The organism is Streptococcus infantis (assembly GCF_047460405.1).
In the GTDB taxonomy this organism is placed as follows: domain Bacteria; phylum Bacillota; class Bacilli; order Lactobacillales; family Streptococcaceae; genus Streptococcus; species Streptococcus infantis_Q.
In genome coordinates this window covers 56,597-98,084 of record NZ_JASHGH010000007.1, presented here as the reverse complement: position 1 = coordinate 98,084, position 41,488 = coordinate 56,597, and the positions used below count along the sequence as shown (strand labels likewise).

Here is a 41,488-nt window from a genome sequence, read left to right as displayed (position 1 = left end):
TCAACCAGTGCGAGCCAATCAGCAAGCACGTCGGCAAGCCAAAGTGCTTCAACAAGCGCAAGTCAATCAGCAAGCACGTCAGCTAGCCAGTCAGCTTCAACAAGCGCAAGTCAATCAGCCAGCACAAGTGCATCTGAATCAGCGTCAACCAGTGCGAGCCAATCAGCCAGCACGTCTGCAAGCCAAAGTGCTTCAACAAGCGCAAGTCAATCAGCAAGTACCTCAGCTAGCCAGTCAGCTTCAACAAGCGCAAGTCAATCAGCAAGCACATCGGCCTCTGAATCAGCATCAACCAGTGCGAGCCAATCAGCAAGCACGTCGGCAAGCCAAAGTGCTTCAACAAGCGCAAGTCAATCAGCAAGCACCTCAGCCTCTGAATCGGCGTCAACCAGTGCGAGCCAATCAGCAAGCACATCGGCCTCTGAATCAGCGTCAACAAGTGCGAGCCAATCAGCAAGCACATCAGCTAGCCAGTCAGCGTCAACAAGCGCAAGTCAATCAGCCAGCACATCAGCTAGTCAGTCAGCATCAACAAGTGCATCGACATCAGCATCTGAATCAGCAAGCACAAGCGCGTCAACATCAGCATCTGAGTCAGCATCAACAAGTGCATCGACCTCAGCGTCTGAATCAGCATCAACAAGTGCATCGACCTCAGCATCTGAATCAGCAAGCACAAGCGCGTCAACATCAGCATCTGAGTCAGCGTCAACAAGTGCATCGACCTCAGCGTCTGAATCAGCATCAACAAGTGCATCGACATCAGCATCTGAATCAGCAAGCACAAGCGCGTCAACATCAGCATCTGAGTCAGCGTCAACAAGTGCATCGACATCAGCATCTGAATCAGCATCAACAAGTGCATCGACATCAGCATCTGAATCAGCAAGCACAAGCGCGTCGACATCAGCATCTGAATCAGCAAGCACAAGCGCATCAACATCAGCATCTGAGTCAGCATCAACAAGTGCATCGACATCAGCATCTGAATCAGCAAGCACAAGCGCGTCAACATCAGCATCTGAGTCAGCATCAACAAGTGCATCGACATCAGCATCTGAGTCAGCATCAACAAGTGCAAGCACATCAGCATCTGAGTCAGCATCAACAAGTGCATCGACCTCAGCATCTGAATCAGCGTCAACAAGTGCAAGCACATCAGCATCTGAGTCAGCATCAACAAGTGCATCGACATCAGCAAGCACAAGCGCATCAACAAGTGCATCGACATCAGCATCTGAATCAGCATCAACAAGTGCATCGACATCAGCATCTGAGTCAGCGTCAACAAGTGCATCGACATCAGCATCTGAGTCAGCAAGCACAAGCGCATCAACCTCAGCATCTGAATCAGCATCAACAAGTGCATCGACATCAGCATCTGAATCAGCAAGCACAAGCGCATCAACATCAGCGTCTGAATCAGCGTCAACAAGTGCAAGCTCATCAGCATCTGAGTCAGCGTCAACAAGCGCGTCAACATCAGCATCTGAGTCAGCATCAACAAGTGCGTCTACCTCAGCATCTGAATCAGCAAGCACAAGCGCATCAACATCAGCGTCTGAATCAGCGTCAACAAGTGCAAGCTCATCAGCATCTGAGTCAGCGTCAACAAGCGCGTCAACATCAGCATCTGAATCAGCATCAACAAGTGCGTCTACCTCAGCATCTGAATCAGCAAGCACAAGCGCGTCTACATCAGCATCTGAATCAGCATCAACAAGTGCAAGCACATCAGCATCTGAATCAGCAAGCACAAGCGCATCAACATCAGCGTCTGAATCAGCAAGCACAAGCGCATCAACATCAGCGTCTGAATCAGCGTCAACAAGTGCAAGCACATCAGCATCTGAATCAGCGTCAACAAGTGCAAGCACATCAGCCTCTGAGTCAGCATCAACAAGTGCATCGACCTCAGCGTCTGAATCAGCAAGCACAAGCGCGTCGACATCAGCATCTGAATCAGCAAGCACAAGCGCATCAACATCAGCGTCTGAATCAGCGTCAACAAGTGCAAGCTCATCAGCATCTGAGTCAGCGTCAACAAGCGCATCAACATCAGCGTCTGAATCAGCGTCAACAAGTGCAAGCTCATCAGCATCTGAGTCAGCGTCAACAAGCGCGTCAACATCAGCATCTGAGTCAGCATCAACAAGTGCGTCTACCTCAGCATCTGAATCAGCAAGCACAAGCGCGTCTACATCAGCATCTGAGTCAGCGTCAACAAGTGCATCGACATCAGCATCTGAGTCAGCATCAACAAGTGCAAGTACTTCAGCATCTGAATCAGCGTCAACAAGTGCATCGACCTCAGCGTCTGAATCAGCGTCAACAAGTGCATCGACATCAGCATCTGAATCAGCAAGCACAAGTGCAAGCACATCAGCATCTGAATCAGCATCAACAAGTGCATCGACATCAGCATCTGAGTCAGCGTCAACAAGTGCATCGGCATCAGCGTCTGAATCAGCAAGCACAAGCGCGTCAACAAGTGCATCGACATCAGCATCTGAATCAGCGTCAACCAGTGCATCGACATCAGCATCTGAATCAGCAAGCACAAGTGCAAGCACATCAGCATCTGAATCAGCATCAACATCAGCATCTGAGTCAGCATCAACAAGTGCATCGACATCAGCATCTGAATCAGCATCAACAAGTGCATCGACATCAGCGTCTGAATCAGCGTCAACAAGTGCATCGACATCAGCATCTGAATCAGCAAGCACAAGTGCGTCAACATCAGCGTCTGAATCAGCGTCAACAAGTGCATCGACATCAGCATCTGAGTCAGCAAGCACAAGTGCATCGACCTCAGCATCAACAAGTGCATCGACTTCAGCGTCAGAGTCAGCATCAACAAGTGCATCGACCTCAGCGTCAGAGTCAGCGTCAACAAGTGCAAGCACATCAGCATCTGAATCAGCAAGCACAAGTGCATCGACCTCAGCATCTGAGTCAGCGTCAACAAGTGCATCGGCATCAGCGTCTGAATCAGCAAGCACAAGCGCGTCAACAAGTGCATCGACCTCAGCATCTGAATCAGCGTCAACCAGTGCATCGACATCAGCATCTGAATCAGCAAGCACAAGTGCAAGCACATCAGCATCTGAATCAGCATCTGAGTCAGCGTCAACAAGTGCGTCGACCTCAGCATCTGAGTCAGCGTCAACAAGTGCATCGACCTCAGCATCTGAGTCAGCATCAACAAGTGCATCGACCTCAGCATCTGAATCAGCAAGCACAAGTGCATCGACATCAGCGTCTGAATCAGCAAGCACAAGCGCGTCAACATCAGCATCTGAATCAGCGTCAACAAGTGCATCGACATCAGCGTCTGAATCAGCGTCAACAAGTGCATCGACATCAGCATCTGAATCAGCATCAACAAGTGCAAGCACATCAGCATCTGAATCAGCGTCAACAAGTGCATCGACATCAGCGTCTGAGTCAGCATCAACAAGTGCATCGACATCAGCGTCTGAGTCAGCGTCAACAAGTGCATCGACATCAGCGTCAACAAGTGCATCGACATCAGCGTCTGAATCAGCGTCAACAAGTGCATCGACCTCAGCATCTGAATCAGCAAGCACAAGTGCAAGCACATCAGCATCTGAGTCAGCATCAACAAGTGCATCGACATCAGCATCTGAATCAGCATCAACAAGTGCATCGACATCAGCGTCTGAATCAGCGTCAACAAGTGCATCGACATCAGCATCTGAATCAGCAAGCACAAGTGCGTCAACATCAGCGTCTGAATCAGCGTCAACAAGTGCATCGACATCAGCGTCTGAATCAGCATCAACAAGTGCATCGACATCAGCGTCTGAATCGGCATCAACAAGTGCATCGACATCAGCGTCTGAATCAGCATCAACAAGTGCATCGACATCAGCATCTGAATCAGCGTCAACAAGTGCATCGACATCAGCATCTGAGTCAGCGTCAACAAGTGCAAGCACATCAGCATCTGAGTCAGCGTCAACAAGCGCGTCAACATCAGCGTCTGAGTCAGCAAGCACAAGCGCGTCAACATCAGCATCTGAATCATCGTCAACAAGTGCATTGACCTCAGCATCTGAGTCAGCAAGCACAAGCGCGTCAACCTCAGCATCTGAATCAGCATCAACAAGTGCAAGCACATCAGCCTCTGAATCAGCGTCAACAAGTGCAAGCACATCAGCATCTGAATCAGCGTCAACAAGTGCATCGACCTCAGCGTCAGAGTCAGCATCAACAAGTGCATCGACCTCAGCGTCTGAATCAGCGTCAACAAGCGCGTCAACATCAGCATCTGAGTCAGCAAGCACAAGCGCATCAACATCAGCATCTGAGTCAGCATCAACAAGTGCGTCAACATCAGCATCTGAGTCAGCGTCAACAAGTGCATCGACCTCAGCGTCAGAGTCAGCGTCAACAAGTGCAAGCACATCAGCATCTGAATCAGCAAGCACAAGTGCGTCAACATCAGCGTCTGAATCAGCGTCAACAAGTGCATCGACATCAGCGTCAGAGTCAGCAAGCACAAGCGCATCAACATCAGCATCTGAGTCAGCATCAACAAGTGCATCGACCTCAGCATCTGAGTCAGCAAGCACAAGTGCATCAACATCAGCATCTGAGTCAGCAAGCACAAGCGCGTCAACATCAGCATCTGAGTCAGCAAGCACAAGTGCATCGACCTCAGCGTCAGAGTCAGCAAGCACAAGCGCATCGACCTCAGCATCTGAATCAGCAAGCACAAGCGCATCAACATCAGCATCTGAATCAGCATCAACAAGTGCATCGACCTCAGCATCTGAATCAGCGTCAACAAGTGCATCGACCTCAGCATCTGAGTCAGCAAGCACAAGCGCGTCAACATCAGCGTCTGAATCAGCGTCAACAAGTGCATCGACATCAGCATCTGAATCAGCAAGCACAAGCGCGTCAACATCAGCATCTGAGTCAGCAAGCACAAGCGCGTCCATGATTCATTCGACTTCAACTAGTCAATCTGCTCAAACTAATACAACTAAGACTCGTAAGCAACTTCCAAATACTGGAACAACGGCTTCAGCTACAAATGCTCTCCTTGGAGTTGTAGCAGGTCTAACAGGATTAGGTTTAGTAGCTAAACGTCGTAAACGTGATGATGAAGAATAAATCTTCTAACGATTCTATTAGTTGATTAATTCGATCAAAAAACCTGAAAGATATAACTTTCAGGTTTTTTAGTTTTAAAATAGGCTCTTGCCAGTTTGTCAAGCGACGTCTAGCGCCCAAGAGCCCTACGACTTTACAAGACACCTCTACTTTAACATAAAGAAAAAGTAGTGAGTACTCTCTCCCGTCGGAGATTTTCTCACTACTAATCTTAGTATGTTTGTTAACTGTAGTGGGTTGAATAAAAAGCTAACATCTGGAGAGGACAATCGTTGTCCTCTCCATTTTTATATTCAGAGCGATGAAAATTCGTTTCTTAAAGTTGTCAAAGTTTCTAAAACCAAAGGCATTTCGTTTGATAAGTTTGATGAGATTATTGGTCGCTTCCAATTTTGCGTTGGAATAGGGTAATTGAAGGGCGTTGACTATTTTCTCTTTGTCCTTGAGAAATGTCTTAAAGACAGTCTGAAAGACAGTCTGAAAAATAGGATGATCCTGCTTTAGATTGTCCTCAATAAGTCCGAAAAAATTGTCTGGTTCCTTATTCTGAAAGTGAAAAAGTAAGAGCTGATAGACATTGTAGTGGTGTTTCAAGTCTTCTGAATAGCTCAAAAGCTTGTCTAGAATCTTGATGTTTGGGTCTTTAATATCAAGGAGTTTTGTGATAAAATGTAATTGTTCCATATGGATCTTTCTAATGAGTTGTTTTGTTGCTTTTCATTATAGATCTTATGGGACTTTTTTTCTACACAAAAATAGGCTCCATAAGATCCATAGGGGATTTACCCACTACAGAAATTATAGAGCCACTAATTGAACTTTTGTCTATTCGTAAAGCAATTGAAATTCAATATTCTTTGCCAGAGTTAGAAAAAATAAGGTTCTTAGGGTTATCTCACTTTATGAAAGTGCATAAAAATGGTATAATATATAGTAGAGTTTTTCATTTTAAAATCTTTGTATTGTTTAGAACATTTATTGCTTTTTATGATATAAGAAAAATCTCAGGAGAATTAGATTATTAAATATTAGTTGAAATAAAACCATAGAAATAATGATTTTGGTTTAAAGATGATATAAAGTGATAATCGAGATATAAAGGATTTATGATAGAAATCTGTTTCAATTACTTAGAGATTATCGTCATAAGGAAGTTCTATAACTACTTCTTTAAGTTGATATGTGTTGTTTCCACGATATGAAAAACGATGGCAGTTAGTTTCAGTTTATATTGCGGTTGAAAATTAAATGTATGTAATAACTATCTATGTATAAAGTAACTTCTATAATATCCAATATAAATTGGGTGGCAGAAGTTGTCTTTTTCATTGTCTTTATCATAAAAAAAGTATGAGAGATATGAAAAAAAAATTAGGAGTGGGCTGGCATGGAGAAGGAATTAATTAGTGTCATTATTCCAGTTTATAATGCTGAAAAATACTTACAGAAATGTTTAGATAGTATTTTGGAACAAACATATCAAAATTTGGAAATTATCATTATAAATGATGGTTCTACAGACAACTCGGGACAAATCTGTCAGGAATATGAAAAACAGGATGATCGTATCATCTATATAGAAAAAGAAAACAGTGGTGTATCTGATACGCGAAATGCTGGTCTGGATCGAATGACAGGAACGTATGTTACCTTTGTTGATTCCGATGATTGGGTAGAACCAAACTATATTAAGTTTTTATATGAGAAAGTGATAGAATATCAAGCAGATATTGTAGTTGGAAATTATACTAGTTTTAATGAGTCTAATTCAGTTTTTTATTTCCACATCTCTACTGACTATTATGAAAAAGTATATGATAATAAGTCTATAATACCTTGTTTATACGACTCTAAAGAATTGTTAAAGTCTGCTTTGATTGTACCCTGGGGGAAAATTTATAAAAAAGAAATAATAGCGAATTTGCGTTTTCCAATTAATAGAATTGGAGAAGATGCATTATTTAATTTGAAGGCCTTATTAGATTCTGAAAAAGTTGTTTATGTTAATAAATCAGCCTATATATATAGAGTGCGTGAGGGAAGTTTGTCTAATACTTGGACAGATGAACGGATTAGAGATGCCATTTATATAATTGAAGAGAGATTATCTTTATTGGCAACGTTAGGATATCCACTTTCTGAGCATAGGCGAGCATACAAAATGAGTTTGGATTATATCAGTTCTGAAGCTTACAATAGAGGTTTAGCTAATTCTCACGAATTAAACTACATAAAAGAGAAAAAGATGTTATTGGATAGACTTCTTCCTCAGAGTAAAGAAGACAAAAAAGCCGTCGTACTGGCAGCTGATTTTTCGAATCTCGATCAGGTTGTGACAACCATAAAATCTATTTGCTACCATAATCGTTCAGTTCGTTTTTATATTATCAATAGGGATTTTCCAAAAGAGTGGTTTATACAATTGAATGGTAGATTAAGGGACTTTGATTCGGAAATTATCAATTGTCGAGTAACATCTGATCAAATATCACGTTTTAAAACAGATATTAGTTATGTAGCCTCTCTGTGTTATTTTGTAGCTGACTTTGTAAAAGAAGATAAGGCACTTTATTTGGACTGTGACTTGGTTGTTACGAAAAATCTAGATGATTTATTTGCGACTGACTTACAAGGTTATCCATTAGCTGCGATTCGTGATTATGTCGGAAAAGTGTACCATGATCAAGAAATGTTTAATACAGGTGTATTGCTAATCAACAATCGTGTTTGGAAGCAAGAAAGTATGACCCAACGATTAATTGATTTAACTGATAAACTGCATGACAAGGTGGACATGGTTGACCAACATATTTTGAATAAGCTCTTTGAAAATAAGTGGCTAGAGTTGGATCTTGATAATCATTATATTGTGAGTCATAAGCAGTTTACAGATTATAAACTACCAAAATCTCAAGACTATCCTGGAATTATTCATTATCCTTCGAATAGAAAACCGTGGGATAATTTGGGTATTCAAGCTTATCGCAATGTTTGGTGGTATTATCATAATCTTGAATGGACAGAATTAGGCCAAAACTACCATTTACATACGCTTAAAAAGACTCATATCTATCCTCAAAAACTACCTGTTACTTGTTTAATTTATACTTTTTCGGATCGTATTGAGCAATTAGAGTCTCTAGTTCAAGCTTTACCGGAAATTCAATTTATAATTGTTGCTAGAGTCAAAGTTAGTGATCAATTGACAAAAAGGATTGTCAATCCCAATGTGACTATTTTGTCTGAATTTAATGATTTATCAGAGCTTGAGCAAGAATTGATTGAGATAAGTCAAGTTCTTTTAGATATTAATCATGGTGAAAAAAATGAAGAAATAATGGAGCAGTTTGCAAAATTAGGGAAGCCTATTCTTGCCTTTGAAAATACAAAATATTCTGAAGTTGGACAGATAATCTATAAAGTAGAACAAGTTCAAGAAATGATTAATAAAATAAGAGAAGTGGAAGATAAACATGGATTTTAAAGATTCTGTAAAGTTATTAGGAGATTTTCATCATATAGAGATTTCTCCTACTAGTAGCATTGAACTAGGAACAGATGTTACATTTCGCTCATTTGTAAGTCTAGAAGTGTCTAATAATGCTAAGCTGACACTAGGAAATAGAGTTTTCTTTAACGATCATTGTACGATTCGTTGTGGCAAAGAGATTGAAATTGGTAAGGATACTATGTTTGGTGATGGTGTGAGAATTTTTGACCACAACCATAAATACTCTAATTACCATATTGAAAAAATTCAGTTTAAAGCTGATAAGATAACTATAGGGAAAAATTGTTGGATTGGAACTAACGTTGTTATTTTAAAAGGTGTTACCATTGGAGATAATGTTATCATTGGGGCAAATGCTTTAATTTATAAAGATATCCCAGCTAATTCTGTTGTCACTGCTCAAGAGGATTTAAAAATCACTCCTAGACAACAGCATCAGTTTCACGCATTTACTTTAACAGCATCAGATACTTTAGAACATTTAGACTATCTTGTACAAGAACTTCCTGAAGTTGCATTTCATATAGCTGCTAAAACAAATGTCTCAGACTATCTAGAAAGCTTTAATCATTACGAGAACGTGAATATTTATACTAATGTGCATCATGATGATATTCTCGAAGATTTATTAAATAGAGCAGATATTTACTTAGATATCAATCATTGGGGAGAGGTTGATAATATTGTAGGTCGTGCTTTAGAGATAGGAAAACCGGTATTTTCTTTTGAAACAGTTGTCCATAGAAGAGATAAAAACGTCCGAGTTTTTAGTTTAGAGGATAAAGAGAGTATGATTAATAGCATTCGTCATCAACTAGCGAATGATGAAAATGGAGATTAGATAATGGGGTTTGATATTTTGGAAGAAAGAAGGGCAGTTGTTCTTGCGGGAGATAAGAATTACCTTATCCCGATACTTACAACAATAAAATCTATTCTATATTACAATCAAAATGTTAAGATTTACATTCTACATCAGAATATCCCTAGCGATTGGTTCCATGAAGTCAAGATTCAAGTGGAAAGGTTAGGCAGTCTTGTAGAGGATATTTTTATCGGTGATGTGATTGATCCAGAGTGGAAAACCCAAGGGCACATCTCCCCCATAGCTTATGCTCGATACTTAATTCCACGACTGATTACAGAAGATAGAGTAGTCTATTTAGATAGTGATATTATTGTGCATGGAGATTTGAGTCCACTCTTTGACTTGGATTTGGGTGACTACTCTTTAGCGGCAGTAAGGGATGTTGATGGCAATGGATTTAATTCAGGGATGCTAGTAATTGATTGTCAAAAGTGGAGAGAAAAAGATATTACTTCCTTGTTGTTTGATAAGACAGTGGAGTATATGTCCTACCTTGAGCAGACGACTACAGAAGGTTTCAATGGGGATCAAACCATTTTCAATTTAGTCTTCCAGAATCATTGGCTAGAGTTGGATAAGCATTTTAATCTTCAAGTTGGTCATGATGTCGTCGCATTCTATAGCCATTGGGATTCACATTTTGAATTGGATAAAGAACCCTTGATCATCCATTATACGACCTATCGGAAACCATGGTCCACTCTGATGGGCTATCGTTATCGAGACTTATGGTGGGCATTTCGGGATGTTAGTTATGAACAGATTGCTGACCATTATGCAGGTTGTTTTACCATTAAGAGAGTTTATGACCTTCATAATGTCAATCTATTTACATTCACAGATTCGCAGGATTTTATTTATATTGATGAATTAGCCCAAGCTCTACCTGATGTTGGATTCCATATTGGAGCTTATACAGATATGGGGCCAATTCTGATGGCTTTGGATAAATATCCTAACGTTTACCTGTATCCAAGCATGGTTGGGGCAGTGATTGATGAAATGATCGAGAAGTCAGACGCCTATCTGGATATCCATAAAGGTAGTCCGATGGACTTTATCGTTAATCGCTATACCAGTGCAGATAGGCCAGTATTGACATTTGATGCAACCAATAAAAATCAATTGGAGAAGACAGTGGTTTCTTCCCAATCTCCACAGTCAATGATAGAAGCAATTAAAGAATTAAAGAAAGAAAAAATGGATATGAAAGCAATTGTACTAGGAGCCAACTACCAATATGCAGATAAGGTTCTAACTACAATCAAATCAATCTGCTGTCATAATCGCGGACTTCGTTTTTATCTGATTAACAGCGATTTTCCGACAGAATGGTTTTATAATCTCAATCGTAAGTTGAAGAAGCTAGACTGTGAAATCATCAATGCCCGTGTCAATAGTTCTCATATTAGCCAATATAAGACCAATATTCACTATGCAGTATTTTTACGTTACTTTATTTCGGATTTTGTTGAGGAAGATAAGGTCTTATATCTGGACTGTGATTTGGTTGTCACAAGAGACTTAAGTCCCCTATTTGATGTCGAATTAGGAGACTATCCCTTAGCGGCAGTTAAAGATTTGGGTGGACAAATTTATTTTGGTGAACATATTTTTAATTCAGGTGTGATGCTCATCAATAATCGCCTTTGGAAGCAAGAAGAAGTTCGCAAACAACTGATTGAAATGACTAATGAGTTGCATGATAAGGTTGCTCAAGATGATCAAAGTATTTTGAATCTCTTATTTAAAGACCGTTGGTTGGCTTTGGACTTTAAATATAACTGCATTACCTTGCACACACATTTCTCAGATTATCGACCAGAACCTGGGACTTATCCACCGATTATTCATTATTTGACAGAGAGAAAACCATGGGGATTGTATGAACGCTCCATCTATCGAGATGTTTGGTGGTATTATAACGCTCAAGAGTGGTCAGACATGAGTCAGATGACGCCTTGTCTGACAAAAGATCAGGTGAGTCAATACACAGGGGTTCAACATTCAGCCCTAGTCTATACCTTCTCAAGTGACTTGAGAAATATGGGTTACTTGATTGAAAATTTACCAGATGTCAAGTTTTATGTAGCAGCTCCCGTTATGGTGGCGGATAGTATTACAGCTTTACTGGCCCACCCAAATGTCTCTGTCTTATCAGATATTGCAGGACAACCACCTTTGATTGATAGCTTGGTTGAAGGCTGTGACTTCTTACTGGATATCAATGCTGAATCCGAAGTTGATGGGATCATTGGCCGTTTCCGACAAGCAGGAAAACCAGTATTTGCATTTGAAAGTGTAGCCCATGGAGAACAAGGTCAGTTTCTTTATGACCAAGCACATCCTGAGGAGATGGTTCGAGCTATTGAAGCCTACTGTCAAAATGGAGAGTTGCCTGTAAAAAAGCTGCAATCCTACCCAAAGGTACTGGATATCCAGCAGAGTCTTGATTATATACTGGAGCACCATTCTTCTGTCATTCGTTATGGAGATGGGGAAATGGATATTATGATGGGACATGGGATTCCTTATCAAGACTATGATGAGACATTGGCAGAACAGCTTAGAAGTATGATCCAACTGGAAAGCTCTCCAGAATTGCTTGTTTGTCTTTCAGATGTTTTTGAAGGATTGGAACGCTACAATCCCGAAGCTGTCAACTTTTGGCAAAAGCATTTAGAGCATTATAAAGAAGCCTATCATAGATTTTGTACAGCAAGTTTCTATGGTTCTACTTTTATATCTCGCCCTTATATGGACCTCAAAGATAAGTCAGCTTCAGTAGCTCACTTTGAAAAATTAAAGAAACTTTGGGATAAACGAAACATCTTGATCGTCGAAGGTGAAAACTCACGTTCAGGAGTTGGTAATGACCTTTTTGACAATGCTCAGTCTGTTGAGCGTATCATCTGCCCTTCTAGAAATGCCTACAGTAAGGTTAAGGATATTCAAGAAGTGATTGAAAATCACGCAGATGGTAAACTAGTATTCTTGATGCTTGGACCTACAGCAAAGGTTTTAGCGTATCACTTAAGCAAAAAAGGCATACAAGCGATTGATTTAGGTCATATTGATTCCGAATATGAGTGGTTTAAGATGGGAGCAACTTCAAAAGTGAAATTCTCACACAAGCATACCGCAGAGCATAATTTTGATCAAGAAATTCAGCTAGTTGCCGATGCGGCTTATGATGCATCTATCATCGTGAAGCTATAGTCAAGGAGTAGTGAATGAATAAAAAAGTATTTGTGTTAGCAGGAGATTACGGTTATATTCGTCAAATCGAAACTACCTTAAAATCTATTTGCTATCACAATAGTGATGTCAAGATTTATATTTTTAATCAGGATATTCCCCAAGAGTGGTTTGTCTCCGTCAGGGAAAAAATGGCATACCGAAATAGTGAGATAGTTGATATCAAGCTGTTTGGAGGTAATATGCGAAATTGGAGTCTACCACCTGTTGGACAGCACATAAACTTTATGACCTTTGCTCGTTATTTTATACCGAGTTTTGTGTCAGAAGATATTGTTTTATATTTAGATTGTGACTTAGTAGTTACACGTGATTTGACAGATCTATTTTCTATTGATTTAACCAATAAACCTCTAGCTGCTGCAAAAATCATATATGGTTTAGAAGACAGATTTAATGCAGGAGTGTTACTGATCAATAATGCGTATTGGAAGGATAAGGGAATCCAGCAGGAACTCATTAACATTACTGAAAGAGAACATGAACACTTACTTGAAGCTGATCAAACAGTTCTCAATCTAGTGATGGGAGAAAATTATGTATTATTAGATGATACCTATAATTTTCAGATTGGATATGATCAGTTGGCTGATAGTCGGGGGCAATATTTTATTTTTGAATTGCCTTTGACTCCATTACCAGCGATTGTTCATTATTTGTCTGCCGATAAACCTTGGAATACTTATTCGGTAGGTCGCCTACGTGAAGTTTGGTGGAAATATAATCAACTAGAGTGGTCTCAAATAAATAGTCAAGAAGAACTTGTCGTGAAAAAAGCTAAATATCAAGCATTGATCATTACAGGCAGTCAGCAATTAGAACAAATTGATTATCTGATTAAACATTTACCTGAGTATGATATTCATATTTTAACTTTTACGGATATGGGAGAAATTCTCAGAAGTCTAGCCAGTTATGAGAATATTAAGTTGCATCCAACTGTTATGAGGTGGATGTGCAGGAAAATGATTGAAGAATGTGATGTTTATCTGGATATCAATCATGAGTTTAAATTTCCTGATGTTTTAGAATGGGTGCAAGAAGCTAAGAAAACAATTTTAGCGTTTGATAATGTGGCCAATCCTTATCATGTAGATCAAGTATTTCCTCATGATAATCCTCAGGCTATGGTCGATTTTTTGAAGGAACTTTAAGTCTGTGAGTGGTTTGTTTTAAAAAATACTAAATTAGAGATTCAAAATGAAAATTAATATTACAAATATTTACGGTATGTCTGGTCAGAGTACAGCCTTGATCGCCCAGAATGAAACCGTTAAAATTGCAAAAAAGTTAGACTTTCACGAGCTTAGCTTTTACTTTTACAATATCTATAGTGATAGTCAAGGCGAGTTGAATAGCCGTTTAGATGGCGTTTTAGCTAAGCTGGGTTATGGGGATATCGTTGTTTATCAATCTCCTACATGGAATGGTAGGGAGTATGACCAGGCCTTTATCAGGAAATGTAAGATTTTAAACACGAAAATCATTACCTTTATCCATGACGTGCCACCCCTTATGTTTCCATCCAATTATTACTTAATGCCTGAGTACATTGAGATGTACAACCAATCAGATCTAGTAGTTGTTCCTTCGGAAAACATGAAAGAACGGCTGATTCAGGAAGGATTGACAGTTCAAAAGATTATTATCCAAGGCATGTGGGATCATGTTCATGACTATCCTTTGAGACAGCCTGCTTTTCAGAAAAAACTATCTTTTGCGGGTAGTGTAGAACGTTTTGAACACTTATCCAACTGGGCTTACTCAACCCCACTCGATATTTTTTCCGAGTCTAATCAGGAGAAGCATAATCCAAGTGTTTCCTTTAAAGGGTGGAAAACAGATCCAGAGTTGCTTTTTGCTTTGTCAGAGGGGGGCTTTGGCTTAGTGTGGGGAACAAGTGAAAATCCAGCTGAAGAGGCAGATTACTATCGCTTGAATATCTCTCATAAAGTTAGCACTTATCTTGCAGCAGGAATTCCAGTAGTAGTACCATCCTATCTCTCAAATGCCAGTTTCATAAAGGAAAAAGGCTTAGGTTATGTAGTAGATAGTTTGGAAGAAGCCAGTCGCCTTGTAGAGGGAACGACAGTAGAAGCTTATCAACAAATGGTTGAAAATGTATATAAAGTGAGTTATGCCTTGAAACAAGGCTACTTTACAAAAAAACTATTGATTGATGCAGTGATGCAGGTTTTGGATGTTTAGAATAGAATAGTTATGGATTGCCCTCATCCATTAGGATGAGGGAATGCCATTATTGGCAAAAGATTAATTTATAAATTTATACTCTTCGAAAATCAAATTCAAACCACGTCAGCGTCGCCTTACCGTATATATGTTACTGACGTCGTCAGTTCTATCTGCAACCTCAAAGCAGTGCTTTGAGCAACCTGCGGCTAGCTTCCTAGTTTGCTTTTTGATTTTCATTGAGTATTAGCTATGTTCATCAGAATATCTCATCACTCGAATAAGGTAGGAGAAAAATTTGAAGAAAAAATTAACATCAGTTGTCGTGAAACGGGTTATGTGGACGATTTCTTTCTTATTCATTTACGTTCTAGGAAGTAGATTGACCCTTCCCTTTGTAAACGTTAATGACACGAGTTTTTTGGGTGGAACTGCAGCTTTCTTAGCCTTTTCTACGTCTATAACAGGTGGAAATCTTCGGAGTCTTTCCCTATTTTCAGTTGGACTGTCTCCATGGATGTCGGCGATGATTTTATGGCAAATGTTTAGCATGTCTAAAAAACTTGGTCTGGGTAGTTTACCACTTGAAGTTCAAGATCGACGAAAAATGATATTAACGTTTGTCATTGCTTTAATCCAAGCATTAGCCATTACTCTAAATCTCCCTATTCAGTCAGGGGTGAATTATGGGCTAGTCTTGACCATGAATGTTCTACTCTTGATTGCGGGCACCTTTTTCTTAGTCTGGTTATCGGATTTGAATTCTTTGTTTGGTGTCGGAGGGTCTCTAGTTATCTTGATGTCAAGTATGGTGTCAAGTATGCCACAAAACATCTTAAAAAGCATCAAGGAGTTACAAGTTGGCCCCTTATTGATTGTGGCTCTTTTGCTGCTCTCAATGGTATTTTTAGCGATTGCAGTTAGAGTTCAGAGAGCTCGTTATCGAATTCTGGTAAATAAGATTATGATCCACAATCGCTTTAAACGTTATTCTTATTTGGATATTTTGCTGAATCCAGCTGGAGGAATGCCCTTTATGTATGCCATGTCCTTGGTATCCATCCCACAATATAGCTTGTTGCTTCTTCAAATGGTTTTGCCGAAAGAATCGTGGATTGGAGAGTGGATTAGCCGCTTTGCAATTGGTCAGCCAATTTGGGTCTTCACTTATATTGTTGTTTTATTTATATTAGGAATTGCGTTTGCATTTGTAAATATGAATAGTGAAGAAATTGCTGAGAGAATGAAAAAATCTGGAGAATATATTTATAATATCTATCCTGGAGAAGATACTAGTCGTTATCTCGGAAAATTGATATTTCGTTTTGCAATCATTGGGTCTATCTATATCGTATTTATGGCAGGATTTCCAATGTTGATTGTCTTATATGATCCGCGCTATATGCAACTGAGTATGCTTTCAGGCTTATTTTTGATTTTTAATGGAATGTTGTTTAATATCAAGGAAGAAATTGATGCCTTGACATTAAACGAAAATTATCGACCACTCTTAGAAATCGATTCATAATTGTGAGGAGAAGCTATGTATTATTTCATTCCTTTTTTGGAGCGCAACAATCCATCATGGCAAGCTAATATTGTGCCTTGGTATAGGACTCCTTATCGCCTAGAATTTGATGATATCTTACACCAAATTCGGATTTTCAAACGCCAAGAATTAGAATCTAAGATGCTATGGTTGACTTATCATCCTCATCTACGCTACTTGTTACACAGACAAGATTTGTTGGAGTCGGATGTTTTCTCCGTTTTTGATGCTATTCAAAACATTGAAAATGAGGAGATGCATCCTTTACAATTAAAAGACTTGACATGGGATGAAGACTGTGACTTTATCTATACTCCTTTTGTAGTTGTAGTTAAGCAACAAGGGGAACTCTATGCTCATATTGAATATGGTTCAGAAGGTTTTATCAGCTATATCACTTACTTTAAGGATAACCAAGTTGATTTCATTTGCTATTTTGATGATCGTGGCTTCTTATCTAGCCTTTTAGACTATGAGGAACAAAAACCAGTTACTCGTTATTATTACAACGCAAAAGGACAGTGGCAACTGAGGGAAAATTTGCAGGGAAAAGAGCCAATTGTAAAGATAAATCCAGCAGTAAGCTACCGTTTTGAAAAATTAGCTTATGAGAGTATAGATGAAGTTGTTTGGGAATTCTTAACAAAGTTTTTAAATCAAGACTATCAAGTTGGAGATTCATTTGTATTGGCTGCTCATACTAAGTTTCAAAATCAATTATTAGAAAGATTGCCAGAAGAAGCTCCAAAAATTATAAGTTTCTTTATTGAAAGAAATCAAGCAGATGATTTACAAGCTCATCGTCAGCTAGTAGAACAGTCTAGATTGTTGATTAGTGATCGGAAAGATTTTCTTGAGCGATTACAAGAGGCTTATCCCCAATTTGCTTCTAAAATGCACCATTTACCATCTTTTGATACGCGCTTGAAGTTAGGTCTTAGTCAACGATTAAAGGAATCAAAAATTTATGTCCAATTAGATATACAGGTGCAACAAGATCCAGAAGTCTTGTATGAAATTTTGCATTTTGTTTCGGAAAATCCCTTGACCGAGGTTGTTTTTTCAGTATTTAATGCAGAAGGTTATCAAATAGAAGCTTTGCAGAAACAACTCGATTCGCTGATTATAGAACGTCTTAACCCAAGGGATCTGTTAAAGGATACTGTGGTATCTGATGCGGAAAATACATTAGAGGAAAATACCAGAGATGATTATCGCTTTAAGATTATCAATCTAAATGATGAGATGGGCTTAATTCGTGAGTTAGAATATACTCGTTTAATTGTTGATTTGAATCCAGTCGCTAATATTTACACACAGATTGCAGGGATTAGTGCAGGAATTCCTCAAATCAACTTACAAGAGTCAGAATATGTGACTCACTTACAAAATGGTTATATTCTATCAGATTTATCAGAGTTTAGTAAGGCAGGACACTACTTTCTAGATACCCTGAAACATTGGAATCAAGCCTTAATTTACTCAATTGATAAGATTCGACAAAATACAGGTGATCAATTTGTAGATAAGTGGGAAAAATGGTTAGAGGAGGCAAAAAGTGAGCAATAAATTACAGATTTTGCAGATCGGTAGCAGAAACTGGAGCCATGACTATGAGCTTCCTGAAAATATGGAGTGGCACTTCTTTTGGCCGAGATCAATGACTGCCATAAAGAAGGTCATGAAAATGGAAGGCTTAAGAACTTTTTCAGCTGTTTTGGTTGAAAATCCTGAGCACTTATCGGATTTGATTCCGTTGATGAGAAAGATTACTCCTTATACGATTTTCTACCCTGATACAGCTGAGCCTCAATCAAAAGATCTTCAAGACTTCTTGAAAAAAACTTGTGCTCAAGCAACAGATTTTTCAAACCCAGTAGAACTTTTGAGACTCCTATCTAAAGCCCTGTTTAGAGGGCAGTATGGGGATAAGTTAGTTCCAATTGATATGATTGTCAATCCTGCTTTTAAGGGAAAGGTTCGATATAACGGTTATGAAAATCTAGAACTCCTAGGAAAGTATGGTCAAGACTTTCGCCCTTTAATTAGTTGGAAGTATAATATCCGAGCTAGCGAATTTAACCCAGTTGAACTCTGGCTCGAATATGAGAAAGATTGGACTTGTGATATTCGCCTGATCGTTCGAAATATTCAAGATGGATCTACTGCTAATTTTGTCAAAGAGCGAGTTTTCACTGTTGAAGATATGCAGTCTGCCTTGGTACTGGATGATGATTTTTCTTCATTTATCAGTGTTTCTTTAGAAGCTAGAGGAGCAGGACATCTGAAAATAGGAGCCCTTCACCAGCGTTTAACGCGCTACCAGTTTGGTAAATATGTTCTTGGTGGAGGTATCATCCATAATGACAAGCGTGAGGAGATCAATTACTTTTTCTATCCAGGAGACTTTAAGCCTCCTTTGAATATCTACTTTTCTGGTTATCGACGAGCAGAAGGATTTGAGGGGTTTGGAATGATGAGATCCTTTGGAGCACCTTTCCTTCTCTTTCAAGATCCTCGAATCGATGGAGGGGCTTTCTATCTGGGTGATGACTGTCTTGAAAATGGTGTTCGAAATGTCATTCAAGAACATTTGGATTTGTTAGGATTCTCAAATAAGGAACTAATCCTTTCGGGCATGTCTATGGGGACCTATGGTGCTATGTATTACAGCTCTTTCTTTGAACCTAAAGCTGTGATTGTTTCAAAACCCTTGACCAATCTGGGCTTGATAGCAGAGAGAGGCCGACTTGAGGCACCTGGGATTTTCCCAACTGCTTTTGATATCTTACGTCATCATTCTAAGGGAGAGGCTAGCTTAGATGCTATGAGAGCCTTAGATGACCGTTTTTGGACTCCTTTTAAAGAAGCAGATTTTAGTCAAACAATCTTTGGGCTCTCTTATATGAAAGAGGAAGACTACGATCCGCATGCCTATGATGATTTAGTAGCAGCCCTTTATCATACGGGGGCTCGTATTATGGTCAAGGGGACCTCAGGCCGCCACAATGACGATAGTACTACTAGTGCTGCTTGGTTCAAGAATTTTTATAAGATGATTTTAGAGCAGGATTTTGGGAGAAAGTTTTAATGATGATCAAACGGAATAAAGAAATATATTGGGGAGAATTTAAGGGAGCTAGTTTAGGTGATACGAGGCAAAATACATTTTTGTTTGGTTCTATTGTCCTCTATTATTCAAGAGACCATGTTTATCTGGAAAATGATATGGTGAATTCTGGTACTATGATTCATGAGTGGACCTCAAGTTTTAACTTTCAAGGAAATCGCTTAACCCCAACCTTACCTCTTTTAAAAAGGGGATATCGTTACCGTTTGTCTAGTCGTATGACTGTGCAACCTCAAAATGGTTTATACTTTAGGCTCATCTTTATGGATCGTTATGATAAGCAGGTTGGTCAAGTGATTGAAAAAGACTTGGATTTCACCTTTACCTATCCAGAAGAAGCCTATCATTACAGAGTACAGCTGTTGAGTGCAGGATTTCAAGCAGTTGACTTTCATTCATTTTCAATAGAAGAGGACGATTCTGAGCAAGATGTGGAACAAGAATAGACAATTGAGCAAGGTGAAAAAAATCTTGCATCAAATCAATCTAAAAAAAGAAGAGATGGCCTCGCTAACAGATGATGAATTAGCAGGTAAAACTCAAGAATTTAAAGATAGAATTGCTGCTGGAGAAAGCTTAGACGATCTTTTAGTGGAAGCTTTTGCAGTTGTACGTGAAGCCGATAAGCGGATCCTAGGAATGTTTCCCTATGATGTACAGGTCATGGGTGGGATTGTCATCCACCAAGGGAATGTTGCGGAGATGAATACAGGTGAAGGTAAAACCTTGACCGCTACGATGCCAGTCTATCTCAATGCCTTATCGGGAAAAGGTGTTATGCTGGTGACGACTAACGACTATCTTGCCAAGCGTGATGCAGAGGAGATGGGACAAGTCTATGAGTTCTTAGGTTTGACCATTCGCATTCCCTTTTCTGAAGACGAGGATGAAGAGTTAACGCCTGAAGATAAGCGGGAAATTTATAGTGCGGATATTGTTTATACGACAAACAGTGGTCTTGGTTTTGACTACTTGATTGATAATCTAGCCTCTAGTGAAGATAAAAAGTACATGCCAGAATTTAACTTTGTTATCGTAGATGAGGTAGATTCAGTCTTGCTGGATAGTGCTCAAACTCCCTTGGTCATTTCAGGTTCTCCTAGGGTTCAATCCAATTTTTATGGAATTATTGACACCTTGATGACAACTCTAGTTGAGGGTCAAGACTATATCTTTAAAGAAGAGAAAAAAGAAGTCTGGCTCACTACTAAGGGCGCTCAAACTGCGGAGAGCTTTTTAGGTATTGATAACCTCTATTCTGAAGAACATGGCGTACTAGCAAGACACCTGACCTTTGCTTTACGAGCTCATACCTTATTTAAAAGGGATAAAGACTATATCATCCGTAAGGGTGAGAAAGAGGAAGAACTCGTATTGGTAGATCAAAGTACAGGTCGTTTATTAGAAATGACCAAATTACAGGGTGGTTTACACCAAGCCATTGAGGCAAAAGAGCATGTTCCCTTGTCTGAAGAAACACGGGCGATGGCTTCCATTACCTACCAAAGCTTATTTAAGAAGTTTAAAAAAATCTCTGGGATGACTGGGACAGGAAAGGTTGCAGAGAAAGAGTTTTTAGAAACTTATGGCATGTCAGTCATTCGAATCCCTACAAATCGTCCGAATCAGCGAATTGATTATCCAGACAATCTCTATGTTACCCTACCTGAGAAAGTGTATGCATCGCTTGCTGAGATTAAATATTATCATGAAAAGGGTAATCCTTTATTGATTTTTGTTGGATCGGTAGAAATGTCGGAACTCTACTCCTCTCTATTATTACGTGAAGGAATTGCTCATAACGTTTTAAATGCCCATAATGCAGCGCGTGAAGCTCAGATGATTGCAGAGTCAGGTCGTATGGGAGCCGTGACAGTTGCGACTTCTATGGCTGGCCGTGGGACTGATATTAAGCTTGGTCCAGGAGTTGCTGAACTGGGTGGTCTAGTTGTCATTGGTACAGAACGGATGGATAGTAAACGTATTGACTTACAGATTAGAGGACGTTCTGGTCGACAGGGAGATCCTGGCTTGTCGAAATTTTTTGTCTCACTGGAAGATGATGTGATCAAGAAGTATGGACCTTCTTGGGTCCATAAGATGTATAAGGACTATACAGTAAATAAACAGATAAGCCCAGAACTTTTAGAAGGAAGACGCTATCGGAAATTAGTAGAAAAAGCGCAGAAGGCAAGCGATAGCGCTGCTAGATCATCAAGAAGGCAAACCTTAGAGTATGCTGAGAGTATGAATATCCAAAGAGAGATGGTCTATAGTCAAAGAAATCGTTTGATTGATGGTACCGAGGATCTAGATGGTTTTGTTGTGGATGTACTAGATGAATTCATAAAAAAAAGCTTGTCAGAAGAAGCATTTGAAAGTAGAGAGGAACTCTATCATTTTATCGTTAAAAATATCAGTTTTCTTTATCATGCAGTTCCTCGCGAGTTGGATATGACAGATAAGGAAGCCATTAGACGAGTTTTAGAGACAACCATCCAAAAAAGTCTACAAGAGAAACGAACGATTCTGGAAACTCATGACTTCTTTTCAGATTTTCAGCGTTTAGCCTTGTTAAAGGCCATAGATGATAACTGGGTAGAACAGGTGGACTACCTTCAACAATTGAGTCTAGCGATTGGTGGGCAATCAGCTGCTCAAAAGAATCCTATTGTCGAGTATTACCAAGAAGCCTATCATGGATTTGAAGAGATGAAAAGGCAGGTCAAGAAGGATATGGTTCGAAATCTTCTATTGAGTCGAGTAGACATTTCACCTGATGGGGAAATTATGGCTTATTTTCCATAAAAAGGGGACAATATGACAATTTACAATATAAATTTAGGAATCGGCTGGGCCAGCAGTGGTGTTGAATATGCCCAAGCTTACCGTGCAGGTATTTTTCGCAGCCTAAATCTGCCGTCAAAGTTTATCTTTACAGACATGATTTTGGGTGATAATATCCAGCACTTAACCGCAAATATCGGTTTTGATGATGATCAGGTCATCTGGCTTTACACTCACTTCACAGACATCAAGATTGCACCGACCAGTGTGACGGTAGATGATGTTTTGGCTTACTTTGAAGGTGTAGAAAGCCGTCGTGAACGAAATGGGAAAATTGAACGAATCTTCTTCTCAGATGAGGACAAGTTTATCACTTGTTATTTGGTAGATGAGGAAAAAGATTTTGTCCAACATGTGGAGTATGTGTATGCTGGTAAGTTAATCCGCAAGGATTACTTCTCTTACACACGCTACTGCACAGAGTATTTTGCTCCTAAAGATAATGTAGCGACACTCTACCAAAGAACCTTCTACAATGAAGATGGGACTCCAGCTTATGAGATGTTCATGAATCAAGGGACCGAGGAAGTCTACCGTTTCAAGGATCGAATCTTATACGGGAAACCCGCCTTGCTCCGTTATTTCATGCAGACACTTGGGTTAAGTAAATCAGATCTAGTAATTTTAGATCGTGAGACAGGGATTGGTCAGGTTGTTTTTGAGGAAGCGCAAGCGGCGCATCTAGCGGTAGTTGTTCATGCGGAGCATTACAGTGAAAATGCGACCAATGATGATTATATCCTTTGGAACAACTATTATGACTACCAGTTTACCAATGCAGATAAGGTCGATCTCTTTATCGTTTCAACGGATCGTCAAAAGGAAGTTCTAGAGCAACAGTTTGCTCACTATACCTCGCATGCACCTAAGATTGTGACCATTCCAGTTGGAAGTGTTGACCAATTAACAAAACCACAAGAGAGCCGTAAGCCATTTTCTCTTATTACAGCTTCGCGTCTAGCCAAGGAAAAACACATTGATTGGCTCGTGAAGGCTGTGATTGAGGCTCATAAGGAATTGCCAGAATTAACCTTTGATATCTACGGTAGTGGTGGCGAAGAAAGACGTCTTCATGAGATTATCGCTGCAGGTCATGCAGAAGAGTATATTAAACTCAAGGGCCATGCAGAACTTTCCCAAATCTATTCACAGTATGAAGTTTATCTAACCGCTTCTACCAGTGAAGGCTTTGGGTTGACACTCATGGAAGCAATTGGATCAGGCCTGCCATTGATTGGTTTTGATGTTCCTTATGGAAATCAAACCTTCATCGAAGATGGTGAAAATGGTTACTTGATTCCAAGTTCATCTGACCATGTCGAAGATGAAATCAAGAAAGCTTATGCAGAAAAAATCTGCCAACTGTATTTGGAAAATCGTTTGGATAGTATGAGAGAAAAATCCTACCAGATAGCCGAGAAGTTCTTGACTCAAGAGATTTTGAACAAATGGGAAAATACAATCAAGGAGGTAGTGGATGATTCAGTTATTTGATGTATATAATCAAGAAAGCCAAGATTTGCACTATAGTCTGACTGAAGCAGGACTGTCTGATTTGGCTGTGGTTATTGAACCCGATGGATTTTTGCCAGATGGAGTTGTCTCACCTTTCACCTATTATTTGGGTTATGATAGCGGTAAACCCTTGTATTTTAACCAAGTTCCTGTACCAGACTTTTGGGAGATTGCTGGGAATAATCAATTTGGAACCATCAATGACCTTAATCAAGAACGAGCAGTGATTCATTTTGCAGCTGGTTTACAGGCTCGTTTGGTGAAAAAAGTCGAATGGAAAACACCAGCAGGTCGCATCTTCCAAGTAGATCACTACAATCGTTTTGGAGCTTGCTTTGCTAAGACGACCTTTGATGCTTCTGGCCAAGCTATTATGACTTCTTATCGGAACGTAGATCAAAAAGAAGTTATTTTGGAAAACCATGTCACAGGTGATATTCTGTTAACCTTGGAAGGGCAAGGCTTGCGCCATTTTTCTGGTCGAGTGGCCTTTATCATAGACTTCTTACAAGGTTTGAAAGTGAATCTAGACCACCTTCTCTTTAATACCCTATCTACATCGTTTTTGACTTCCTTCCATTTCCCAGACAAATCAGGTCAGGATATTCTAGTTTGGCAAGAACCACTACATGATGATATACCAGGAAATATGCAATTGATTTTGGAGAATGACCAACTTCGTGCTAAGACCATTATCATTCCAGATTATGCGACTTATGAACGCGCTCTGCAATTGACGGATGCAAAATTCCATCATAAGTTTAGTCACTTAGGCTATCATTATCACTTTAAGCGTGATAATTTTGTTCGACCTGATGCCCTAATAGTGACCAATTCGGATCAACTAGAGCAAGTTGAAAAATTGGTGGAGAGTTTACCAAGGGTCACTTTCCGAATCGCGGCAGTGACAGAGATGTCATCCAAGTTGCTGGATATGCTCCGCTATCCCAATGTCGTACTCTATCAAAATGCTAGTCCTCAAAAGATTCAGGACCTTTATCAGTTATCAGATATCTACTTGGATATCAACTATGGTAATGAATTGCTCCAGGCTGTTCGACAGGCCTTTGAACACAACCAACTGGTCCTAGCTTTTGAAGAAACTGCCCATAACCGTCGCTATACAGCTCCAAGTCATATTTTCGCTAAGGAAGCAGTGGACGGCATGATTCAAACTATTGAATTAGCTCTTTCTAACGTTAAGGAGATGGGACGAGCTCTTGGAGAACAGGGTTACCATGCCAATTATGTGGATCCAATTATGTATCAGGAGCGGATGGAAACCATTTTAGGAGAAAGCCATGACTAAAAAAGATCTATTTTATCAGGATGTTGAAGGTCGCATGGAAGAGATGAAACAAGAACCCATCAAAAAAGAAAAATCTACACGTGGTGAAAAAATCAGTAAAACATTCTCTTTCTTGTTGGGGTTAGTTATCTTGATTGGTTTATTATTTACTTTGATAGGACTTTTGAGGTAGTTAAATGACTGAATTATTGATAATTTTAACCATTATTTTAGCTATTGCCTTAATCATCCTTGTGACCATTCAACCAAGACAAACTCAAATTTTTTCTATGGATGCAACTAGTAATATCGGAAAGCCCAGCTATTGGCAAAGCAATACGCTTGTTAAAGTTCTAACTTTGCTCGTTAGCTTAGCCTTATTTGTGATGCTACTCCTCTTTATGGCCTTAACGTTTTCATGATCTATATTTTTTAAAGAGACAATGCTTGATTTTAATAGTGAAGATTTAAAGAAATTTAAGTTTGAGGAGAAAATTTTAAGAAAACTTTTAGGAATCTAGCTTATACTATAAGCATAAGTTAAGAAGACCTTAACTTTAACTCCTAAAAATTTTTCATAATAATCTCCCTATAAAATAAAGTCGCCCAATCAGGCGGCTTATTTTTGTACTAATACTCAATGAAAATCAAAGAGCAAACTAGGAAGCTAGCCGCAGGCTGTATTTGAGTACGGCAAGGGGACGATGACGTGGTTTGAATTTGATTTTCGAAGAGTATAAGATTAAGCTTATTCATGGTATAATAGTGCTATGAGATTAGATAAATTTTTAGTTACCTGCGCCGTAGGAAGTCGGACAGAGGTTAAAAACTTTCTAAAAGCTGGGCGTGTGATGGTCAATGGTAAAAAGGAAAAATCTGCCAAGCTACAAATCAATGAAGAGACAGACGAGATTTGTTTTGACGGGCAAAAGCTAGAGTACGAGGAGTTTGTCTACTACATGATGAACAAGCCTCAGGGCGTTATCTCAGCGACTGAAGATCCTAAACACAAGACAGTCTTGGATTTAATGGGTGACTATGCACGTGCTAAGGAAGTTTTCCCAGTAGGGCGCTTGGATATCGATACGCATGGACTTCTACTCTTGACCAATGATGGCAAGCTGGCTCATGCTCTTCTTTCACCAAAACGCCATGTGGATAAAACCTATCTTGCGCAAGTCGATGGAATCATGACGGATGAAGATATTGAGACATTTGCCAAGGGAATTCCGCTCAAGGACTTTATCTGTCAGCCTGCAATACTGGAGCTTGTGTTTATTGATAGAGAAAAAAACCAAAGTTTGGTTCGAGTGACCATTGCAGAAGGGAAATTCCACCAGGTTAAACGCATGGTAGCCTACTGTGGCAAGGAAGTGGTGGACTTGAAACGTCTGACCATGGGAACTTTGACCTTGGATGAAAATCTGAAACGTGGGGAATGGCGTCGTTTGACCACAGAGGAATTAGAAAACTTGCTCGAAAGTGTTGGGTAACCTGTGTAATCTTTGAAAAAGGTGAGGAAAATATCCTTGCCTTTTTCGATTTTTGGTTGCTTCCTTTGTGAAAAGCGTTATAATAGACTGTAGAATAAAAGGAGGATTTTATGAACGCGATTCAAGAATCATTTACAGATAAATTATTTGCCAACTATGAAGCAAATGTTAAATATCAAGCTATCGAAAATGCTGCTAGCCATAATGGGATTTTTGCAGCCCTTGAGCGTCGTCAAAGCCATGTAGATAACACCCCTGTTTTCTCACTTGATTTGACAAAGGACAAGGTCACTAACCAGAAGGCTTCTGGTCGTTGCTGGATGTTTGCGGCCCTCAATACTTTCCGCCACAAACTCATCTCTCAATACAAACTTGAAAACTTTGAATTGTCACAAGCCCACACCTTCTTCTGGGACAAGTATGAAAAATCAAACTGGTTCTTGGAGCAAGTCATTGAGACTGCAGACCAAGAATTGACAAGCCGCAAGGTTAGCTTCCTACTCCAAACTCCACAACAAGATGGTGGTCAATGGGATATGGTTGTGGCTCTCTTTGAGAAATATGGTGTCGTTCCTAAGTCTGTTTATCCAGAGTCTGTTTCATCTAGCAGTAGCCGTGAGCTCAATGCAATCCTTAACAAATTGCTTCGTCAAGACGCTCAAATCTTGCGTGACCTCTTGGCTTCAGGTGCTGACCAAGCGACTGTTCAAGCTAAGAAAGAAGACCTCTTGCAAGAAATCTTTAACTTCCTTGCTATGTCACTAGGACTTCCACCACGTCAATTTGACTTTGCTTATCGTGATAAGGACAACAACTACCAAAGCGAAAAAGGCATCACTCCACAAGAGTTTTACAAGAAATATGTCGACCTTCCATTAGAAGACTACGTTTCTGTGATCAATGCTCCAACTGCTGACAAACCTTACGGTAAATCTTACACAGTTGAGATGTTGGGAAATGTCGTTGGAAGCCGTGCAGTTCGCTACATCAACGTACCGATGGAACGTTTGAAAGAATTGGCGATTGCCCAAATGCAAACAGGAGAAACTGTTTGGTTTGGTTCAGATGTTGGCCAGCTCAGCAACCGTAAAGCCGGAATCCTTGCGACAGATGTTTATGATTTTGAATCAAGCATGGATATTCAACTCACTCAAGACAAGGCTGGACGTTTGGACTACAGCGAAAGCTTGATGACCCACGCTATGGTCTTGACAGGTGTTGATCTGGATGAAAATGGCAAATCAGTCAAATGGAAAGTTGAAAACTCATGGGGAGACAAGGTTGGAACAGATGGTTACTTTGTTGCCTCAGACGCTTGGATGGACGAATACACTTACCAAATCGTTGTTCGCAAAGAATTGCTAACAGCAGAAGAACGAGCTGCTTATGAAGCAGAACCAATCGTCCTTGCACCATGGGATCCAATGGGTGCCTTGGCAGAATAAATGAGATATAAAAAGAACGGTTCTATAATTTTTAGGGTTGATGGAAATTTTCCACCAACCCTATTTTAGTGTATACAAAAAGGCCAACATCCATTATATTAAAAGCGCTGAAACCTAAAACAAAAGGATGATGACCATATGAACAATATACTAGAAGCTACACTACAAATCAAAGATAAAAACATTATTTGGGATAATAAAGTTCAAGAGAAGATATTTAAAAAGAGAAAATCTTTTGACTTACTTGCCATATATTCAAAATACTTGTGAGTATCCAACTAGAACAAATGGCCCTATTGAAGGAATAAATAATAAAATAAAAGTGCTTAAAAGAAATGCCTACGGCTTTAGAAACTATTACCATTTTAGAAATAGGATTATTTTAATAACAAAAATGTTTGGCCCAAAACAAAAAGGAATTAAGCAACAATTAGTTGCTTAATCCCTTCCTAAATTTCTTCATCAACACTATTTACCAAAGAGCCCTTTTTTAGTGCTCAAAATAGCACTCAATTTTAAATGGATTTGGTGTTCAAAAAATATAATCAAATGCAACAAACTAATTTCATTTTTAATAGGCACAATTAATTTTAGAAGATAGTACGAAAAAATATTGACTATTTTCTTTAGAATGTGTAAAATTTAGATAGATTATTTAAAGTGAGGTTTTTTTATCTTGTCTATATTAAAGAAGAAAGTTAATATGTTTAGTGTACTATTGAATGTGGTATTAATAGCTATTATAGCTATTGGAGTGCTATTTTTCTTACCTAAGGAACATAAATCAGAAGTCAAATCGTCAATTAATATCGAAAGTATTGAAAAAGTGAATGAAGTTGTATTTTTGAATGCGGGAATTAATGAAATTATTTCTGAAACAAAAACAACTCAAGTTTTTGGGTTTGATGTGCCGTTCTCTAAAAAAGCAGCATTAGTAATTTTAAATTATAAAGCTAAATTTGGAATTAAAAGTAGTGTAAAGGTTGAACAAATAAGCGAAAAAGAATATAAGGTTATTGTTCCAAAATTGGAAGTAATTGGTGTTGAACTTTCAAAAGATAATCCTTATGATTTATATGATAGTCATGGAGAGTTATTAAGTGGAACTACAGAAGATATTGATACTGGGAAATTGGTCGCTAACCAACTTTCTAGTGATAAACAAGCAGAGTATTTAGATAAATTTAAGAGTGAAATTAAAGAATCTGCAATCAATTATTATAAAACAATATTTTCTTCAATGGATTCTGAAGTAAAAGTAACTATAGAATTTACAGAATAATTTTTGAAATACAAAACCCTGGCCATCTCTGGTCAGGGTTTTGTGTGGTTCTATAATTTTTAGGGTTGATGGAAATTTTCCACCAACCCTATTTTAGTGTATACAAAAAGGCCAACATCCATTATATTAAAAGCGCTGAAACCTAAAACAAAAGAATGATGACCATATGAACAATATACTAGAAGCTACACTACAAATCAAAGATGCACACAATGAAGGTGTTACATTCCATTTCTTAGAGAATATTAAAGAAGTATTGCGTGATGAGAGTGGGAAAGTAACTGGTGTAAAGGTTATTACAATGGAACTTGGTGAATCAGATGAAAGTGGAAGAAGATCAACGCATGAAGTGGCAGGTAGTGAACATATTATTCCATGTGACCTTGTCGTTGCAGCAATTGAACAAAAGTAGACTTTAGTGTTCTAGATGAAAGGTAAAAATTTGACTTTCGGTCAACATCAGAATACAATAGAAATGAACTAATAACAGGGGATGCATATTTAGGTCCTCAATCTATCGCAACCGCAATTAAAGGCGGGTGAGAAGTTGCGACAGAAGTACATGAATCGTTTAAAGAAAACACATAAATAACTTGTGGTGCCTTTCGTTTTTTTACTGGGAAAATTAAGGAACTATAGTTATAAATCCTTAAAGATATTAATATATTAACATGTGTATATTTATGGGAAGATTAAATAGAAATATTTGATATTAGCAAGAATATCTACATCCTATAACAATACAAGTATTAATATATTCATAAAATATTAGGAGGAGAAATAATGAACAAGAAACTATTATCAGGCTTATGTGCAGCAGTACTCTTATAAGGTTTAGTAGGATGCGGACCTAAGGAGTCAAAACAAAATACCACAACAAGTACTTCTACAATAGAAACAAAAAATAACACAACAAATAACTCTGAAGTAACAGAGAAGAACTTCAAAGACTTCCCAGAGACAGATGAAAAGTACTTCACATATGATGAATGGCAAGAAGGTTATGTCATCTATAGTTGTACTTCTGACGATAAGGTTGTTCGTGTACCAAAGGAAATTAAAGGTAAACCTGTTATCGCAATTGGAGAACGTGGTCTTGCGAACTTGAAACATTGTGAGGCAATCGTTTTACCAGATACAGTACGATATATTGGAAAAGGTGCGTTTACGATTGACAATAAGTTAAAGTATGTCCACTTTGGTAAGTCAATAGAAACAGTAGAAGATGATGTTTTCAACTCTGATAGTTCATTAGAATCAGTTGTATTCCCAGAAGGAACAAAGAGTATTGGAACATTAGTATTTTGGGGGACATCATCAATTAAATCTATTACAATTCCAGCAAGTGTAACAGAAATTACAGAATACTTCTATTTTGTGGATAACTGTAACCCAGATGTAGAAATCCATACACCTAAGGGATCAAAGGCAGAAGAAGTAGCTAAAGCAATGCAACTTAAAGTAGTAAATGACTAAAGGGGAATAGTATGAACAAAAAATTACTATCAGGCTTAGGGACTGACCCCAAAAAGTGAGAATTTAATAAAAACACCCTAGGGCTACCGTCTTCGGTATTCAACCGGAGACAGGTAGTCCAATTTTTGTTGGATTCTTTTTTCATTAGGTTCTTCATCAACACTATTTGACAAAGAGCCAAAAGAATCAGGTGATAAACCTGATTCTTTTTTTGTTTGTACATTCTCACCAAGATTACATGATACCGAAGAAACGAGCTGCGATACCAACTACAAAGAGGGCAAGAATGATTGTGATTGGAGATACTTTTTTCTTAAGCAACCACATGCAAAGGAAAGTAAGGAGAAGTCCCATCAATCCTGGAATCAATGAGTTCAACTGACCTTGAAGCGTTTGTGGTTGAACGCTATCTAGGCTCAATCCGCTAAGTGCTTGGCCGAGGATTCCCTTCAATTCTCCACCTGTAACAGGACCTTCTGGGAAGACGATGTAGGCACCTTCTGACAATTGTTTACCTGGAAGGTTGATAGTGAAGTTGATTGATACCCAACGTTGTACAAGAACGGCAAGGATGAACATACCAAGGATAGAAGCTCCTTTAGTGATGTCTTTCAAGATACCACCTGACATATCTTTAGTGATTTCAGATCCAGCCTTGTAACCAAACTCTTGTGTATACCATAGGAAAGACATACGGATTGCATTCCATCCAAAGAAGAAGAGAAGTGGACCAACGATGTTACCAGTTGCAGCAAGTGATGCACCAAGGGCACCAAGGATAGGACGAACTGTAAACCAGAAGACTGGGTCACCGATACCAGCAAGAGGTCCCATCATACCGATCTTAACACCTTGGATAGCAGCGTCATCGATTTCAGTACCGTTTGCGCGTTCTTCTTCAAGTGCAAGAGTAACCCCCATGATTGGGGCAGCTACGTATGGGTGAGTGTTGAAGAACTCGAGGTGACGCTCAAGAGCAGCAGCTTGGTCTTCTTTTTTAGTGTAAAGTTTCTTGATAGCTGGGATCAAAGAGTAAGCCCAACCCAAGTTTTGCATACGTTCGTAGTTCCAAGAACCTTGAAGGAATTGTGAACGCCACCAAACTTTTTGGCGATCTGATTTTGATAATTGAATTTTTTCAGCCATGATTGTTCCCCTTTCTAGTAGTCTTCTAGGATATCACCGATTGGATCGTTAGAAGTTGCAGCTCCTCCTCCGCCGTTTCCACCTTGTTTAGAAAGGTTGAGGTAGATGAAGGCAAGGGCAACACCGATGACACCAAGGGCAATCAAAGTCAATTGAGAGATTGCTGCAAGAGCAAAACCGATAGCGAAGAATGGCCATACTTCACGAGTAGCCATCATGTTGATAACCAATGCGTAACCAACGGCAACGACCATAGCACCACCGACAGCCATACCACCTTTAAGCCATTCTGGCATAAGGTTCAATACGCTTTGAACGGCTTCAGTTGGCATTGCAAGCAAGAGTGCAGCTGGGATAGCAATACGTAGACCTTGAAGAGCGAGGGCAAAGTAGTGAGCGCGTTCAACAGCTGTAATGTTTCCTTCTTTAGCAGCAGCGTCAGCAGTGTGAACCAAACCAACTGAGATTGTACGAACAATCATAGTCAAGAAAAGTCCAGCTACGGCAAGAGGTATTGCAGTAGCAGTTGCGACTGCGATACCTTCAGTAGTAAAGTTACCACCTTTAATCATGATGATTGCAGCGGCAACAGAGGCAAGGGCAGCGTCAGGAGCAACGGCAGCACCGATGTTTGCCCAACCAAGGGCGATCATTTGAAGTGATCCACCAAGCATAACCCCTGCTTCAAGGTTACCTGTGACAAGACCGATAAGGGTACATGCGACGATTGGTTGATGGAATTGGAATTGGTCGAGGATACCTTCAAGACCTGCGAAGAAGGCAACAACTACAACCAAGATAGCAGAAATGAATGAAATATCTGACATGGTTTTATTCCTTTTCTATTTAATGTTAATTATTGAACGTTAGCTTTGCTAATCAAGTCAAACAAATCTTTTTTAGTGTCGTTTGGTACTTTACGTACATCAAATTCAACGCCAAGGTCGCGCATTTTTTCAAATGTAGCAACGTCGTCTTTGTCCATTGACAATACGTTATTGACCATTGTTTTACCAGTTGAGTGAGCCATTGAACCAACGTTAAGAGTCTTGATTGGCACACCGCCTTCGATAGCACGAAGGGCATCTTGAGGTGTTTCAAACAAGATAAGGGCGTGTGTTTCACCAAAACGAGGGTCTTTTGCAACCTCAATCAATTTTTTGATTGGTACAACGTTAGCCTTCACTCCGTTAGGAGCTGCTTGTTTGATCAATTCTTTACGAAGATCGTCGTTAGCTACGTTATCTGAAGCAACGATGATACGGTTAGCTTTTGAATCTGGTGTCCAAGCAGTTGCGACTTGTCCATGAAGAAGACGTGTGTCAAGACGAGCAAGATTGATTTTCAATTTACCGTCTCCGATAACAGTTCCTTCTGGGATGGCAGCTTGGGCTACAGGAGCAGCTGCAGCAGTTGCAACTTCCTCAGCTGGGTTTATCTCTTCTGGTAGAGCCTTGATGCCATCTTTGGCTTCTTTAATGATGTTCGCAGCGACTTTATCCACTCCAGCATTAGCATCCATAAGGCGCTCTGTGTAGGCTTGGATCAACATCGGCAAGTTAAGTCCTGTGATGATGGCAAATTTACGCTCAGGATTTTCTCCCATTACGCGGCTTGCTTGGTTAAATGGAGAACCACTCCAAAGGTCAGCCAAGACTAGAACCTCATCTTCTGCGTCAAATGCAGCCACAGCATTGTTGAATTTTGCGTATAAATCATCTGGACCTTCGTTTGGCATAAAGGTTACAACTTGAACCTTTTCTTGTTCACCAAAGATCATAGATCCTGACTGATGAATACCAGCGGCAAATTCACCGTGGCTCGCAATAATGATTCCGATACTCATTATTGTCATTCCTCCTTATAAAATGTTTGACTCGTAGTTTAAGAAAACTTTAAGACTCCTTAAGTATAAATCGTTTTCAGAAAAAAAGCAACTAATTATAATAAAGAGTGAAAAAAATCTCAAAGCTTTATCTTTACAGATATTGATATATAAACTTTTTGTAAAATCGTCTATAAAATGGTAAAAAAATTTAATATAAAAAATGGGTGGGCAGAGGTCGATGAATTAACTCACGACTTTCTAGTCCGGGTCCCTGATGTTTCAACAATCCGCTGTTTGCTTGTAGAATTTGTCTAGAAAAATGACGTTTTCTTCACTAGTGCTCTTGGGCGTCTAAAAAATGCCCCAGGTCCAATTAGTTGTCGTATCAAAATTTTATTGCTAAAAAAACGAGGTAGGATCTTCTGTCCCTACCTCGTTTTGGCATTTATTATTTATCTTAATGGGTAAAGTCTAGAACCATACGACCTTGGATGGTACCGGCAGCCATTTCATCAAAGACAGCAATGGCATCTTCGACAGGGCGTTTTTGAACGATTGGTACAACCAGACCTTCAGCACCAAATTGGAAGGCTTCTTCCAAATCTTTACGTGTTCCAACAAGGGAACCGATGACTTGGATACCATCAAGAACTGTTTTGACGATGCTAAGGTCCATCATTTCAGATGGGAGACCGACAGCTATTACACGACCGCCTGCACGAACAGAGTCAACTGCTTGGTTAAAGGCAACTTTTGATACAGCTGTTACGACAGCTGAGTGAGCACCACCGTTTGTCTTTTCTTTGATAAGGCCTGGGACATCTTCGACTTCAAGACCGTTAATCACGATATCTGCACCAACTTCTTTAGCTAGGGCAAGTTTATCATTGTTAATGTCAACTGCGATAACGTGAGCGTTAAACACTTTTTTAGCGTATTGAACAGCCAAGTTACCAAGACCTCCAGCACCATAGAGTACAACCCATTGACCTGGCTCAACTTTTGCTTCTTTGATAGCCTTGTAGGTAGTAACACCGGCACAAGTGATTGAAGAAGCTTGGGCTGGATCGAGACCCTCTGGAACCTTAACGGCATAATCTGCAGTTACGATACATTGTTCTGCCATACCACCATCTACTGAGTAGCCAGCATTTTTTACTGTACGGCAAAGAGTTTCGCGCCCAGTTGTACAGTATTCACACATACCACAGCCTTCAAAAAACCAAGCTACGCTGACACGGTCACCAACTTTTAGGCTTTTAACATCAGGAGCAACTTCTTTGACGATACCGATACCTTCGTGACCGAGAACGCGTCCTGGAACTTTTCCAAAGTCACCATGGGCAACGTGGAGGTCTGTGTGGCAAACACCACAGTACTCAACTTCTACAAGAGCTTCCCCAGTTTCGAGCGGACGGAGCACTTTTTCTTCAATAGCAACACCAGTGCTTTCTGGATTTACAACAACAGCTTTCATAGCTATCCTCCTTGATGATTCGTTGAGGTGCAGAGGAAAAGGGGCTTGGCTTGAGAGGTTTTCAAGTGAAGTCGAATTTGAACCGCCCTCTTATTTACTTATATGTGAAGTATATCACGATATTTACTATAGTACAATGGTTTTGAGGTAAAAAACCATGTAATCGCTTAACCGGTTGATAAGACTGTGAAAATTGAACAAATAAGATTGATGCATTGGCGAGTAAATACCTATAAACGCTAGAAAAGTTGACTTTATATCGCCTCTTGAAGGTTTTCAGCAATTTTTCTGAGTTCTTTCTCGAGGGGATTTTGGTATAATATAGAAAGCAATTGATCTTTCTAGTAAGAGAATTTAGAGTGAGAGGTATCTATGTCCCCTTCTATTCAGATATTGAAAAGCCGTTATTTAAAAAATATCAAAGAAAATCCAGACCTCTATATTGGGATTGAGTTGGAGTTTCCTATCGTTCAAGTAAATGGGCAAGCTACCGATATTGAAGTCAGCAAAGAATTGATGCACTTTTTGGTTGGTGTTCTCGGTCTGGAAGTTGAAAAGGAAGACCAGGATGGCAATCCAATTCAACTTGTAGAACCAAAGAGTCAGGATCGGATTCTGTTTGAGGTTTCCTACACGACCTTGGAGTTTGCCTTTGGCAGAGCCCAGAAAATCCAAGAGGTCCAAGGACGATTTCAAGCTTATATGAAGGTTATTCAGGAAAAACTAGGCGAAAAGGATCATGCTATCCAGGGCTGGGGGATTCATCCAAGCTGGGATCAGAATGACAATCGCCCTGTGGCTTATCCACGCTACCAGATGCTGATGGCTTATCTGCAGATGGGAAGTCGCCAAGAGAGTGCTGATTTGTATGACTTTCCCCAATATGGAGCCTTTATCTGTGGGAGTCAAGTTCAGTTGGACGTATCGACTGCTAACTACCTACGTGTCATCAATGCTTTCACTCAGCTTGAGGCAGCCAAAGCTTTCTTATTTGCCAATTCTGAGTTTTCAGGAGCAGACTGGGATACTCAGATTTCACGAGATATCTTTTGGGAAGACTCCATGCATGGGATTTATCCAGAGAATGTTGGTGTCAATGCCAGACTCTTCAAAGATGAGGATGATTTCTTTGATTATCTCGACCGCTCTGCGATTTTTACAGCAGAACGAGATGGGGAAACCTACTATTTTTCTCCGATTCGGGCTAGAGATTACCTAGCTACTGAGGAAGTTTCGGCCTATACTCTAAATGGAAAAGAAACTCTGCTTGTTCCTCAAGAGAAGGATTTTCAAACGCACCGTAGTTACCAATATCAAGACTTAACAACTCGAGGGACGGTCGAATTTCGTAGTGTTTGTACGCAACCACTAGACCGCACTTTTGCGTCGGCTGCCTTTCATCTAGGTTTGCTGGTGAATCTAGACAAGCTTGAAACATACCTAGAAACAGCACCTTTCTTTGAGAGATTTGGTCGTGACTACAAATCTTTGAGACGCCAGTTTTCTAAGAAACAGCTTTCAGATGAGGAAACAGCTGGAATTGTTCAATTCTCAAAAGACTTACTAGCTATAGCAGAGCAAGGTCTTGAAATGAGAGGTCAGCAAGAAATGACCTATTTAGAGCCTTTGAAAGAAAAAATGACTCTATAATTTTCTTATAAAGGAAGAATTTTCTGAAAAATCATGTTATAATGGATGAGACTATAGATAAAGGATAGAGATTTATGACATTAGTTTATCAATCAACGCGAGACGCAAAAAATACCGTAACAGCCAGCCAAGCGATTTTGCAAGGTTTGGCAACAGATGGAGGTTTGTTTACTCCGGTTAGTTATCCAAAGGTAGATTTGGATTTTGACACATTAAAGGACGCTTCTTACCAAGAAGTAGCCAAGCTTGTTTTGTCAGCCTTCTTGGATGACTTTACAGCAGAGGAGTTGGACTACTGTATTACCAACGCCTACGATAGCAAGTTTGATACTCCAGCCATTGCTCCTCTTGTCAAACTTGATGGTCAATACAACTTGGAACTCTTCCATGGTTCAACCATTGCTTTTAAAGACATGGCCTTGTCTATCTTGCCATACTTTATGACAACGGCAGCTAAGAAACATGGCTTGGAAAACAAGATTGTCATTTTGACAGCGACATCTGGGGACACTGGGAAAGCTGCTATGGCAGGATTTGCGGATGTTCCTGGAACTGAAATTATCGTCTTTTATCCAAAAGATGGTGTCAGCAAGGTACAAGAGTTGCAAATGACCACTCAAACTGGTGACAACACTCATGTTATCGCTATTGATGGAAACTTTGACGATGCTCAGACTAATGTGAAGCATATGTTCAATGATGTGGCCCTTCGTGAAAAATTAGCAGCTAACAAGTTGCAATTTTCATCAGCCAACTCTATGAATATCGGCCGTTTGGTACCACAGATTGTCTATTATGTGTATGCTTACGCTCAGCTTGTTAAAACTGGCGAGATTAAGGCTGGTGACAAGGTCAACTTCACCGTTCCGACAGGAAACTTTGGAAATATCTTGGCTGCCTTTTACGCTAAGCAAATCGGTCTACCAGTTGGTAAGTTGATCTGTGCTTCAAATGACAACAATGTTTTGACAGACTTCTTTAAAACTCGTGTTTATGACAAGAAGCGTGAGTTTAAGGTAACCACTAGCCCATCTATGGATATCTTGGTCTCTTCAAACTTGGAGCGCTTGATTTTCCACCTTTTGGGTAATGATGCGGTTAAGACAGCTGAACTCATGAATGCTTTGAATAACCAAGGTCAATATGAGTTGACTGATTTTGATGCAGAGATTTTGGACCTCTTTGCAGCTGAGTATGCGACTGAAGCGGAAACAGCAGCAGAAATCAAGCGTGTTTATCAAACAGATGCCTACATTGAGGATCCACATACAGCGGTTGCCTCAGCTGTTTATAAAAAATACCAAGCTGCTACAGGTGATGTGACTAAGACCGTGATTGCATCAACTGCTAGTCCATACAAGTTCCCAGTGGTTGCAGTAGAAGCTGTAACAGGGAAATCAGGTTTGAGCGATTTTGAAGCCTTGGCTCAATTACACGAAATCTCAGGAGTAGCAGTGCCACCAGCAGTTGATGGCCTCGAAACAGCTCCAGTTCGTCACAAGACAACTGTTGCAGCAGCAGAGATGCAGACTGCAGTAGAATCTTATCTAGGACTTTAAAACAGAGGAAGTAAACTCGGTTGGGCAACTAACTGAGTTTCTTTTCATCAGGAGGAAGGATTGTTTAAGAAAAATAAAGACATTCTCAACATAGCTCTGCCAGCCATGGGTGAAAATTTCTTGCAGATGCTCATGGGAATGGTGGACAGCTATCTGGTAGCCCATCTAGGTTTGATAGCCATTTCGGGTGTATCTGTAGCGGGCAATATTATCACCATTTACCAGGCAATTTTTATTGCTCTAGGAGCTGCGATTTCCAGTGTCATTTCCAAAAGTTTGGGGCAGAAGGACCAGTCTAGACTAGCCTACCATGTGACAGAAGCGCTCAAGATAACCTTGCTTTTGAGCTTGATTTTAGGGTTCTTGTCCATCTTTGCTGGTCAAGAGATGATTGGTCTTTTGGGGACAGAAGCGGCTGTGGCCGAGAGTGGTGGACTATACCTAGCTTTGGTCGGTGGGACAATTGTCCTCTTGGGCTTGATGACTAGTTTGGGTGTCTTGATTCGCGCCACCCATAATCCGCGCCTTCCCCTTTATGTGAGTCTTTTATCCAATGCCTTGAATATTCTCTTTTCAAGTCTAGCTATTTTTGTTCTTGATATGGGCATAGCTGGTGTTGCTTGGGGGACCATCCTATCTCGTTTAATCGGGGTTGTGATTTTGTGGTCACAATTAAAACTTCCATATACGAGACCAAGGTTTGGACTGGACAAAGACTTACTGACTTTGGCTTTACCTGCAGCGGGAGAGCGTCTCATGATGCGAGCTGGAGATGTGGTTATTATTGCTTTGGTTGTTTCTTTCGGAACTGAAGCCGTCGCAGGGAATGCTATTGGTGAAGTCTTGACTCAGTTTAACTATATGCCCGCCTTTGGAGTCGCAACGGCAACAGTTATGCAGGTGGCTCGAGCAGTTGGAGAAAATGATTGGGCAAGGGTTGACAAGCTCAGTAAGCAAACTTTTTACTTGTCTCTCTTTCTCATGTTGCCCTTAACACTTAGTATCTATGCTCTGGGAACGCCACTGAGTTATCTCTATACCAGTGATCCTGTGGCTATTGAAGCCAGTGTTTTGGTGACGCTGTTCTCTCTACTGGGAACTCCGATGACGACGGGAACAGTCATTTATACTGCTGTCTGGCAGGGTTTGGGAAATGCACGCCTCCCCTTTTATGCGACAAGTATCGGGATGTGGTGTATCCGTATCGGAACAGGGTATCTGATGGGAATTTTTCTTGGTTGGGGCTTGCCTGGTATTTGGGCAGGAACACTTTTGGATAATGGTTTCCGTTGGATTTTCCTACGCTATCGTTATAAGCAATATATCTCTTTGAAAGGATGACATATGAAAAAAATTGGATTTATCTGGGATTTAGATGGAACTTTATTGGACTCTTATGAGGCTATTTTATCAGGAATCGAAGAGACTTTTGCCCAGTTTGACATTCCTTATGATAAGGCTGAGGTTCGTGCCTTTATTCTACAAACTTCCGTTCAAGATCTGTTGGAAAAGGTGGGAGAAGAAAGAGGCTTGGATGCTGATATGCTCAATCAGGTTCGTGCTCAGAGTTTGGCTGAGAAGAATGCTCAAGTGGTTCTGATGCAAGGGGCGCGTGAAATCTTAGCTTGGGCAGACCAGCAAGGAATTGAGCAGTTTGTTTATACCCATAAAGGGGACAATGCTTTTACAATTTTGGAAAATTTGGGTTTGGCCCACTATTTCACAGAAATTTTAACCAATCAAAGTGGCTTTTCTCGGAAGCCTAGTCCAGAAGCTGCGATTTATCTTCTAGATAAGTATGAACTAGATCCTCAGCAAACTTATTATATCGGTGATCGGACTTTGGATATCGAATTTGCTCAAAATAGTGGGATTCAGAGTATCAATTTTCTTGCCTCACCTGTACCTTGTAATCAACAGATAGAGCATTTAGAAGACATTAGCTCGCTTTCCTTCTAGAATTTTCTTCAAGAAGAATGTGTCAGCCTGATGACAAGAAACTAACAAACTATTTCAAGTAATGTAATTTGTTACAACGAATGTACAGTTCTGTTAAATAGCCCCAAAAGGGCTTTTTTTCTATTTTCTTTGTGTTATGATAGACAGGTACTACATTTGAAAAGGAGTTTGATAGTATGAAGAAAAGAATTATTTTAGCATCAACAGTAGCCTTGTCCCTTGCCCCTGTATTGGCAACTCAAGCAGAAGAACTAGTATGGACAGCGCGTAGTGTTGAGCAAATTCAAAACGATGTTACCAAGAGTGAGAATAAAACAAGCTATACGATTCAGTATGGTGATACCTTAAGTACCATTGCCGAAGCTTTGGGAGTGGATGTGACCGTTCTTGCTAACTTGAACAAGATCAGCAATATTGATTTGATCTTCCCTGAGACAGTCCTTACAACAACTGTCAATGAAAAAGAAGAAGTGACAGAGGTTGAAATTCAAACCCCTGATACAGTTCAAGGTGGCGAAGTTACAACTGCAACAGCAGATTTGACAACCAACCAAGTCACTGTAGACGACCAAACTGTACAGGTTGAAGATTTAACTCAACCAGTTGCAGAAACAACTGTAGCTGAGCCAGTGGCAGAAGCAACAACAGAAGCTGTTACAGAAGTTGTAGCACCGGTAGAAGAGTCAGTAGTAGAAGCCACTACTGAAGTTGCAACACCAGCAGAAGGATCTGCAGCAGAAACAACAACAGGAGCCGTTGCAGAAGTTTCAGCACCAGTGGAAGAGCCGGTCGCAGAAACACCTGTAGTGGAAGAAACGACTACAACAGAAGCACCAGTTACAGAGACTGTAACAGAGACTCAATCAGCA

The 41,488-nt window shown here is 39.8% G+C and carries 29 protein-coding genes and 2 pseudogenes (1 of these 31 only partly in view); 26 read left to right on the top strand and 5 right to left on the bottom strand.

Annotation, left to right across the window (positions count from 1 at the left end):
* On the top strand, positions 1 to 5,148 hold a 5,148-nt coding region (locus tag QM928_RS04795; protein ID WP_414321990.1), incomplete at its 5' end, for an LPXTG cell wall anchor domain-containing protein.
* Positions 5,149 to 5,397: 249 nt separating this feature from the next.
* Here QM928_RS04795 and QM928_RS04790 read toward each other — a convergent pair.
* Positions 5,398 to 5,784: pseudogene (locus tag QM928_RS04790) on the bottom strand (transposase); the annotation flags it as partial.
* A gap of 751 nt (positions 5,785 to 6,535) precedes the next feature.
* Here QM928_RS04790 and QM928_RS04785 point away from each other — a divergent pair.
* From QM928_RS04785 to QM928_RS04690, 20 genes and pseudogenes are all read left to right on the top strand, one after another.
* Positions 6,536 to 8,632, top strand: a complete 2,097-nt coding sequence (locus QM928_RS04785; protein ID WP_414294633.1) for a glycosyltransferase — start codon at positions 6,536 to 6,538, stop codon at positions 8,630 to 8,632.
* A complete protein-coding gene (locus tag QM928_RS04780; protein ID WP_248035005.1) occupies positions 8,622 to 9,500 on the top strand; it encodes an acyltransferase in 879 nt (292 codons plus the stop codon). The genes QM928_RS04785 and QM928_RS04780 overlap by 11 nt, the downstream gene beginning before the upstream one ends.
* Positions 9,501 to 9,503: 3 nt before the next feature.
* Positions 9,504 to 12,746, top strand: a complete 3,243-nt coding sequence (locus tag QM928_RS04775; protein ID WP_414294632.1) for an SP_1767 family glycosyltransferase — start codon at positions 9,504 to 9,506, stop codon at positions 12,744 to 12,746.
* Positions 12,747 to 12,760: 14 nt separating this feature from the next.
* The gene (locus QM928_RS04770; protein ID WP_248035009.1) at positions 12,761 to 13,939 is read left to right on the top strand and encodes a glycosyltransferase family 8 protein; all 1,179 of its coding nucleotides are present in this window, start codon (positions 12,761 to 12,763) and stop codon (positions 13,937 to 13,939) included.
* Positions 13,940 to 13,985: 46 nt separating this feature from the next.
* Positions 13,986 to 14,993 (top strand): sugar transferase, encoded by a 1,008-nt coding sequence (locus tag QM928_RS04765; protein WP_371608316.1) that lies wholly within the window; start codon positions 13,986 to 13,988, stop codon positions 14,991 to 14,993.
* Between the two features lie 280 nt (positions 14,994 to 15,273).
* Positions 15,274 to 16,503 (top strand): accessory Sec system protein translocase subunit SecY2, encoded by a 1,230-nt coding sequence (gene secY2, locus QM928_RS04760; RefSeq protein ID WP_414294631.1) that lies wholly within the window; start codon positions 15,274 to 15,276, stop codon positions 16,501 to 16,503.
* A gap of 15 nt (positions 16,504 to 16,518) precedes the next feature.
* On the top strand, positions 16,519 to 18,093 hold the full coding sequence (gene asp1 / locus QM928_RS04755; protein WP_414294630.1) for an accessory Sec system protein Asp1: 1,575 nt from the start codon (positions 16,519 to 16,521) through the stop codon (positions 18,091 to 18,093).
* Positions 18,083 to 19,615 carry an accessory Sec system protein Asp2 gene (asp2, locus tag QM928_RS04750; RefSeq protein ID WP_281335722.1) on the top strand — a complete coding sequence of 511 codons (1,533 nt, stop codon included), beginning with the start codon at positions 18,083 to 18,085 and terminating at the stop codon, positions 19,613 to 19,615. Before asp1 ends, asp2 begins: the two co-directional genes overlap by 11 nt.
* Positions 19,615 to 20,100 carry an accessory Sec system protein Asp3 gene (gene asp3 / locus QM928_RS04745; RefSeq protein ID WP_248035018.1) on the top strand — a complete coding sequence of 162 codons (486 nt, stop codon included), beginning with the start codon at positions 19,615 to 19,617 and terminating at the stop codon, positions 20,098 to 20,100. Before asp2 ends, asp3 begins: the two co-directional genes overlap by 1 nt.
* Positions 20,084 to 22,462, top strand: coding sequence for an accessory Sec system translocase SecA2 (gene secA2, locus QM928_RS04740; RefSeq protein ID WP_414294629.1), 2,379 nt, complete (start codon positions 20,084 to 20,086; stop codon positions 22,460 to 22,462). Before asp3 ends, secA2 begins: the two co-directional genes overlap by 17 nt.
* A gap of 12 nt (positions 22,463 to 22,474) precedes the next feature.
* Positions 22,475 to 23,995, top strand: a complete 1,521-nt coding sequence (gene gtfA, locus QM928_RS04735; RefSeq protein WP_414276360.1) for an accessory Sec system glycosyltransferase GtfA — start codon at positions 22,475 to 22,477, stop codon at positions 23,993 to 23,995.
* On the top strand, positions 23,979 to 25,325 hold the full coding sequence (gene gtfB, locus QM928_RS04730; RefSeq protein ID WP_281335719.1) for an accessory Sec system glycosylation chaperone GtfB: 1,347 nt from the start codon (positions 23,979 to 23,981) through the stop codon (positions 25,323 to 25,325). Before gtfA ends, gtfB begins: the two co-directional genes overlap by 17 nt.
* A complete protein-coding gene (gene asp4, locus QM928_RS04725) occupies positions 25,318 to 25,497 on the top strand; it encodes an accessory Sec system protein Asp4 (protein ID WP_311522962.1) in 180 nt (59 codons plus the stop codon). Before gtfB ends, asp4 begins: the two co-directional genes overlap by 8 nt.
* Before the next feature lie 4 nt (positions 25,498 to 25,501).
* Positions 25,502 to 25,726, top strand: coding sequence for an accessory Sec system protein Asp5 (gene asp5, locus QM928_RS04720; RefSeq protein WP_075230877.1), 225 nt, complete (start codon positions 25,502 to 25,504; stop codon positions 25,724 to 25,726).
* 348 nt (positions 25,727 to 26,074) lie between these two features.
* The gene (locus QM928_RS04715; protein ID WP_414294628.1) at positions 26,075 to 26,797 is read left to right on the top strand and encodes a pseudouridine synthase; all 723 of its coding nucleotides are present in this window, start codon (positions 26,075 to 26,077) and stop codon (positions 26,795 to 26,797) included.
* A 110-nt stretch (positions 26,798 to 26,907) separates the two neighbouring features.
* Complete coding sequence (gene pepC / locus QM928_RS04710; RefSeq protein ID WP_414294627.1) at positions 26,908 to 28,242, top strand: aminopeptidase C; 1,335 nt, start codon at positions 26,908 to 26,910, stop codon at positions 28,240 to 28,242.
* Positions 28,243 to 28,474: 232 nt separating this feature from the next.
* Positions 28,475 to 28,684: pseudogene (locus QM928_RS04705) on the top strand (transposase); the annotation flags it as partial.
* Between the two features lie 261 nt (positions 28,685 to 28,945).
* Complete coding sequence (locus QM928_RS04700; protein WP_000493216.1) at positions 28,946 to 29,524, top strand: DUF4230 domain-containing protein; 579 nt, start codon at positions 28,946 to 28,948, stop codon at positions 29,522 to 29,524.
* Between the two features lie 166 nt (positions 29,525 to 29,690).
* Positions 29,691 to 29,936 (top strand): hypothetical protein, encoded by a 246-nt coding sequence (locus tag QM928_RS04695; protein WP_004238875.1) that lies wholly within the window; start codon positions 29,691 to 29,693, stop codon positions 29,934 to 29,936.
* A gap of 644 nt (positions 29,937 to 30,580) precedes the next feature.
* The gene (locus QM928_RS04690; protein ID WP_223339927.1) at positions 30,581 to 31,000 is read left to right on the top strand and encodes a leucine-rich repeat domain-containing protein; all 420 of its coding nucleotides are present in this window, start codon (positions 30,581 to 30,583) and stop codon (positions 30,998 to 31,000) included.
* A gap of 234 nt (positions 31,001 to 31,234) precedes the next feature.
* On the opposite strand, the gene QM928_RS04685 is transcribed toward QM928_RS04690, so the two are convergent.
* The 4 genes from QM928_RS04685 to adhP form a co-directional block, all read right to left on the bottom strand.
* Entirely contained in the window at positions 31,235 to 32,146 is a 912-nt protein-coding gene (locus QM928_RS04685; RefSeq protein WP_045763029.1) for a PTS system mannose/fructose/sorbose family transporter subunit IID, read from the bottom strand.
* 14 nt (positions 32,147 to 32,160) lie between these two features.
* The gene (locus QM928_RS04680) at positions 32,161 to 32,973 is read right to left on the bottom strand and encodes a PTS mannose/fructose/sorbose transporter subunit IIC (RefSeq protein ID WP_060955180.1); all 813 of its coding nucleotides are present in this window, start codon (positions 32,971 to 32,973) and stop codon (positions 32,161 to 32,163) included.
* Between the two features lie 29 nt (positions 32,974 to 33,002).
* Complete coding sequence (locus tag QM928_RS04675; RefSeq protein WP_248035889.1) at positions 33,003 to 33,992, bottom strand: PTS sugar transporter subunit IIB; 990 nt, start codon at positions 33,990 to 33,992, stop codon at positions 33,003 to 33,005.
* A gap of 439 nt (positions 33,993 to 34,431) precedes the next feature.
* Positions 34,432 to 35,451, bottom strand: a complete 1,020-nt coding sequence (gene adhP, locus QM928_RS04670) for an alcohol dehydrogenase AdhP (RefSeq protein WP_414294626.1) — start codon at positions 35,449 to 35,451, stop codon at positions 34,432 to 34,434.
* A gap of 372 nt (positions 35,452 to 35,823) precedes the next feature.
* Here adhP and QM928_RS04665 point away from each other — a divergent pair, with 372 nt between their 5' ends.
* The 5 genes from QM928_RS04665 to QM928_RS04645 form a co-directional block, all read left to right on the top strand.
* Complete coding sequence (locus QM928_RS04665) at positions 35,824 to 37,101, top strand: gamma-glutamylcysteine synthetase (protein WP_414285414.1); 1,278 nt, start codon at positions 35,824 to 35,826, stop codon at positions 37,099 to 37,101.
* Positions 37,102 to 37,175: 74 nt separating this feature from the next.
* Positions 37,176 to 38,660, top strand: a complete 1,485-nt coding sequence (gene thrC, locus QM928_RS04660; protein WP_414276366.1) for a threonine synthase — start codon at positions 37,176 to 37,178, stop codon at positions 38,658 to 38,660.
* Positions 38,661 to 38,720: 60 nt separating this feature from the next.
* Positions 38,721 to 40,001 (top strand): MATE family efflux transporter, encoded by a 1,281-nt coding sequence (locus QM928_RS04655; protein ID WP_414276367.1) that lies wholly within the window; start codon positions 38,721 to 38,723, stop codon positions 39,999 to 40,001.
* A 3-nt stretch (positions 40,002 to 40,004) separates the two neighbouring features.
* Positions 40,005 to 40,619, top strand: a complete 615-nt coding sequence (locus QM928_RS04650; RefSeq protein ID WP_414285413.1) for an HAD-IA family hydrolase — start codon at positions 40,005 to 40,007, stop codon at positions 40,617 to 40,619.
* Positions 40,620 to 40,795: 176 nt separating this feature from the next.
* Positions 40,796 to 41,488: the 5' portion of a LysM peptidoglycan-binding domain-containing protein gene (locus tag QM928_RS04645; protein ID WP_414276369.1), read on the top strand. Its footprint extends 441 nt past the window's final position; 693 of the gene's 1,134 nt are visible here — the first part of the coding sequence; its start codon is at positions 40,796 to 40,798; its stop codon lies beyond the right edge, outside the window.

Coding starts and splice junctions, on each gene's coding strand:
- QM928_RS04785 (WP_414294633.1), top strand. CDS start 6,536: ATGGAGAAGGAATTAATTAGTGTCATTATTCCAGTTTATAATGCTGAA.
- QM928_RS04780 (WP_248035005.1), top strand. CDS start 8,622: ATGGATTTTAAAGATTCTGTAAAGTTATTAGGAGATTTTCATCATATA.
- QM928_RS04775 (WP_414294632.1), top strand. CDS start 9,504: ATGGGGTTTGATATTTTGGAAGAAAGAAGGGCAGTTGTTCTTGCGGGA.
- QM928_RS04770 (WP_248035009.1), top strand. CDS start 12,761: ATGAATAAAAAAGTATTTGTGTTAGCAGGAGATTACGGTTATATTCGT.
- QM928_RS04765 (WP_371608316.1), top strand. CDS start 13,986: ATGAAAATTAATATTACAAATATTTACGGTATGTCTGGTCAGAGTACA.
- asp1 (WP_414294630.1), top strand. CDS start 16,519: ATGTATTATTTCATTCCTTTTTTGGAGCGCAACAATCCATCATGGCAA.
- asp3 (WP_248035018.1), top strand. CDS start 19,615: ATGATGATCAAACGGAATAAAGAAATATATTGGGGAGAATTTAAGGGA.
- secA2 (WP_414294629.1), top strand. CDS start 20,084: ATGTGGAACAAGAATAGACAATTGAGCAAGGTGAAAAAAATCTTGCAT.
- gtfA (WP_414276360.1), top strand. CDS start 22,475: ATGACAATTTACAATATAAATTTAGGAATCGGCTGGGCCAGCAGTGGT.
- gtfB (WP_281335719.1), top strand. CDS start 23,979: ATGATTCAGTTATTTGATGTATATAATCAAGAAAGCCAAGATTTGCAC.
- asp4 (WP_311522962.1), top strand. CDS start 25,318: ATGACTAAAAAAGATCTATTTTATCAGGATGTTGAAGGTCGCATGGAA.
- asp5 (WP_075230877.1), top strand. CDS start 25,502: ATGACTGAATTATTGATAATTTTAACCATTATTTTAGCTATTGCCTTA.
- QM928_RS04715 (WP_414294628.1), top strand. CDS start 26,075: ATGAGATTAGATAAATTTTTAGTTACCTGCGCCGTAGGAAGTCGGACA.
- pepC (WP_414294627.1), top strand. CDS start 26,908: ATGAACGCGATTCAAGAATCATTTACAGATAAATTATTTGCCAACTAT.
- QM928_RS04700 (WP_000493216.1), top strand. CDS start 28,946: ATGTTTAGTGTACTATTGAATGTGGTATTAATAGCTATTATAGCTATT.
- QM928_RS04695 (WP_004238875.1), top strand. CDS start 29,691: ATGAACAATATACTAGAAGCTACACTACAAATCAAAGATGCACACAAT.
- QM928_RS04685 (WP_045763029.1), bottom strand. CDS start 32,146: ATGGCTGAAAAAATTCAATTATCAAAATCAGATCGCCAAAAAGTTTGG.
- QM928_RS04680 (WP_060955180.1), bottom strand. CDS start 32,973: ATGTCAGATATTTCATTCATTTCTGCTATCTTGGTTGTAGTTGTTGCC.
- QM928_RS04675 (WP_248035889.1), bottom strand. CDS start 33,992: ATGAGTATCGGAATCATTATTGCGAGCCACGGTGAATTTGCCGCTGGT.
- adhP (WP_414294626.1), bottom strand. CDS start 35,451: ATGAAAGCTGTTGTTGTAAATCCAGAAAGCACTGGTGTTGCTATTGAA.
- QM928_RS04665 (WP_414285414.1), top strand. CDS start 35,824: ATGTCCCCTTCTATTCAGATATTGAAAAGCCGTTATTTAAAAAATATC.
- thrC (WP_414276366.1), top strand. CDS start 37,176: ATGACATTAGTTTATCAATCAACGCGAGACGCAAAAAATACCGTAACA.
- QM928_RS04650 (WP_414285413.1), top strand. CDS start 40,005: ATGAAAAAAATTGGATTTATCTGGGATTTAGATGGAACTTTATTGGAC.